The 57,671-nt window shown below is 37.0% G+C and carries 52 protein-coding genes (2 of these 52 running past the window's edge); 21 read left to right on the forward strand and 31 right to left on the reverse strand.

Annotation, left to right across the window (positions count from 1 at the left end; all coding sequences use genetic code 11):
- From truB to KO524_RS03610, 3 genes are all read left to right on the forward strand, one after another.
- On the forward strand, window positions 1-385 hold the 3' portion of the coding sequence (gene truB, locus KO524_RS03600) for a tRNA pseudouridine(55) synthase TruB (RefSeq protein WP_219290212.1). It extends 344 nt beyond the left edge of the window; the window shows 385 of its 729 coding nt (coding positions 345-729); its start codon lies off the left edge, out of view; its stop codon occupies window positions 383-385.
- A 16-nt stretch (window positions 386-401) separates the two neighbouring features.
- Complete coding sequence (locus tag KO524_RS03605; RefSeq protein ID WP_219290215.1) at window positions 402-1,028, forward strand: YiiX/YebB-like N1pC/P60 family cysteine hydrolase; 627 nt, start codon at window positions 402-404, stop codon at window positions 1,026-1,028.
- A 194-nt stretch (window positions 1,029-1,222) separates the two neighbouring features.
- A complete protein-coding gene (locus KO524_RS03610) occupies window positions 1,223-1,663 on the forward strand; it encodes a KTSC domain-containing protein (RefSeq protein WP_219290218.1) in 441 nt (146 codons plus the stop codon).
- A 54-nt stretch (window positions 1,664-1,717) separates the two neighbouring features.
- Here KO524_RS03610 and KO524_RS03615 read toward each other — a convergent pair whose 3' ends face one another.
- Complete coding sequence (locus tag KO524_RS03615; RefSeq protein ID WP_219290221.1) at window positions 1,718-2,317, reverse strand: thioredoxin family protein; 600 nt, start codon at window positions 2,315-2,317, stop codon at window positions 1,718-1,720.
- A 62-nt stretch (window positions 2,318-2,379) separates the two neighbouring features.
- Between KO524_RS03615 and KO524_RS03620 the strand changes: the two genes are divergently transcribed.
- The 3 genes from KO524_RS03620 to frr are packed head-to-tail and all read left to right on the forward strand — an operon-like array spanning window position 2,380 to window position 4,515.
- Complete coding sequence (locus KO524_RS03620; protein WP_219290559.1) at window positions 2,380-3,180, forward strand: patatin-like phospholipase family protein; 801 nt, start codon at window positions 2,380-2,382, stop codon at window positions 3,178-3,180.
- 46 nt (window positions 3,181-3,226) lie between these two features.
- A complete protein-coding gene (gene pyrH, locus KO524_RS03625; protein WP_219290228.1) occupies window positions 3,227-3,937 on the forward strand; it encodes a UMP kinase in 711 nt (236 codons plus the stop codon).
- Window positions 3,938-3,951: 14 nt separating this feature from the next.
- Complete coding sequence (frr, locus tag KO524_RS03630; protein WP_219290231.1) at window positions 3,952-4,515, forward strand: ribosome recycling factor; 564 nt, start codon at window positions 3,952-3,954, stop codon at window positions 4,513-4,515.
- A 60-nt stretch (window positions 4,516-4,575) separates the two neighbouring features.
- Here the strand turns inward: frr and KO524_RS03635 are convergent, their stop codons facing one another.
- Window positions 4,576-4,902, reverse strand: coding sequence for a multidrug efflux SMR transporter (locus KO524_RS03635; RefSeq protein WP_219290235.1), 327 nt, complete (start codon window positions 4,900-4,902; stop codon window positions 4,576-4,578).
- A gap of 203 nt (window positions 4,903-5,105) precedes the next feature.
- Here KO524_RS03635 and KO524_RS03640 point away from each other — a divergent pair, with 203 nt between their 5' ends.
- Window positions 5,106-6,356 (forward strand): PKD domain-containing protein, encoded by a 1,251-nt coding sequence (locus tag KO524_RS03640; protein ID WP_219290244.1) that lies wholly within the window; start codon window positions 5,106-5,108, stop codon window positions 6,354-6,356.
- 128 nt (window positions 6,357-6,484) lie between these two features.
- Here the strand turns inward: KO524_RS03640 and KO524_RS03645 are convergent, their stop codons facing one another.
- From KO524_RS03645 to KO524_RS03655, 3 genes are read right to left on the reverse strand one after another with little or no spacing between them, the layout of a single operon-like run.
- Window positions 6,485-6,943 carry a YiiX/YebB-like N1pC/P60 family cysteine hydrolase gene (locus KO524_RS03645; protein ID WP_370629715.1) on the reverse strand — a complete coding sequence of 153 codons (459 nt, stop codon included), beginning with the start codon at window positions 6,941-6,943 and terminating at the stop codon, window positions 6,485-6,487.
- A gap of 48 nt (window positions 6,944-6,991) precedes the next feature.
- A complete protein-coding gene (locus KO524_RS03650) occupies window positions 6,992-7,210 on the reverse strand; it encodes a hypothetical protein (RefSeq protein WP_219290250.1) in 219 nt (72 codons plus the stop codon).
- Window positions 7,211-7,219: 9 nt separating this feature from the next.
- Window positions 7,220-7,630, reverse strand: coding sequence for a DUF4878 domain-containing protein (locus KO524_RS03655; protein WP_219290253.1), 411 nt, complete (start codon window positions 7,628-7,630; stop codon window positions 7,220-7,222).
- A 276-nt stretch (window positions 7,631-7,906) separates the two neighbouring features.
- Between KO524_RS03655 and asnS the strand changes: the two genes are divergently transcribed.
- The 3 genes from asnS to KO524_RS03670 all read left to right on the forward strand — a co-directional run bounded on the left by asnS (window position 7,907) and on the right by KO524_RS03670 (window position 11,618).
- Window positions 7,907-9,340 carry an asparagine--tRNA ligase gene (asnS, locus tag KO524_RS03660; protein ID WP_219290256.1) on the forward strand — a complete coding sequence of 478 codons (1,434 nt, stop codon included), beginning with the start codon at window positions 7,907-7,909 and terminating at the stop codon, window positions 9,338-9,340.
- A gap of 125 nt (window positions 9,341-9,465) precedes the next feature.
- Window positions 9,466-10,923, forward strand: coding sequence for an RNA polymerase factor sigma-54 (gene rpoN, locus KO524_RS03665; protein WP_219290259.1), 1,458 nt, complete (start codon window positions 9,466-9,468; stop codon window positions 10,921-10,923).
- A gap of 68 nt (window positions 10,924-10,991) precedes the next feature.
- Complete coding sequence (locus KO524_RS03670; protein ID WP_255555117.1) at window positions 10,992-11,618, forward strand: hypothetical protein; 627 nt, start codon at window positions 10,992-10,994, stop codon at window positions 11,616-11,618.
- Here KO524_RS03670 and KO524_RS03675 read toward each other — a convergent pair.
- The 3 genes from KO524_RS03675 to KO524_RS03685 form a co-directional block, all read right to left on the reverse strand.
- Window positions 11,606-12,304, reverse strand: coding sequence for a porin family protein (locus KO524_RS03675; protein WP_219290261.1), 699 nt, complete (start codon window positions 12,302-12,304; stop codon window positions 11,606-11,608). The genes KO524_RS03670 and KO524_RS03675 overlap by 13 nt on opposite strands.
- Window positions 12,305-12,407: 103 nt before the next feature.
- Window positions 12,408-13,649 (reverse strand): DUF3078 domain-containing protein, encoded by a 1,242-nt coding sequence (locus KO524_RS03680; RefSeq protein WP_255555118.1) that lies wholly within the window; start codon window positions 13,647-13,649, stop codon window positions 12,408-12,410.
- Window positions 13,640-15,409, reverse strand: a complete 1,770-nt coding sequence (locus KO524_RS03685) for a 1-deoxy-D-xylulose-5-phosphate synthase (protein WP_219290265.1) — start codon at window positions 15,407-15,409, stop codon at window positions 13,640-13,642. The genes KO524_RS03680 and KO524_RS03685 overlap by 10 nt, the downstream gene beginning before the upstream one ends.
- Window positions 15,410-15,492: 83 nt before the next feature.
- On the opposite strand from KO524_RS03685, the gene KO524_RS03690 reads away from it, so the two are divergent.
- The 3 genes from KO524_RS03690 to pbpC are packed head-to-tail and all read left to right on the forward strand — an operon-like array spanning window position 15,493 to window position 23,861.
- Window positions 15,493-15,933, forward strand: a complete 441-nt coding sequence (locus KO524_RS03690) for a nucleoside deaminase (RefSeq protein WP_219290268.1) — start codon at window positions 15,493-15,495, stop codon at window positions 15,931-15,933.
- 26 nt (window positions 15,934-15,959) lie between these two features.
- Window positions 15,960-21,443: an alpha-2-macroglobulin gene (locus KO524_RS03695; protein ID WP_219290271.1), complete on the forward strand. Its 5,484-nt coding sequence runs from the start codon at window positions 15,960-15,962 to the stop codon at window positions 21,441-21,443.
- 57 nt (window positions 21,444-21,500) lie between these two features.
- The gene (gene pbpC, locus KO524_RS03700; protein WP_219290274.1) at window positions 21,501-23,861 is read left to right on the forward strand and encodes a penicillin-binding protein 1C; all 2,361 of its coding nucleotides are present in this window, start codon (window positions 21,501-21,503) and stop codon (window positions 23,859-23,861) included.
- Window positions 23,862-24,005: 144 nt separating this feature from the next.
- On the opposite strand, the gene KO524_RS03705 is transcribed toward pbpC, so the two are convergent.
- The 3 genes from KO524_RS03705 to KO524_RS03715 all read right to left on the reverse strand — a co-directional run bounded on the left by KO524_RS03705 (window position 24,006) and on the right by KO524_RS03715 (window position 26,849).
- Window positions 24,006-24,479 (reverse strand): hypothetical protein, encoded by a 474-nt coding sequence (locus KO524_RS03705; RefSeq protein WP_219290277.1) that lies wholly within the window; start codon window positions 24,477-24,479, stop codon window positions 24,006-24,008.
- Window positions 24,480-24,681: 202 nt separating this feature from the next.
- Entirely contained in the window at window positions 24,682-26,229 is a 1,548-nt protein-coding gene (locus tag KO524_RS03710) for a ribonuclease E/G (RefSeq protein ID WP_219290281.1), read from the reverse strand.
- Between the two features lie 323 nt (window positions 26,230-26,552).
- Entirely contained in the window at window positions 26,553-26,849 is a 297-nt protein-coding gene (locus KO524_RS03715; protein WP_219290284.1) for an HU family DNA-binding protein, read from the reverse strand.
- A gap of 138 nt (window positions 26,850-26,987) precedes the next feature.
- Here KO524_RS03715 and mutY point away from each other — a divergent pair, with 138 nt between their 5' ends.
- The 3 genes from mutY to gldD all read left to right on the forward strand — a co-directional run bounded on the left by mutY (window position 26,988) and on the right by gldD (window position 29,278).
- Window positions 26,988-28,025, forward strand: coding sequence for an A/G-specific adenine glycosylase (gene mutY, locus KO524_RS03720; protein ID WP_219290287.1), 1,038 nt, complete (start codon window positions 26,988-26,990; stop codon window positions 28,023-28,025).
- A 46-nt stretch (window positions 28,026-28,071) separates the two neighbouring features.
- The gene (locus KO524_RS03725) at window positions 28,072-28,515 is read left to right on the forward strand and encodes a single-stranded DNA-binding protein (protein WP_219290290.1); all 444 of its coding nucleotides are present in this window, start codon (window positions 28,072-28,074) and stop codon (window positions 28,513-28,515) included.
- A gap of 190 nt (window positions 28,516-28,705) precedes the next feature.
- Window positions 28,706-29,278: a gliding motility lipoprotein GldD gene (gene gldD, locus KO524_RS03730; RefSeq protein ID WP_219290293.1), complete on the forward strand. Its 573-nt coding sequence runs from the start codon at window positions 28,706-28,708 to the stop codon at window positions 29,276-29,278.
- A gap of 150 nt (window positions 29,279-29,428) precedes the next feature.
- Here gldD and KO524_RS03735 read toward each other — a convergent pair whose 3' ends face one another.
- From KO524_RS03735 to KO524_RS03765, 7 genes are all read right to left on the reverse strand, one after another.
- Entirely contained in the window at window positions 29,429-29,803 is a 375-nt protein-coding gene (locus KO524_RS03735; RefSeq protein ID WP_255555119.1) for a heavy-metal-associated domain-containing protein, read from the reverse strand.
- A 95-nt stretch (window positions 29,804-29,898) separates the two neighbouring features.
- Window positions 29,899-30,222 (reverse strand): T9SS type A sorting domain-containing protein, encoded by a 324-nt coding sequence (locus KO524_RS03740; protein WP_219290295.1) that lies wholly within the window; start codon window positions 30,220-30,222, stop codon window positions 29,899-29,901.
- Window positions 30,223-30,252: 30 nt separating this feature from the next.
- Entirely contained in the window at window positions 30,253-30,540 is a 288-nt protein-coding gene (locus KO524_RS03745) for a hypothetical protein (RefSeq protein WP_219290298.1), read from the reverse strand.
- Window positions 30,541-30,556: 16 nt separating this feature from the next.
- The gene (locus KO524_RS03750; RefSeq protein ID WP_219290301.1) at window positions 30,557-31,096 is read right to left on the reverse strand and encodes a hypothetical protein; all 540 of its coding nucleotides are present in this window, start codon (window positions 31,094-31,096) and stop codon (window positions 30,557-30,559) included.
- 17 nt (window positions 31,097-31,113) lie between these two features.
- The gene (locus tag KO524_RS03755) at window positions 31,114-31,656 is read right to left on the reverse strand and encodes a hypothetical protein (RefSeq protein WP_219290304.1); all 543 of its coding nucleotides are present in this window, start codon (window positions 31,654-31,656) and stop codon (window positions 31,114-31,116) included.
- Between the two features lie 398 nt (window positions 31,657-32,054).
- Window positions 32,055-34,103, reverse strand: coding sequence for a pitrilysin family protein (locus KO524_RS03760; protein WP_219290307.1), 2,049 nt, complete (start codon window positions 34,101-34,103; stop codon window positions 32,055-32,057).
- Window positions 34,104-34,119: 16 nt separating this feature from the next.
- The gene (locus KO524_RS03765; RefSeq protein ID WP_219290311.1) at window positions 34,120-35,445 is read right to left on the reverse strand and encodes a pitrilysin family protein; all 1,326 of its coding nucleotides are present in this window, start codon (window positions 35,443-35,445) and stop codon (window positions 34,120-34,122) included.
- 193 nt (window positions 35,446-35,638) lie between these two features.
- Here KO524_RS03765 and rplU point away from each other — a divergent pair, with 193 nt between their 5' ends.
- The 4 genes from rplU to KO524_RS03785 all read left to right on the forward strand — a co-directional run bounded on the left by rplU (window position 35,639) and on the right by KO524_RS03785 (window position 39,735).
- Entirely contained in the window at window positions 35,639-36,004 is a 366-nt protein-coding gene (rplU, locus tag KO524_RS03770; protein ID WP_219290314.1) for a 50S ribosomal protein L21, read from the forward strand.
- A 26-nt stretch (window positions 36,005-36,030) separates the two neighbouring features.
- Window positions 36,031-36,291: a 50S ribosomal protein L27 gene (rpmA, locus tag KO524_RS03775; RefSeq protein ID WP_219290319.1), complete on the forward strand. Its 261-nt coding sequence runs from the start codon at window positions 36,031-36,033 to the stop codon at window positions 36,289-36,291.
- A 375-nt stretch (window positions 36,292-36,666) separates the two neighbouring features.
- Window positions 36,667-37,878: a hypothetical protein gene (locus tag KO524_RS03780; protein ID WP_219290322.1), complete on the forward strand. Its 1,212-nt coding sequence runs from the start codon at window positions 36,667-36,669 to the stop codon at window positions 37,876-37,878.
- 810 nt (window positions 37,879-38,688) lie between these two features.
- Window positions 38,689-39,735: a type I restriction endonuclease gene (locus KO524_RS03785; RefSeq protein WP_219290325.1), complete on the forward strand. Its 1,047-nt coding sequence runs from the start codon at window positions 38,689-38,691 to the stop codon at window positions 39,733-39,735.
- 213 nt (window positions 39,736-39,948) lie between these two features.
- Here the strand turns inward: KO524_RS03785 and KO524_RS03790 are convergent, their stop codons facing one another.
- From KO524_RS03790 to KO524_RS03840, 11 genes are all read right to left on the reverse strand, one after another.
- Window positions 39,949-41,289 (reverse strand): deoxyguanosinetriphosphate triphosphohydrolase, encoded by a 1,341-nt coding sequence (locus KO524_RS03790; protein WP_219290345.1) that lies wholly within the window; start codon window positions 41,287-41,289, stop codon window positions 39,949-39,951.
- A gap of 69 nt (window positions 41,290-41,358) precedes the next feature.
- Window positions 41,359-42,060, reverse strand: a complete 702-nt coding sequence (locus KO524_RS03795) for an AAA family ATPase (RefSeq protein ID WP_219290348.1) — start codon at window positions 42,058-42,060, stop codon at window positions 41,359-41,361.
- A 48-nt stretch (window positions 42,061-42,108) separates the two neighbouring features.
- Window positions 42,109-42,861, reverse strand: coding sequence for an MBL fold metallo-hydrolase (locus KO524_RS03800; RefSeq protein ID WP_219290351.1), 753 nt, complete (start codon window positions 42,859-42,861; stop codon window positions 42,109-42,111).
- A 69-nt stretch (window positions 42,862-42,930) separates the two neighbouring features.
- Complete coding sequence (locus tag KO524_RS03805; RefSeq protein ID WP_219290367.1) at window positions 42,931-43,173, reverse strand: hypothetical protein; 243 nt, start codon at window positions 43,171-43,173, stop codon at window positions 42,931-42,933.
- 314 nt (window positions 43,174-43,487) lie between these two features.
- A complete protein-coding gene (locus KO524_RS03810; RefSeq protein WP_219290386.1) occupies window positions 43,488-45,902 on the reverse strand; it encodes a ribonucleoside-diphosphate reductase subunit alpha in 2,415 nt (804 codons plus the stop codon).
- Window positions 45,903-45,959: 57 nt separating this feature from the next.
- Window positions 45,960-46,940, reverse strand: coding sequence for a ribonucleotide-diphosphate reductase subunit beta (locus KO524_RS03815; RefSeq protein WP_219290402.1), 981 nt, complete (start codon window positions 46,938-46,940; stop codon window positions 45,960-45,962).
- 383 nt (window positions 46,941-47,323) lie between these two features.
- Window positions 47,324-49,990 carry a carboxypeptidase-like regulatory domain-containing protein gene (locus KO524_RS03820; protein WP_219290404.1) on the reverse strand — a complete coding sequence of 889 codons (2,667 nt, stop codon included), beginning with the start codon at window positions 49,988-49,990 and terminating at the stop codon, window positions 47,324-47,326.
- Window positions 49,987-50,844 (reverse strand): GLPGLI family protein, encoded by an 858-nt coding sequence (locus KO524_RS03825; protein ID WP_219290406.1) that lies wholly within the window; start codon window positions 50,842-50,844, stop codon window positions 49,987-49,989. The genes KO524_RS03820 and KO524_RS03825 overlap by 4 nt, the downstream gene beginning before the upstream one ends.
- Window positions 50,845-50,903: 59 nt before the next feature.
- Complete coding sequence (locus KO524_RS03830; protein WP_219290408.1) at window positions 50,904-51,749, reverse strand: GLPGLI family protein; 846 nt, start codon at window positions 51,747-51,749, stop codon at window positions 50,904-50,906.
- Window positions 51,750-52,228: 479 nt separating this feature from the next.
- On the reverse strand, window positions 52,229-53,461 hold the full coding sequence (odhB, locus tag KO524_RS03835) for a 2-oxoglutarate dehydrogenase complex dihydrolipoyllysine-residue succinyltransferase (protein WP_219290411.1): 1,233 nt from the start codon (window positions 53,459-53,461) through the stop codon (window positions 52,229-52,231).
- 50 nt (window positions 53,462-53,511) lie between these two features.
- On the reverse strand, window positions 53,512-56,268 hold the full coding sequence (locus tag KO524_RS03840; protein WP_219290414.1) for a 2-oxoglutarate dehydrogenase E1 component: 2,757 nt from the start codon (window positions 56,266-56,268) through the stop codon (window positions 53,512-53,514).
- Between the two features lie 112 nt (window positions 56,269-56,380).
- Here KO524_RS03840 and KO524_RS03845 point away from each other — a divergent pair, with 112 nt between their 5' ends.
- The gene (locus tag KO524_RS03845) at window positions 56,381-56,926 is read left to right on the forward strand and encodes a hypothetical protein (RefSeq protein ID WP_219290417.1); all 546 of its coding nucleotides are present in this window, start codon (window positions 56,381-56,383) and stop codon (window positions 56,924-56,926) included.
- Here KO524_RS03845 and KO524_RS03850 read toward each other — a convergent pair.
- Together KO524_RS03850 and KO524_RS03855 are read right to left on the reverse strand one after the other, a co-directional pair.
- Window positions 56,910-57,257 (reverse strand): hypothetical protein, encoded by a 348-nt coding sequence (locus KO524_RS03850; RefSeq protein WP_219290420.1) that lies wholly within the window; start codon window positions 57,255-57,257, stop codon window positions 56,910-56,912. The two genes, KO524_RS03845 and KO524_RS03850, sit on opposite strands and share 17 nt — an antisense overlap.
- Before the next feature lie 11 nt (window positions 57,258-57,268).
- Window positions 57,269-57,671, reverse strand: partial view of a polyprenyl synthetase family protein gene (locus tag KO524_RS03855; protein ID WP_219290423.1) — the 3' end only. Its footprint extends 572 nt past the window's final position; the window shows 403 of its 975 coding nt (coding positions 573-975); its start codon lies beyond the right edge, outside the window; its stop codon occupies window positions 57,269-57,271.

A 57,671-nucleotide genomic window follows, 5' to 3' on the forward strand; every position in this document is an offset into this window, starting at 1 on the left:
AAAAGTTAGAACGCAATTCTTAGGAGAAATTGACCAAAAACCACCTATTTTTTCTGCTATTAAAAAAGATGGACGCAGACTATATGAACACGCTCGAAAAGGCGAAGAAGTTGAAATTCCAACCCGAAAAGTAATTATAGACGAATTTGAAATCACTAAAGAAGCCCTACCTCAAATCGATTTTAGAGTCGTTTGCTCTAAGGGAACCTATATCCGTTCATTGGCCTTTGACTTTGGTCAGGCACTTAATTCTGGAGGACATTTAACCGCATTAAGAAGAACTAAAATTGGCGATTACGACGTTCAAAATGCCATCGCTGTAGAAGCCTTTGAAAACCTTGTCTTGGGGATTCCTGAAACGACAACGGAACCATCCATACTATAAAACCAAAAAACTTAGTTTGAAAAACATCCTTATCATCTGCCTCTTTACTTGGTTTACAACAACTGCTTTTTCACAGAATAGTACCAACCTAAAGGATGGTGATTTAATTTTCCAGAACCTCAACTGCGGCCCCATGTGCGACGCCATTAATGAAGTTACTACGGGATATCAAGGTTTAAAATTTAATCATATGGGTTTGGTCGTTATTGAAAACGGCCAAACCTTTGTGATTGAAGCCGGCGGTACAGCGGTAAAAAAAACACCTTTAGACCAATTTCTACTTTATTCGTCAAAAACCATGTATTTGGCTAGACTAAAAGAAGCTTACACTGATCTAATTCCCAAAGCCATTGCATTTGCAAACGCACAAATTGGCGTTGCTTATGACGATGAGTTCTTGTATGACAATGGAAAGTACTATTGTTCGGAATTAATTTATGACGCTTTCCAATTCGCATATAAAAAACCGTTTTTTAATTTATACCCCATGACTTACAAACCCCTGGGTTCTGACGAATTCTTTCCGATATGGGTGTCGTATTTTGCCAACTTAAATCAACCTATTCCCGAAGGTTTACCGGGTTGCAACCCCGGAGGCATGTCTACTTCTGATAAAATCACAGTAATTGGCCCTTTAAAATAATTTTTTTTTAAGTTGGGAACAAGGGCAATTCCACAATTTTCAGCAAAAAAATCCTATTATTTTTACATCATATTTCAGGAAAAAGAAACTCGATACCGTAAAATTGATTTTATAAATGTACTTTTGCCGAAATTATTGTTTTGGAGCCCAACTGATGTTGCTCTTATAAAAACGATAAAGACCTCATTTTATTTATGAAAAGAATTATCAGTCACAGAACTCTTTTGGGTGTAGAGAAAACAACCGAATTAAAAGAATTAAAAACGATTTATCGCAATTTTATGAAGGAATTTCATCCTGATAAAATTCAAGACAATCCTGAAGCTCAATTAGAAGCGGAAGAAAAAAGCAAGAAAATCATCGAAGCTTATCACTTTTTGGTAAGTATTGCACCTGAAACCATTGCGAATACCTTACCAGAATACACAGAAACGACTACAAAATCTAGTATTCAAGATTTCAATTACGAACGTTCTGTTTTAACTATTAGTTTTACAAACGGAAGCAGCTACGAATACTTTAGTGTTCCTAGAAATACGTATATCAAATTGGTCAATGCAGATTCTCCAGCTCGTTTTGCTAGAAGACACATCTATAATGAATTCATCTATAGAAAAACCGGTAACGCGGAATAGATATATATAATGCTGAGATTTTTAATCAAAAATCTCAGCATTATTCTAATTGCCTTAGTCCAATTGACTCATCAATTGTTCGATTTCCCTTTGAACAGCAATTCCCTTATCCTTAGCATACCATTTTTGTAAGGCAACGATACCTTCATCGTCGAATTGTCCGTTTGCAGCCTTATAGTCATCCACCGTTTTCTGTGCCCCTACTGGTCTGGGTCCCCAATCAGCCAATACCTCCAAAGTAGCTTTATCCAAAACAATAACTTTTGGAATTGCCTTACCTCCGTTGGTCAAGAATTCCTCCATTAATTCCTCATTTTGATCTCTAAAAACCACCACCAAATCAACCGCAGGAGTTACTTCAGACATTTTATGGAGTATAGGTAAAATTTGAGCGGCATCACCACACCAACTTTCAGAAATAACCAACCAAATATATTGTCCCTTTAATTGTTGTAACTTTACCTCCACTGATGAAGCTACCGTTATGGTTTTATCCAAACGATTCAATCGCGTTTCATTTAGTTCAGCATAAGGCAAATATCCCTCTTCCAATTCTAAGATTTCCGGATTATTCTCCAGAGCTTTAGTCACAAAAGATCGGTATTGTTGGTAGGTATAACTTTTTTCCAAACTTTGTGTAATGATGTTTTTCATTTTATAGTAAATTTATGCATTCAAATATAGAACAATTATCCATTCCAAAAGGTAAATATACGATGGAAGAACAACAGTTATCTTCGGGATTAGTACTCTCCGGAGGTGGTTACAAAGGTATTGCCCACGCGGGTGTTTTACAATTTTTTGATGAAGCGGGCATAAAACCTAAAATGATTGCGGGAACCAGTGCGGGTTCTATAGTTGCGGGACTTTATGCATTCGGAATCAAACCTCCTGAAATTTTGGATTTTTTTAAATCGGTAAACATTTTTAACTGGCATCATTTTACCATAAAAAAAGCGGGGATTATGGATGCTTATGCCTTCCACAAATACCTTAACAAGGTATTTCAAAACCACACCTTAGGCGACCTAGAGATTCCCTTATTTATTACTGCTACGGATATCGTTCGAGGCAAATTAAAAATATTTAGTACCGAAACCAAAATTGCCGACGCCCTATTGGCTTCAAGCGCTTTTCCAGGCGTATTCTCTCCTTTTAAAATTGAAGACCGACTCTATAGTGATGGTGGCATATTAAACAACTTCCCATCCAATATTTTACAAGGCCGTTGCGACTATATCATCGGTGTAAATGTATGCCCTTTACAAGAAATTGAAGAACCGCATTTAAGTTCGATAAAATCTGTAACGGCAAGAGCTTATGAGTTGATGACTACACTAAATAACTACCAAAAAATTCAATTATGCGATTGGATTATCGAACCAAAAGCCCTAACTGCATATTCCACATTTGAGCGCAATCGCTTGCGAATGGATCAAATTTATGAAATAGGATATTTGGCCGCAAAAGAAACCTTTGAAGAGAAAAAGCATAATTTTCAAAATCTTATTCTATAAAAACAGATAATGTCTATATTTGCACAATCTTAAAATCATCCTTTCAATGAAATACAAAAGAATTCTACTAAAATTAAGTGGAGAAGCCTTAATGGGAGAAAATCAATACGGTATTGATCCAAAGAAGTTAGCAGAATACGCTGCAGAGATAAAACAAATACACAGTAAGGGAGTAGAAATCGCTATCGTAATTGGCGGAGGAAACATCTTTAGAGGAGTCGCTGGAGCAAGTGAAGGGATGGATCGTGTGCAGGGTGACTATATGGGCATGTTGGCTACGGTAATCAACGGTATGGCTTTGCAAGGAGCTCTTGAAGCGGCAGGTATGCTTACTCGTCTTCAAACCGCTTTAAAAATCGAAGCTGTTGCTGAGCCTTATATCAAAAGAAGAGCTGTTCGTCATTTAGAAAAAGGACGTATCGTTATTTTCGGTGCTGGAACAGGGAATCCTTATTTCACAACCGATACTGCCGCAGTTTTGAGAGGAGTTGAGATCAATGCAGATGTTATTTTAAAAGGCACACGTGTTGATGGTGTATATACGGCAGATCCAGAGAAAGATCCAACAGCAGTAAAATACGAAACCATTACTTTTGATGATGTACTGAGAATGGGGTTAAATGTAATGGATTCTACCGCTTTTACCCTAAGCCAAGAAAACAACTTACCCATAGTTGTATTTGATATGAATAAAAAGGATAATTTACTTAAAGTTTGCCAAGGAGAAACTATAGGTACCACCGTAAATATTAATTGATAGAATAAAAAGTTATGACTGAAGAGATAAACTTTATTATTGCCAGTACTAAGGAGTCTATGGAGGGCACTATCGCCCACTTAGAGAAAGAACTTTTAAATATCCGTGCTGGAAAAGCAACTCCACAAATGCTAGGAGGTGTTTTTGTTGACTATTATGGCGCTCCGACACCTTTGTCGCAAGTGGCTAACATTAACGTTCCAGATGCGCGAACCCTTGCGGTAACCCCATGGGAGAAAAGCATGCTTCAACCTATTGAAAAAGCAATCATGATTGCTAATTTAGGATTAAACCCGATGAATAATGGTGAAAACATCATCATCAACATTCCGGCTTTAACAGAAGAACGCAGAAAAGATTTGGCAAAACAATCCAAAACCGAAGCAGAAGATGCCAAAATAGGTATTCGCAACGCTCGTAAAGACGCCAATACCGAGATTAAAAAATTAGAAAAAGAAGGCACTTCTGAAGACATCTGTAAAGTAGCTGAAGAGAGCATTCAAAAAATAACTGATAGTTATATCAAAAAAATAGACGAGATTTTTGTTGCAAAAGAAGCCGAAATCATGAAAGTTTAATACCAAAAAATCCGCTCTTCAGCGGATTTTTTTATTTGATATAATTCCAACAATGACCGCTTAGTTAGAAACGAATTTAAGTCCAACTATGGATGCAATTAAAGTGGTAATAAAAAAAACTCTCCAAAAATCAGCCGGTTCTTTAAAAATAAAAATCCCAACGATTACTGTACCCACAGCTCCGATTCCCGTCCAAACAGCATAAGCCGTTCCAATCGGCAAGGTTTGAGTAGCCTTATACAATAAGAACATACTAATTGCCAGACAAACAAAAAAACCACACATCCACAACGCAGAAACAGTACCGGTCGTTTCTTTTGCCTTCCCTAAACACGAAGCAAATCCCACTTCAAAGAAGCCTCCAATTATTAATAAAACCCAATTCATAAAATATTATTTTTTTTGCAAATATACTCTACAACAAAAGCTAAACATAAAAAATAATACATTCCCTACTGGCACCAAACAATTGCCATACAAAAACCAGGCATTTCCGCAATTAACACTGAGTTAAATAAAATTAATACACCCGAAAAGCACGAATTGTTAATAAATTTTAACATATTTGTTGATACAAACCAAAATACCTTATGAAACATTTTTATTTAGTCGTTGCTGTTTTAAGCTCCATGTTAACTGTAGCACAAGAAGCTAAAAAAATACTATTTATTGGAAACAGCTATACCCACACCCACGATATTCCTGAACTAACTAAACAAATTGCGACAGCCGCAGGAGACCAAATGACTTATAGTAGTCACACCCCTGGAGGTAGCACCTTGCAGCAACACAACAACAATACTCAAGTAAGCAATCTGATAGCGCAAGGCAACTGGAATTATGTCGTGTTGCAAGAACAAAGCCAACTACCCGCTTTTCCAGATGCTGATGTAAACAATCAAGTTTACCCTGCAGCAGCATCCTTAAGCAATAAAATCAAACAACACAATCCCTGCGCCAAAGTGACTTTCTATATGACCTGGGGAAGAAAAAACGGAGACCCCACAAATTGCGTTAACTGGCCTCCCCTATGCACCTACCTCAGCATGGATAACTTACTCCAACAGCGCTATACCACAATGGCTAATGCTAATCAAGGAATATTAGCTCCTGTTGCAGCAGTTTGGCGGTACTTAATTCAAAATAATCCAGAAATAGAACTTTACTCCCCGGATGAATCTCATCCTTCTTTAGCCGGATCTTTAGCTGCTGCATTTACGTTTTACACCATTTTTTTTGAAAAATCACCAACGAACTCCACTTACAATAACGGCGTCCCTACCACAACAATAAGCGCAATCAAAAACGCGGTACAACAAGTGGTTTTTAATCATTTAGACACTTGGAATATTTACAATTACAACCCTAGAGCTGACTTTAGTTTTGCCCAAAACAATAACGATTTTATTTTCAACAACCTTTCACAAAACGCCACTACATACTTATGGGATTTCGGAGACGGAACAACAGCTACCGAACAAAACCCTAGCCATATTTATACAACTAATGGTCAATTTACGGTCAAACTAAGCTCCTCAAAATGTGGTATAACAGTTAGTACGGAAAAAAACATCCAAATCACCAACTTATCCATCCAAAAAATTCAAGACATCGCGAGCTTTCTATATCCAAATCCAGCACATAATCATATCGAATTTAGCACGGATAAGACCGTGGATACCGTTGTAATCATCGATGCAAATGGAAGGCATATCACAGCAAAATACAGCGTATTACAAACCAATTATATCGTCGACCTAAGCCAACTAGCAAGCGGCCAATACCACCTCCAAATCAAATCGACAAACGAAACGCAGTCACTCCCATTTATAAAAATATAAGTATTGCATTTGTATTGCTCAAAAACAACAAGCCATAAAAAACAGTTGTAATAAATAAAATCCGTAACCAAAATGGTTACGGATTAAAAAGTCGTGCTTATATCAAGGCAAAAACAGCGCTTAAAAAACTAATTGCAATCATATTGATTAACGATCAAATCAAAATATACCGTATCGTACATCGCCTTCATATCGTAAAAATGAGCTTTACGCGCTTTAGCAACTGTGGGAAGCTGTATCATTTTTAAATCCTTTTCCAAAATACGCCAAATCAACTCCGTACAATATAAGGCATCTCCATCCTCATAATCTCCGAAATGATCAAAGGGAATTTTTAGCTCTAAATAGTGAAGCGCTTTTTGCGCAATCTGAGACCGTCCCTCTACGGTTTGATTTTTAACACGCGCAACTATCATTTTATTTGGATAAGATGTTTTTAAAAAGTCCTCTAGGGTATTTATTTGAACACCATCTATATCTGACACATCTGAAGACAGCGCATGAACAACAAAAAGCTTTTGATCCAATTTTACGATGATACCGGCGTGTGTCACTTCATAAGGAGCTCGATTTAAATTTTTCGAAATATAGTCGCTAAAAAAGCCATATCCCCCTTCTTAAAACAAATCACCTTCTTAAAACAAATCACCTTCTTTTAAATTGTCCATTTGCCTTGCAGTCAACCGCGTTTTAGACAACTGTTTCGACAATACGTGATTTTCTCTCTTTTTTTCAATTACAAAAAACAACTTATATACTGCACCTCCCAACAATACTACAATTAAAAAAAGCACTAATCCACGAAATACCTTCCTGAAAATAGTGCTTTTTATGCTTTTTACTTGCTTACTCACTTCGGCTTTTTAATTTTCTTTATTTGCCCCTTCTTTATTTATCGAAACCTTCCATACATCATCAATCTTCTTTAAATTCAAACTAGATTCCTTTTCTGAATCAGCACCCTTACCATTGTTACGATATTTCACAACCGCTGTATCGCCATCTATTTCAGATGACAAAATCGTTATGCCTTCAAATTTTTTACCTTCCGACTTAGCCTTTTGCAATCCCTCTTCAATCATACCTTCAACCATATTCAAAATGCTTTTAGTTTTCCCATCACATAACTCTTTGGCTTGTGTAACCTTACCTTGCTGAATTAGGGTTACAAATTTTTCTGTCACTGCTTCCGGAGTATTTTCGTTTTTACAAGAAGTAAATAACAACGCCAAACTCACAAAACACAAAACAAACAAACTTTTAAACTTTTTCATGACTAAAATTTTTACAATTATTTGAGAACAAATACAATAAAACATCTTAATTTCAATAAAAACAATTTAAATAATTAAAAATGTAACCTATTTTATAACAAAAAATACATTTTTAATCACAAAATTACTTTTAGTAATTTAAACAGTGTCAATTATAATCTGCCGACGTGATTTTTAAGACTATTCCCCAAACTACTTAATTTTTTAGTACCTTTGTGGGTATTTTACAGAGAAAATATTCTGATTAATTCCGTATTTTAAATATAAATGTCGACGATGAAACACACTAAAGTTATTGACCTACTGAACAGTACCAATACCCTGCACGAAGTCAAAGCAAAAGGATGGGTGAGAACCTTTAGAAACAACCAATTTCTCGCATTAAACGATGGATCTACCATCCACAACATCCAATGTGTTGTAGATTTTGAAAAGTTCCCTTCAGAATTACTGAAAAGAATTAATACTGGAGCAGCTGTTTCCATTACGGGAACATTGGTAGAGAGTAAAGGTTCCGGACAAAATGTGGAAATTCAAGTAAATCAATTGGTTATCTTAGGAGATTCAGACCCGGAAAAATACCCTATACAACCCAAAAAACACTCTTTAGAGTTTTTACGTGAAAACGCGCATTTAAGAATCCGTACCAATGTTTTTGGAGCGATTATGAGAGTGCGTAGTACTTTATCGTTTGCTGTACATAAATATTTTCAAGACAATGGTTTTTTCTATTTCAACGCACCTATAGTAACGGGTTCAGATGCGGAAGGAGCAGGAGAAATGTTGCATGTAAGTTCTTTGCCTTTTGACAATGTTCCAAAGAACGAAGATGGATCGGTAAACTACCAAGAAGATTTTTTTGGTAAAGCAACGAATCTAACGGTATCTGGACAATTGGAGGCAGAAACCTATGCTATGGCACTAGGTCAAGTATATACTTTTGGTCCAACATTTCGTGCCGAAAACTCTAATACATCTCGTCACTTAGCTGAATTCTGGATGATCGAACCTGAAGTAGCTTTTATCAATTTAGATGAAAACATGGATTTGGCCGAAGATTTTATCAAGTATATTATTAAATATACTTTAGAGAAATGTGCTGATGACTTACAGTTCCTTGATCAACGATTAAAGGATGACGAAAAGAACAAACCACAAGCGGAACGCAGTGAAATGTCGCTACTAGAAAAGCTAAACTTTGTTTTGGAAAACAACTTTAAACGAGTGAGTTATACCGAAGCCATTGATATTTTAAGAAACAGTAAACCCAATAAAAACAAAAAATTCAAATACCCTATCAACGAATGGGGTGCTGACTTACAAAGTGAACACGAACGTTTTCTTGTAGAAAAGCACTTTAAGTGTCCTGTAATCCTTTTTGACTACCCGGCAGATATTAAGGCTTTCTATATGAGAATGAACGACGACGGAAAAACGGTTCGTGCTATGGATATCCTTTTCCCTGGAATCGGAGAAATCGTAGGTGGTTCACAACGTGAAGAGCGCTACGACAAATTGGTCGAAAGAATGCAGAGTATGGGCATAGACGAAAAAGAATTGTGGTGGTATTTAGACACGCGCAAATACGGTTCCGCTCCACATAGTGGTTTTGGACTGGGATTTGAAAGAATGGTTTTATTTGTAACCGGTATGACCAACATACGCGACGTTATTCCTTTCCCTAGAACTCCGCAAAACGCAGAATTCTAGAAACTATAGCTTTTGTTAAAAAGTTTACTTTATACAGTTATTTTATTACTTTTGATAAAATAAGTTTTTTGTATAAAGTAAACTTTTTTGATTATAAAAAAACTTGTTATCACTTATCTTAGTCTATGCTTAAACAGAACTTACAATTAAAGCTTTCTCAAAAACTATCTCCTCAACAGATTCAGCTGATGAAGTTGATTCAACTACCTACTCAAGCTTTTGAGCAGCGCTTAAAAGAAGAGTTGATAGAAAATCCAGCCTTAGAAACTGGAAAGGAGGACACTGTTGAAGCAGATGAGTTTTCCAATGAGGAATACGACGATTACGATAACGAAAGAATCGATACGGAAGACATCAATATTGATGAGTACTTAAGTGATGATGAAACTCCCGATTATAAGTTACAATCCAATAATTACAGCAGCGACGATGATGATTATGAAGCGCCAATTATTGCCACTGTTAGCTTTCACCAAGATTTAATCAACCAACTCAATACTTTTATCCTAAACGATTACGAAGGCAGCATCGCCGAATTTTTAGTAGGTAGTATTGATGACATGGGTTATATCCGTCGTGAAGTACAAGACATCGTCGATGATTTGGCTTTTACACAAGGTATTTACACCGATGAAGCCACTGTAGAACGCGTTTTACACATCATTCATGAGCTTGAACCGCCAGGAGTAGGTGCCCGTAATTTACAAGAATGCCTGTTGTTACAGTTGCGTCATAAAACACCTAGTGAGGCTATTGATTTAGCAAAAGACATTATCGAAAACCAATTCGAGGCCTTTACTAAAAAGCATTACGACAAAATGTTGCAGAAATACGGTATTACCCAAATGCAGCTGCGAAAAGCCATAGATGAAATAGAAAAGCTAAATCCGAAACCCGGAGGTGCCTTTGCTGGAAATTCCAAAGCCATCGAACACGTAGTTCCCGATTTTGCTATCAAAATTGTGGAAGGCGATTTAGAATTGACTCTTAATGGTCGAAATGCACCGGAATTACACATTTCGAAAGATTATCAAGAAATGCTGCAGACCTATAAAGAAACTGCCGAAAAACCATCGACAACGCAACGCGATGCCGTACAATTTATCAAACAAAAACTCGATGGAGCCAAATGGTTTATAGAAGCGATTAAGCAACGCCAAGAAACCCTTTTTGTGACGATGAATGCCATTATGGAATACCAAAGAGAATATTTTTTAGACGGGGACGAAACCAAACTTAAACCGATGATTCTAAAAGATATTGCCGACTTAATTGGTTTGGACATATCGACAATTTCCAGAGTAGCCAACAGTAAATACGTAGAAACGCCTTATGGCACCAAATTGATAAAAACCTTTTTCTCAGAAGCCATGATTAACGATCAAGGTGAAGAGGTATCAACTATAGAAATAAAAAAGATTCTACAAAACATCATCGCAGATGAGGATAAGCTTAAACCATATCCCGACGACAAATTGGCCGACTTATTAAAGGAAAAAGGATATCCGATCGCGCGTAGAACGATTGCAAAATACAGAGAACAACTGGATATACCAGTAGCGCGTATGCGTAAAAAGATTTAATTGTAAATCGCTGTGTCATAAGGCAAACAAAAACCTTTTTCACAGCGCACAAAGAAATAGTAGCACCCATGAAATCGATGAATAGGTTTTTAGCATCATTTTCTTATCTCTTTCATCCGATTGTTATGCCCCTTTTGGCCATAAGCCTCTATTTCTTACTTACTAAAGAATTTTTTAAACCTTTGGAAATCGTCATCACCTTTGGACAGGTATTGATCATGACCTTTCTATTGCCCATAACCCTATATTATTTCTTGCGCTCCATGCGGCTACTAAAATCATCTATAATGATTGAAAGTGCCAAAGAGCGAATAATTCCAATATTAATATATATCGCCATATTAATCATTTTAAAAGATTTCGTTTTAAAACACAATCGTACGTATGAATTTAATATTTATATCTGGGGATCGATTTACACCTATGTATTGTTATTATTAAGCATCTATGCCAAAAAGAAATTTAGCGTCCACGTAGCTGCTTTAACAGGCTGTATAACCTTCTTTACCTTGTTGTCCGTCAGGTATTATGTTCCCAATACCATTATTTTAAACCTATTGGTACTAATTTTGGGATTAACAGCCAGTTCTAGACTGTATTTTAAAGCCCATAACTCTTCGGAAATTATATTTGGTTTTTTGTTTGGTATGCTCCCGCAAATCGCGTTTTGGTATATTGCCTTTTATAAGATATAAAACATCAAACCGGCATTAAAAGCCTTAACTTTATTATTACTCGGTGGAGCAACTTGATTTTTGTAAATAGAATTTAAACCGTAATACATATAGACATTCCATGTATTAAATCCAGCCGATATATACACCCCATACACCCATTTATTTAAATCGCCGTTATTTTTACTAGTAAATTTAGCCATATCATTAGAGGTAACCGCTTTATCAGTTATCAAATAACACGCTTTAAAACCGGTATAAATACGCCAAAATTTATGACTGTCCGGAGTAGAAGTTCTCCAACGAATTTCTAATGGAAAATCCAAATAATGTAACGATATGGTATTTCGATCATAGCTCTCCAAAACTTGTGAAGGAAATTCAGCCCCATTAGATGGCGCTAAGTTATGATGCAAATTCAGATAAGAATATCCAACACCTGGAGCAATAGCCCAAGTACGCGCAGCATTCACGGGAAAATCCCGTACAAAACCCGTCTGAATTCCCAACGAAAGTGAGCGCTGACGAAATCCGGGTGGTTTGTCTTGTAGGATGGAATGGGTAATACCAAAGTAAAATTGATCTTCCCTATACTTGGTATCGCGTATCTTAACCGTATCTGTTGCAATACTATTATCAACACTCTCTTGCGCTATTGCTAAAGAACTGATTAATAAAACACAACCAACAATAATCTTTTGAAACATAGATTTGTTTTTTAACGGTACTAAAGTACTAATTCGCGATTAGTAAATCGTGATTAGCGTATAGTAATTTATAAAATCGCCCATTTGCGAATCTTCGATATGCCTAAAACAAATAAACCAAACCTATGGCTAAAATCTGCTTGATTTGAAAACGAGGCCCTTCAATAACCTGTACCCCATTTTTTTCTACCTTGTTTTTTATATCGTCGTCGTAAATAATATGGGTTCCAATATTTGCGCGTACGTATTGATTGATTTTCATATCCAATTGCAATTGCCAATCAATATCAATATTTCCAAAGCGATTAAAATAATCCGAATACAAACTCAATCGATGATCGATAAAGATATTTTTAAGAATCTCCTTTTTCCATTGATTCGTTACCAATAATCCGACTTCAGATTTAGACCGCTTCCCATGTCTAATCACTTCTTTCTGTTCATTATAAATGGCTTTATCCACACCAAATGCCCCTTGATCAGCTAAACGTTGATCAGCTACAAAAGTTGATTTTAAAGTTAAAGGAGAAAAATAAACAGTCACCCCTCGATGTGGCAATGAATATTCCGCCCCTGCACCGACAAACAAATAGGCGGGTGCAAACAACTTAGAAATAGGCAAATCGGTATTCGGATAAGAATACCCATTGGCGAATTGCGTATTAAAATTAAACTTTGCGGTATAATACCAATCCGAAATTTCAGAACTTTTATAACCAATAGTCGAATTCAATTGAAAGGCATCATCGGTTTTACGAGATTCCCTGCCTTCCTGTTGATTTAATCCATAACGCAAAACCAACTCACTATCCCAATTCAAACGTCCTTTGACATATTTACGTTTAAAATCGCCCTTAAACAAGCCTGAAACAGAATTATCACCTCCAGCACTCCAATTGACAAAGGAGATTTGATTGATATCCAATCCCAGTCTATTGTACTGTACCCAATATCCAATCACAGTATCATTGACGGTCAAAAAATTCAAGTCTATCTTTTTTGGATTTAAATCCAAGGGTTTAATGTCGAATTTTGGTTGATTATTAGGAACAAAAACCACCGGTCTAAAAAAAGGTAACGACAAAGAATCGGTATAGTGTATGGTGACACTTTTAGTTCCCATCCCATCATAGCCAAAATTATCGGCCTTCTGCAAATCCATCAACGGATTAAAAGGGTTTCTCTTGGTAGTTGGGGTATTTACAACGGTATCTTTCGCCACCGAAAAATCGACTAAAGACGCAGTAGACCCCGCGGCTTGTAGCGACGATGAAACACTCATTACCAAGATCATTATCAATAAAAATCGCAGTAGAACTGGGCGGTTATTCTCTTTTATTTCCATGTATTTATTATATTCAGTACCGATGACACATCTATTCCGCATTCCTCTTCTTGTTCCAATACAGAGGCTTGTTCTATAAATGTATCGGGAATACCTAAAATCTTAACGCTTACTTCAGGGTAAAATTCAGCGGCAAACGCAGCTATTTTACTTCCAAATCCACCTTCCTTAGCTGCCTCCTCAATTGTATAAATATGACTATAAGTTTGTGCAATACGATGCAACTCTTTCTCATTAAGCGGTTTTATAATTGGAAAATGATAATGTGCTCCCAAAGCAGTTGTTGAAGCTTCAAAAGCTTTAATCACATTATTTCCAATAGTTCCGGTTGAAAGAATGGCAAATTTATGGCCTTTTCTCAATTTATGAATATTTTCAATATTAATTTTTTCAAAAGGTTTTTTCCAATTTGTTAAAACGCCTCGTCCTCTAGGATAGCGAATAGCTATCGGTTTACCTAATCCCAACTGAGCGGTATACAGTAAATTTCGCAATTCCAATTCATTTAAAGGTGCGGCAATAATCAAATTGGGAATGCAATTTAAATAAGCGATATCGTAAACACCTTGATGTGTCGCCCCGTCTTCACCCACTAACCCAGCGCGATCCAAACAGAAGATCACCGGTAAACACTGTAATGCCACATCGTGTATCACTTGATCATACGCGCGTTGTAAAAAGGTAGAATAAATCGCACAAAAAGGCAACAATCCCTCCGTAGCCATACCAGCTGCTAAAGTCACAGCATGTTGTTCGGCGATTCCTACATCAAATGCCCTATCGGGAAAAGCTTCCATCATATATTTCATCGAACTACCTGTAGGCATAGCAGGAGTGATGCCAATAATTTTAGGATTTTGTTGAGCCAGTTCTACCAAGGTCAACCCAAATACGTCTTGATATTTAGTAGGCAACTTTGAATCATCAGCAACTATAAGTTCTCCGGTTAAAGAATCAAATTTACCAGGAGCATGATACCGCACCTGGTCCTCTTCGGCCTGTTTTAACCCCTTGCCCTTAGTAGTAATCAAATGTAGAAAACGGGGCCCTTGTATATCCTTCAAACGCCTTAGCTCTGCTATCAGTGCGGGTAAATCATGACCGTCAATAGGTCCGGAATAATCAAAATTCAACGATTTAATCATGTTGTTATCGCGATGATTTCTACCGGTCTTTACTGCGGTTAAATAGTCTTTTAAAGCTCCAACACTAGGGTCGATTCCAATAGCGTTGTCGTTGAGAATTACCAATAAATTTGCCGATGTTACTCCGGCATGATTCAAACCTTCAAAAGCCATACCGGCAGCGATAGAAGCATCACCAATTACCGCGATATGCTGTCTTTCAAAATCGCCTTTAATTTGTGCCGCCAAGGCCATCCCCAAAGCCGCTGAAATAGAAGTTGACGAATGACCTACTCCAAAGGTATCGTATTCGCTTTCTTCTCGTTTGGGAAAACCGCTTAAACCATTTTTTCTCCGATTGGTTTCAAACACCGCTCTACGTCCGGTTAATATTTTATGACCATACGCCTGATGCCCTACATCCCACACCAATTTATCAACAGGGGTATTAAAAACGTAGTGTAAAGCAATAGTTAACTCCATCACTCCCAAACTGGCTCCCAAGTGCCCCTCTTTTACAGACACAACATCGATGATAAACTGCCGCAACTCCACCGCCAAATCGGGCAAAACAGATTCAGCTAACTCACGCAATTCATTGGGAGAATTTATTTCTGATAGTATTTTAAATGCCATTGTTTCTACGAATAAGACCCAAAATTACAATATTGTTTTTACTTTTGGACTTAGTTAACGCAACACCTATTTAAAATTAGCTTATGGAAATGCTCTTTACCGACGAATATTTTATGGAAATCGCTTTAAAAGAAGCTGAAACAGCCTTTTCTCAAGGAGAAATTCCCGTAGGCGCCATAGTAGTGTCAAACAATCAAATTCTCGCACGTACACACAACCTTACCGAATTGTTAACAGATGTTACAGCTCATGCAGAAATTCAAGCAATTTCATCTGCAGCTAATTATTTAGGTGGTAAATACTTAAAAGATTGCATTTTATACGTAACTTTAGAACCTTGTAATATGTGTGCCGGTGCTTTATACTGGAGTCAAATTACAAGAGTGGTTTTTGGTGCTGAAGACCACAAAAGGGGCTATCGAGCCATGGGCGGCCAACTACATCCAAAAACCCAGCTGGAATTTGGCATACTCGAAGATCGCTGCGCTGCGCTGATGAAGTCCTTTTTCAAAAAGAAAAGATAAAAATTGTTTAACATTAAAGTTGTGCTATGAAATTAAAAACATGGTTGTTGCTCTTGTTGGGTACACTTGCCCTTCAATCTTGTAAAAAGTCGTCCAAAGACTTTAACTCGGATCCCTCCCTATTTACAGAATATATTACTAGCTACACATCGGGTTTAATATCTACCAAAAACCCTATTCAAATTGGCTTACAAAGCCAAACAACCCAATGGAAAGCCAATCAAGAAATCGACGAAAAACTATTTAGTATTTCACCTCAGGTGTCTGGAAAAATCGTATATCTCGCCAATAATTCCTTGAGTTTTATACCCGAAAAAAAACTGGCTCAAAATCAAGAATACCAGGTAACCTTCCACTTATCTAAAATCAGTGAAGTTCCCAAGGAACTAAAAGATTTTAAATTCACGGTCAAAACCACTAAACAAGATTTTGCCGTCGATACTTGGGATTTCCAATCTGTTGGAGAAAATTACTATTTTTTAAATGGAACAATCAATACGAGTGATTGGATGTCAACAGCAGAAGCCCAAGAATTGATTAGCGCAAAAACAGCTACTAAAAAAAGCCGTGTTAAAATCATTGGAAAAACGGAGGAAACTCGATTTTTCTCTTTTGTAATTGACAGTATCCCTAGAGACGCGTCGGAAGGGCAACTGGATATTCAATGGGATGGAAAATCGCAAAAAATCGATCAAAAAGGAAATATAGCCTTAGCGGTACCTGCAAAAAACTCCTTTAGAGTTATCCAAGCTAAAATAAGTGACGACAGCAATCAGTCTTTCTGGATTAACTTTTCCGACCCTATAAAGCGCAACCAAAATTTTGATGGATTAATCACTATTGAGCACAACGACGATATCAAATTTAGCGTTGATGGCAACTCGATTAAAGTTTTTAGTGACACCCCCTTTGACGGAGAAAAAACCATCACTTTATTTCAGGGTTTGGAGAATGTAAACGGAAAAAAAACAACTCAAACCACAACATTACCTTTGCTTTTTGAACAGCAGAAACCCGCTGTAAAAATTGCAAAAAATGGAACTATACTTCCGAGTTCAGAAAATTTAAAAGTCAACTTTCAAGCGACCAATCTAAAGTCAGTCGATGTTAAAATATATAAGATTTTTGAAAATAACGTTTTGCAGTTTTTGCAAGACAATGAGTTGAACGGAAAATACAATTTGCGAAAAGTGGCAGCACCTATCGCAAAAACCACACTTGATTTATCCACCGGAAATCTATCTTCTTTGAGAAAATGGAGCACCTATGCTCTGGATATTTCCGCTTTGATTAAACCGGAACCCGGAGCTATTTATAGGGTTGAATTTTCGTTTAAGAAAGCGTATTCCCTTTACAACTGCCCACCCAGTACAGAAGAAGATGTAATTACAGAAGACACCGAAGAAACGGAATCAGAAGATTATGATGACGAATACGGCGAATACTACTATTATTACGACTACAATTGGGAAGAAAAAGACGACCCTTGCAAAAACACTTACTATTACAATACTACGGTCGCAACTAATATCTTGGCTACCGACTTAGGTGTGGTTGCAAAAAAAGGACTTAACAATACTTATTTCTTTGCCGTAAACAACATTATCACTACCGAACCGGTGTCCAATGCTTCTATAGAAATCTATGATTTTCAGCAGCAATTATTAACGACCATAACAACTAATGCAGACGGAATTGCCAACTTTACCTTAGATAAAAAAGGTTATTTCGCTATTGTAAAAAAGGACAAGCACACCACTTACATCAAACTCGACGAAGGATCACCACTTGCTGTGAGTAATTTTGATGTGGACGGCGTTAGCTTACAAAAAGGATTAAACGGTTATATTTATACCGAACGTGGCGTATGGCGTCCGGGCGATTTAATTCATGTCGGATTTATACTTAACGACCTCTCCAATCCCCTACCGGATAATCATCCGATTAAAATAAAATTATCCGATCCTTTCGGTAAATTGGTAGAGCAAAAGATACAGTCTAAAAACAAAAACAATCACTACAGTTTTACCCTATCAACACCAGAAAATGCACCTACTGGTAATTGGGAAGCGGTAATCAGCGTAGGAGGCGCTAAGTTTTACAAGCAAATTAAAATAGAAACTATCAAACCCAATCGTTTAAAAATCAAAAACGATATGGAAGGCAAATTGATTTCTTCAACTGGATCGCGTGTCAATTATAATATCCATTGGTTGCAAGGAGCCGTTGCCAAAAATCTAAAAGCAGAAGTACAAGCCAAATTAGTTCCTCAAGAAACTCAATTTAAGGGTTTTGAAAAATATACATTTACCAACGGATTTCAATCCAAATCAACCATTGAGCTCAACCTCTTTAATGGGAAAACCGACGAAAACGGTAATTTTTCCTTTTTTGTAAAACCGGAAACAGGCTTAGAAAACTCTGGAATGCTAAAAATGATACTCGTAAGTAAAGTACATGAAAATGGCGGAGATTTTAGTACAGATGTCTCTACGGCCAGTTATTCCCCTTATACTTCCTATGTTGGAATTGCACCACCAAAAGGAAACAAATACGGTATGTTAGAAACCGACACCAAAAACACTTTTAGCGTTGTTAGCGTAACCGAGAGCGGCCAAAGAAAAGCCAATACAGGAATACAAATCGACGTTTATAAAGTGAATTGGAACTGGTGGTGGGACGCTTCAGACGACAATATGTCCAACTACAGTGCTTCCAACAATCACAAGGCTTATTATACTACGCGTATTCAAACCAACGGATCTGGTTTGGGTCAATTTGACCTTAGCGTTACAGAAGCCGACTGGGGCCGCTATCGCATCGTTGCGACAGATTTATCAAGCGGTCATATTTCGTCAACTGATCTCTATATCGACTGGCCTATTTGGTCTGGAAAAACCAAAGACCACGGTAATGCTGAAGCGGTTATATTAAATATCGCGACAGACAAAAAGGAATATAATATTAAAGAGGAAGCTCAAATCTCATTCCCATCTAGTGAAGGAGGAAGGGCTTTGATATCGGTTGAGAACGGTACAGAAGTATTGGAAACGCACTGGGTGAAAACCACCAAGGGTGAAACCATTTTTAAATTGCCTATACGCAAAGAGATGGCTCCAAACGTTTACCTCAATATAACCTTACTGCAACCTCACGCGTCTACTTTAAATGATTCACCGATTCGATTGTACGGTATTGTACCGATAACGGTAAACAACAAAGAAACCAAATTACAACCGGTTATCACGATGAGTGAAACCCTGAGACCTGAACAAAAAGCCACTATTCAAATACAAGAAGCCTCAGGTCAAGAAATGACTTATACCGTAGCGGTTGTTGAAGATGGTTTGTTAGATTTAACCCGTTTTAAAACTCCAAATCCATGGAATAGCTTCTATTCTAAAACGGCTTTAGGTGTAAAAACTTGGGATATCTACAATGATGTCATCGGTGCTTTTGGCGGTACGATCAACCAAGTATTTAGTATAGGTGGTGACGAAGATTTGGGCGGTGGACAGGCTAAGAAAGCGAACCGCTTTAAGCCAGTAGTAATTTTCTTAGGTCCATTTAAACTTGAAAAAGGGAAAAAGGCCAGTCACGAAATTATGATGCCTAAATACATCGGTTCTGTACGTACTATGGTTATTGCTTCCAACGCTAAAACCATAGCTTATGGAAGTGCTGAAAAAACCAGTACTGTAAAAAGTCCGTTAATGATTTTGGGATCCTTACCAAGACAAGCAGTTCCTACAGAAAAACTTACTTTGCCGGTGACGGTTTTCGCCACAGAAAAACAGATCAAAGACGTTCGCGTCAGCGTAAAAGTCGATGGTAAATTTCAGATCATCGGAGCGTCTACTCAAAATATAAGCTTTTCGGAACCCGACGAGAAAATTGTTTATTTCGAATTGGAAGCTGGAAAAACAACCGGATATACCAAAATAATCATAGAAGCCACATCCGGAAAGGAAAAGGCCAATTATGAAGTAGAGATGAATATTTCCAATCCAAATCCACGAACGTACAAATACGAAGATGTGGTTATTGAACCCAATCAGACCGCTTCTTTAGATTGGAATTCTTTTGGTGAATCGGGAACAAATCAGGCGCAATTAGAGGTATCCAGTTTTCCTGGAGTCAATTTGAGTTCGCGTTTAAACTATTTGATCGCGTACCCGCATGGTTGTTCTGAACAAATAACCTCTGGTGTATTTCCACAACTGTATTTAGCAGATTTTATGGAATTGACCACTGCACAAAAAGACAATATCCAAAGAAATGTTACGGCTGGAATCAATCGATTAAAACAAAACCAATTGTCGGACGGTGGATTCACCTACTGGAGCGGATCCAAGTATTACGACGACTGGACGAGTTCATACATCGGACATTTCTTTATAGAAGCCGAGAAAAAAGGTTTTATCTTACCGGTTAACAGCAAAGCAAACTGGCTGACTTTCCAACAAAAAACCGCACGCCAATGGCGTTACGAACCGCGATACCGAAATGATTTTGCTCAAGCCTATCGTCTATATACCTTGGCTTTGGCTGGTTCGCCAGACCTATCAGCCATGAATAGATTGAGAGAAACTCAAGGGATTTCAAACGAATCCAAATTGAGACTTGCTGCCGCTTATGCTTTGGCTGGTCAAAAAAGCGCCGCACAAAAATTATTGAGTAACAGCAGTCTTGACGGTATGGATAATTACTATTATTACGGTTCTCCAGAACGCAATCAAGCCATGGCTTTGGAGACCTATTTACTATTGGGGCAAAAAGAAAAAGCACATCGCTTGGCCATTGAAATTGCGAATAACTTATCTTCTTCAAAATGGATGAGTACACAAACTACCGCTTATTCACTCTATGCCATTGCATTTTATGCAAAGAATAACAACAGTGCGGATGGCATTCATGTGCAGACCACCTATAACGGCAAATCAGAAACGATAAGCACCAAAAAATCGTTTATAGACAAACGCTTAAGTGTTTCCAATCAAGGCAATAAAATAGCCTTAAAAAACAATTCTAAAAGCACCGTTTATGTTAGAGTCGCCTATAGTGGTATATTAGTAGTTGGACAAGAAATGGTCCAACAAAACGGATTAATAATTCGTTCGGTATTTAAAAACAGCAGCGGCCAGCAAATCAATCCACAAGCCATTGCACAGGCTAGCGAGTTCACTTGTGAAATCACCGTATCTAACGCCACAAATAGAAGGGTAGAAAATGTGGCATTAACACAAATTGTACCATCGGGTTGGGAGATTTCTAACTTGAGGTTTACCGAAGTAGGTGAATCAACTAATCAAGTTGACCATACCGATATACGCGATGATCGTACGAACTTGTATTTCTCCTTAGCATCCAACGCTTCCAAAACGTTTAAAATCACTTTAAACGCATCTTATTTAGGTCGTTATTATATGCCAGGTATACAAGCCGAAGCCATGTACGACGCTAATTACTCCAGTAGAACCCAAGGAATGTGGGTAGAAGTTATCAAATAAAACCAATGCATCGGAACTCTTAGGAGTTCCGGTGTTTTTTAATTCAAATTTTCCACTGTGAAAACAGCTCAGCTTACTCGCTTTTTAAAACGCCATAAATTCAAATGCAGTTTCTTATTGCTTGCATTGGTGGCTTATTATTTTTGTTTGCCCAAACCCTTATTCGACAAGCCGTATTCGACGGTAATCGAAAGTGCGGAAGGATATTTACTCGGTGCGCAAATCGCTCGCGACGGCCAATGGCGCTTTCCCGAGCAAGATAGCGTTCCTTATAAATTCAAAAAAAGTCTGTTGTATTTTGAAGACGAATACTTCTATCAACATTGGGGTCTCAATCCAGTAGCCATAGTCAAAGCAGTCATCCAAAATGCAAAAGCGGGCAAGGTAGTCAGAGGAGGCAGTACTCTAACACAGCAAACCATGCGTTTGGCGCGCAATGGCAAAAAGAGAAATTATTTTGAAAAAATCATCGAAGCCATACAATCAACTCGACTGGAATTTAAATACAGTAAAGAGCGCATATTAACCTTATATGCTTCTCAAGCGCCATTTGGTGGAAATGTAGTGGGCTTGGATATGGCCTCTTGGCGTTATTTTGGTGTATCACCGCATCAACTCTCTTGGGCAGAAAGCGCTACATTAGCCGTATTACCCAATGCGCCCAAATTGATTTATCCGGGTAAAAATCAAGCCATACTTTTAAATAAACGAAATCAACTACTACTTAAATTATATAACGAAAAAGTCATTGATATACAAACTTATGAATTAGCTTTAGAAGAGCCCCTTCCACAAAAACCATATGATTTACCACAAGTCGCACCACATCTATTGACTGAAGTATCAAAAAAAACACCACAACAACGTATAGCAACCACGATAAATTACGAAATTCAAAAAAGGGCCAATCAGATTGCTCAAAACTACTATAATCAGTATAGTCAGTCTGAAATTTACAATCTGTCCATACTCGTTGTCGATGTTAAAACACGAAACATCATCACCTATATAGGTAATTCACCAACTACGATAGCTCATCAAAAAGACGTCGATATTATACAAGCACCAAGAAGCACCGGAAGCATCTTAAAACCGTTTTTATATGCCGCTGTCATCGACGAAGCCGAGCTACTACCCGAAACCTTAATTCCCGACGTACCAACCATGATATCGGGCTATAGCCCTAAAAACTACAACCTGAGCTACGAGGGAGCCGTTCCGGCCAATCGAGCCTTATCGCGTTCGCTAAACATACCGTCGGTGTTGATGTTACAAGAATACGGTGTATATCGTTTTTACGAACAACTGCAAAAACTCAAACTACACCATATTACCAAACACCCCAATCACTATGGTTTATCCCTAATTCTAGGAGGAGCAGAAAGCAATTTATGGGATCTATGTCAGGCTTATGCCGGCTTATCATCTACTTTAAATTACTTTGTTAGTAGCAAGGGCAAATACCGTAATAACGAAATGACCTCATTGAATTGGAACCAAGAAACCATACCCGATTTAGGAAGCAATGCCCTACAAAAACCAGGATTTGGAGCCGGAGCTATTTGGCAAACCTTTGAAGCCATGCGTGAGGTAAATCGTCCGGAAGGTGATGAAGCCTGGAAGTTTTACGATTCGTCTTTGCAAATCGCTTGGAAAACCGGAACCAGTTACGGCAATCGCGACGGCTGGGCCATTGGCGTTAACAAAGATTATGTAGTGGGTATTTGGGTGGGTAACGCTACTGGAGAGGGCAGACCGTCTCTAACAGGCGTTAGCAGCGCTGCACCAATACTGTTTGATGTTTTTAATTTACTGCCACGAACAAATTGGTTCGAAACACCCTATAACGACCTAGAAGAAGCCGATATTTGTATAACAAGTGGGTATTTAGCACAAGAAAATTGCCCTACTAAAAAGGCTTGGATTGTTGCCCGCGCCAAGAAGACAAAAACCTGTCCCTATCACTTTCTCGTACATTTGGATTCCAGTGAGCGCTATAGAGTCAATAGCAGTTGTGAACCCATTGAAAACATCCATGCAAAATCGTGGTTTCAAATACCGCCGATTCAGGCCTTTTACTATAAAAACTATCATGTAAATTATGTCGATTTACCACCTTTTAGAGCCGATTGTATTGCACAAAATGCCTCGCAACTCGATTTTATATATCCAAAACATCAGATGACAATCTATTTAACCAAGGATTTCAATTCGAATCTTCAACCTTTTATAGCGAAAGCAGCCTCATCAACAGGCAACAAAACGCTATTTTGGTATTTGGACAATAACTATCTCGGCACAACTACCAATTTTCACGAGTTTGAGATTAAAACCACCACTGGAACTCATCGATTAAGTATTACCGATACCAACGGGAATGAAAAGATGATTGAAATTTACGTAAATAGCAAATCTTAATCAACTCGGGGAATAGCTGATCCAAAATAAAAATCCGATAGAACAGAAATTGTAAAAACACTTAAACATAAGTATATTCAAAAATAAAAACACAAGAGAAAACGGTTAACTCACTTTAAAACAACAACATATCGAAGCTAATCATTAAGGTATCGGAATAGCAAAACCAATACCGAGACGTATACCGTCTAATGACTTAAAATCCTTGTACGTTTTAAACTCATAGGTATATCCCAGACTAAAATCAATGATACCAAAGAGGCTGATGACCCCATCTGGCGTAACACTCCAAGGTGATACACTCGTTCTCAATTTAAATAGAAACAACGCATCATTGGAATTTAGAAACATCGGACCGCCCTGATTATAAGTATTAAAAACATACACAAAACCAGCTTCGGGAACAACGATAAAATGCTCTTTCATATACCCCATATGGGCAGTTATCGACATATCAATCCGATGATTATTAGCCAATACTTTGGAAACTCCAGGTCCAACTTGAAGGTAATTACCTCCACTATTAATATAAGCAAGATTAAAAATCGGCTTCCAAGACGGCTGAGCCAAGCTTGAAGTAATCCAACAACACACCATAAAAAAAATCCACTTTTTCATATAAATTCATGACAAACACTGATTATACAAAATACACAAATATTTTTAAATCAGCGTATTGCTCAAACAAAAATTATGGAACCGCAGTAACGATTAGCCGAATTAAACAATTCTAAAGCCTTAGTCAACGTTTAAGACAGCAACACCCCATATCCCTAACTAACAAAAAAAACCGCTAACTCTGAGAGTTAGCGGTTTAAATTTATTCTGAAACTTCATTCCCTTTTTCATCAAAGAAATGGTATTCTAGAAACGTGTAAGCGTCACGTGGTATAATTTTTATCCATTTTTTATATTCAAAAAACCATTTTGAACGTACCGATGGAAAACCTTTTGTCAGATATGCTGCAACAAAAGGGTGTGTATTCAAGACCACCTTAGGGTGATCTTTTACAATTCTTTCTAGGCTAGACTTGATTTTATCGACAATTAAGATAGGAGCCTCTATTTCACCGTTTTCATTATTCGGATCTTCTTCTCTTGTCTTGATATTTACTTCTGGTCTAACTCTTTGTCTAGTGATTTGAATCAATCCAAATTTACTAGGAGGCAAGATCTTATGTTTTGCTTTATCATCACTCATTTCTTCTTTGAGATAATCATATAGTTTTTTTCTATTTTCTGGATTTCCCATATCAATAAAATCAACTACAATAATACCACCCATATCGCGGAGTCTAAGTTGTCGAGCAATTTCGGCAGCCGCAATTAAATTGACCTCAAGAGCAGTATCTTCCTGAGACTGAGCTTTATTAGAGCGATTTCCACTGTTCACATCGATTACATGCAACGCCTCTGTATGTTCTATAATCAGGTAGGCTCCTTTACTCATAGAAACGGTTTTCCCGAAGGAAGTTTTAATCTGGCGTTCAATGTTGTACTTTTCAAAAAGAGGTAACTCTTTCGATTGGTAATGCTTCACAATAGAAACCTTTGAAGGAGCAATCTCTTGCAAATAGTCCTTCGTTTGATAGTATAACTCTTCATCGTCAATATATATTCCGGTGAAGGTATCATTAAAGACATCTCTTAAAATCGAAGATGCTCTATTAACCTCACCCAACACTTTAGAGGGATGATGAGCAGTAACTAACCTTTTGCACATACTGTTCCATTTGTCCATTAAGTTTTGCAAGTCTTTATCCAACTCGGCCACTTTCATGCCTTCTGCAACGGTGCGTACAATAACACCAAAGCCTTTCTGTTTGATCGATTGAACCAAGCGTTTTAAACGCTCTTTTTCTTCTTTGGATTCAATCTTTTGCGAAATTGAAATACGATCGGAAAAGGGTACTAGAACAACATATCTACCTGCCAAAGAAAGCTCAGAGCTAATTCTTGGTCCTTTGGTAGAAATAGGTTCTTTAACAACCTGAACCAAAAGCGATTGATTGGCACTTAACACATCGGTGATGGTACCATCTTTATCAATTTCCTTTTCAAAAGGAATGCTTTTAAGGGAGTAATCTTTTAATTTACCTGCGCTTACAAGTTTCGTGAATTTCAACAGGGTCGGTAGGTTTGGACCTAAGTCATGATAATGAAGAAAAGCATCTTTCTCAAAACCAACATTAACAAATGCGGCATTGAGTCCGGCTACTGGTTTTCGTATTTTTGCAATAAAAATATCTCCCACTTGAAAACCATTGTCTTCTTCTTTATCTCTGTGTAATTCAATTAGTTTTCCATCTTTTAATAAGGCAAAATCTACGGCTTCAGAATTGGATCTAATGATTAATTCTTTATTCACACGGTACATTTTTATCCATACTTGCTTTGTTGTTTGTTTTGACAAGCTAACGCCTAACAATTAGGTACAGATGGATTAAACAATCTTTTTACAAGTTTATAAAAAACTTATAATTCTTCATTGATTTTAATTATTAAAATATAAATCTACGAAAAAAATCTAATAAATTTTCTTTTTTTAAAAAAAAGAAAAAGTAGTTTAAAACTACTTTTTCTTTTTGTGACGGTTAGCTCTCGCTCTTTTTTTACGTTTGTGAGTCGCTACCTTATGTCTTTTTCTTTTTTTACCACTTGGCATAATGTGTGTAGTTTAGAGATTAATACTTATTTAATTTTTACTTCTGTGTTTGCTTTAACGCCTTCTACAAATACCTTAGCGGGTTTAAATGCCGGGATGTTGTGTGCTGGAATCTTAATTGTAGTGTTTTTTGAAATGTTTCTTCCCGTTTTCTCAGCTCTTGTCTTGATGATAAAACTTCCGAAACCTCTTAGGTATACGTTATCACCGGATTCCAAAGCGTGTTTAACTTCTTCCATAAAAGTTTCAACCGTCGCCTGCACGTCTCCTTTTTCAAGCCCTAATTTCTCCGAAATTTTAGCTACAATGTCTGCTTTCGTCATTTTAGTTATAATTTATTTTATTGTCGTCTGTTTTTTTTAGAGTGTGCAAATATATTAATTAATAATCCAATAATTCAACGTTAATCAATTAAAATTTAATCATATAAAGTTTTAAGTTTGCAGTTCACATATTTTAAGATGCTTTTTTCTAACAAACTAATTGCTTGGTACTTACAAAACAAACGGGATTTACCCTGGCGCGAAACGCAGGATCCTTACGCAATTTGGCTGTCAGAAATAATTCTTCAACAAACCCGAGTGGCACAAGGATTACCGTATTATGAGGCTTTTTTAAATCAATATCCAACCGTCTTTGATTTAGCTAAAGCCCCTGAAGACGAGGTACTAAGGCTTTGGCAAGGACTCGGCTATTACTCTAGAGCTCGAAATTTACACGCCACAGCCAAAAAAATTGCTGAAGATTTCCAAGGAAACTTCCCCTCCACTTATAAAGAGCTCCTTTTATTAAAGGGAATCGGACAATATACCGCAGCGGCTATTGCCTCTTTTGCATTTAAGGAACAGCTACCCGTGGTTGACGGTAATGTTTTTCGTGTACTGGCGCGCTATTTCGGCATCAAATCCGATATATCAACCGCTACTACCAAAAAAGAATTTACCGCCCTTGCAGGCTCTTTATTGCCGCCAAAACAAGCCGGACTTTTCAATCAAGCTATTATGGACTTTGGAGCAACGGTTTGTACGCCTAAAAATCCGGCCTGCAATTTATGTATCTATAACGAAGATTGCTTGGCCTATCAAACCAATCAAGTATCGATTTTACCTGTCAAATTGAGCAAAACCAAAGTTAGCTCGCGTTTTTTGAATTACCTAATTTACAAAGACCCAACACAACAAACGCAAATCCAACAACGCACCTCTAAAGATATTTGGCAACAACTCTACGAATTTCCGCTAATTGAAACCGTAGAAACCGTTGAAGAATCAAAAATAGAACAACTCATTTACCAACGGCATACCGGATTTGAACTTCAGCGAATTACTAAAATAAACTCGCAACCTATAATCCATAAATTATCACATCGCAAATTGCATATTAATTTCTGGGAAATAGAAGTCAACAATACATTAAGTCACGGACTCCCCTTTTCACAGCTTAAAATGTTTGCTTTTCCAATAGTTATTCATAACTTTATAGTTCAGCATTACGAATAAGGCTTTTTTAAACGACATAACTTTTGAATTTATCTTTCTATCAATTATGAATGGAACACTGAACAAAGTAACCCTTATAGGTCATCTTGGAGATGACGTAAAAATGCACTATTTCGAAAATGGAAATTGCATTGGTCGTTTTGCCTTAGCCACCAATGAGGTGTATATCAATAAAACCACCAACGAAAAAATAACCTCCACCGAATGGCACAATCTCGTGGTCCGGAACAAGGCCGCAGAACTCTGTGAAAAATACCTTTCCAAAGGCGATAAGATTTATATAGAAGGTCGAATCCGAAGCCGTCAATGGCAAGCTGAGGATGGAACAGCCAAACACACTACGGAAATTCAGGTTATGGAGTTTATTTTTTTAAACACCAAAAAAGATACCGATTCCAAAGGGAAACCAAATCCGCTTTCGGAAAAACAAATTGCTATTAACAATTTTGAAATCCCGAGAGAAACCAACGAAGACGATTTGCCTTTTTAAGCGCAGTAAAATACTTTAAGAGCTGATCGGCAATCCTACACAAAATGGATAAAAGTCAATCAGCTCTTTTTGATTTTTGTATTACTCGATTTATTTTTTTGTGATTAAAGTGTATTTTTACAAGCTAACTTGTATATTTACCCCGAAATAACCTCAACGAGCAAACACCCTTAAAAATCAAACGATTCCAATGACATATCGCATCAACTACCTTTGCCTTATCACCTTCCTTATCACTTGTAGTTTCGTATCGTGTAAAGATGTTTTGATTCCCAAACCGGATGCCTTATTGAGCCTGGAATACCCAAAAGCGCAATACGAAACAGTTCAAAACGACTGTTCGTTTTCCTTTGAAAAAAACAATTGGGCAAGCCTTGAACAAAAGCCATCTTGCGGTTTTGAAATTCACTACCCCGCTATGAAAGCTACGGTTTTTATCAATTATAAACCGATTGACAACAATTTAACGGCCTTGCTTAAAGATGCTCAAAAACTCACTTACGAACATTTTATTAAAGCAGACGAAATCACCTCCCAACCCTTTGTAAACGACCAAGACAAGGTGTATGGAATGTTTTACTCCGTATCTGGAGATGCCGCTACTAATGCACAATTCTACGCCACAGACAGCGTAAAGAATTTTATGGTAGCCTCATTATATTTTTATGCCAAACCCAATTACGACTCGATATTACCCGCTGCAGAATACATTAAAAAAGACATGTATCGCCTTATGGAGTCGATACACTGGAAGAACAAATAGGCAGGTATGCCTTTAGACACCTCCAAACCAAGCTTTGTTGATTCGAAGAGAAGTTTTTGGGGAAATCCATAAAAAAAGGATTTAAAGCGCGCTTTAAATCCTTTTTTTTCAAATGAACTAATCAACTATTTAATAACAAAAAAATTATTTTTAACTGGCTTTTTTTGTCTCCAAATGGGCCACTTTATATATACCGTTTGCGATTTTTTCAACTGTTTTAGTAATCGTTTCTGAATTTTGTTTGGCATCATCAAATTCCACAACCGCTTTTTTGGTTTCAAAATCAACCTTGGCCGTTTTAACACCGTCTAAAGCTGCTAATTTCGATTCGATAAGCTTGGCACATCCCAAAGCACAGGTCATTCCCTCTACTTCAAAACTCGCTAGCTCCATCGCCCCTGTTCCACTAACTGCTGTTTTTTCTTCTTGTTGCACCGTTAGTTGTTCTGACTTTCCTCCTTCTTTACAAGCGGAAAAAAGCAAAATAACCAAAGCAAACCCAGCCATACATTTTGTCATATTCATCGTTTATCTATTTAATATCCAAATTGTTCTCTTTTACAAAAGTAATCAAAAGCAACAAAAAACACCTTGCTTTTTCAATTCAATTGTATTAAAAATCAATTCTTAACCACTTTCAAGGTAATGCGTTCAGACTCATCAACCAGGGCGCCAATCACATAAATACCGCGATTTAACCCACTTATATCAACGCCTTGTCCCGTGGTTTCCAATACTTTTTGCCCAGCTAACGTATGTACCATAAAACGAACCTTCGCCCTTGGAGATAAAGCATAATAGTCTATCCGTCCATCGCCTGTTTTATGTAACTCAAACACCTCATATACATCTGGCTCTCCCTGAGGTTGAATTCGATAATACGGATACATCCCATCGTAATTAGGCATAGGCGACATCAAGGGATAGACACTGGCATTCACCACCGTAGTTCCACAAGCATTAGCCGCTTTAATTTATATAACCCGATCGCCATCAACGGTATCGCGTAAATGCGGTTCCTTAAAAACACCATCAAATCGCGTGATGTCTTCAAACCCCAACGATTTATCCAATAATATCCCATAAGGCACTCGCTGTTTTTCCAATCCTGAAAAAACCAACTCCATATGCGCTTTGACTTCTTTAAAACTCCCAAATTCCATCTCTTCTTCCTCTTGGTTTTGAGCCCCCATATTCGCACTGACCATCATTATTATCAACAGCAGTCCCTTTTTTATAATTTCATATAATCTGATTTTCATGATTATTAATTTCAATTTACTTTTTTATATACTTCATATCAAAACGGCCACCTCGGATTTTAACCAAGGCTTTTTCGTCCGTCCACACATTAAACCAAAACACACCTGAAATAATCCGCAATTCGGGATCGTGTTTGGTAATCGTCAATTCACCAAAGTGTTCGAGAGAAGTAGCGTATTGTTTGTAATTTCGACCTCCTGACTGATTAGTCGCCACATAATACGACAAGCTCCCATAAGCCCCCAACGAATCGGAAAACGCCTCCAAACGATAGGTTCGCCCTGCTTCGATTGGAAATCCAATCACCATAATTCTAAGATACACATCAGAATTAAAAGTGTTTTTATATTCCTTTACCAACAAACTAAACCTCAAAGAACTCGAATAGCTTAAACCATTTCCACGATAATAATAATTCGGGCGAAACTTTTCTCCGTTGACATAACAGCCAAAAGTTTCGTTACCCTCTTGGGTGGGCTCAGGTAAATTGTCGTCAAAAAATTTACAGCCCGTAAATAGCACTACACACACTAAAAATTGTAAAAATATTTTCATGTCTCATTAATTTCAATTTACTTTTTTATATACTTCATATCAAAACGGCCACCTCGGATTTTAACCAAGGCTTTTTCGTCCGTCCACACATTAAACCAAAACAAACCCGAAATGATCCGCAATTCGGGATCGTGTTTGGTAATCGTCAATTCACCAAAGTGTTCGAGAGAAGTGTAATAAACTTTTTCCTTTTGAACCCCTGGCTTATTTGTATCTACATAATACGACAAGCTCCCATAAGCCCCAAACGAATCCGAAAACGCCCCCAAACGATAAGTTCGCCCTGCTTCGATTGGATATTCTCCTATGTTGAGTGCAACAGAAACGTCCGAAGCAAAAGATTTTTTATATTGCCATACCATAATATCTAATCCAAAACTCCTACTATAACCCAATCCATCTCCTTCCGACCGTAAATTGCTCGGACGAAACCTTTCCCCATTAAGGTAAAAACCCATCGTCCCATTCCCCTTTTGGGTCGGCTCAGGTAAATTGTCGTCAAAAATCTTACAGCCCGCAAACAGCATTACACACACTAAAAATTGTAAAAATATTTTCATATCACCTTCCTTTAATAATTTCTATACCTCCTATCGAAACGGCCGCCTTCCCATCTTAAGTAGTATCCCGATACCCCTACCTTATTGCGCCACTATTGCGATTTAAAAAACCTCTATTTTTATCCCAAATACAACCTACCACTCTATATAATTAGACACCTGCAAAAATAAATAAGTCATTATTCATGTTGTTAATTAACAAAAAACAGGCTGTCTCATAACTCGAGACAGCCTGTTTTTAAGTGCTGTTATAATAGAAAAATCGCTTAAAAAGAAAATACACCACAAGGCTGGGCACCACTCTAAGGGGAGAGAGGAAATTCTTAAAAACAACAAGAGGCTGTCCTTGTGGACAGCCTCTTGAAAAAATGTATTTTATTTTGACTTATAAATACCTCTTATTTAAAATCGGCATCGCTAACTCCTTCATTTATTTTTATTTCTGAAACCTTCATTTCAATTTCAATACCTACGTTCATTTTTATAGTAAAAGGAAATTTCACACCTTTTACCACTTGATAATCGGAATAATATACTTCTTGAACTCCGGTTTGTCCTCCTTGATCAACCGTAGTAAAAGTAGCTACTTTCAATCCAGTGGATACATCATAAAAATTGGTTTCCTTACCTTCTTTTACAGCATAAGCTTCTTTACCGTCGATCATTTCGATTCCCGTCAAGTTAACTCCTGTTTTGTTTTTTAAAGACAATTCCGCAAAGGGCTGTGCGTTTCTACGCGCTTCTTCCAATTCTTCACCGGTTAAGTCGTGTTTCTGCCCTTGTTGCATAGCATACGCCATTTTTGGTGTAACTACTTGTTTAGATATCACACTTCCCATCATCGATTGTTCCGATAACATTTGGCCTTTATCCGTTACCTTAGTCAAACTCTCCAAGGTCATACCTTGAACTGTTGCAGTTGACTTCATAGCAACTGAATGAACCGCTTTAACCGCTTTTTCTCCTCCTATAGCTTTGATATACGAATCTACTACAGTATTTAAAGTTACGCCTGCAGGAAGTGGTTTGTTTACTTCCGGTTTTGCTGTTGGATTACCAAACTTATCGAAATAAGCAATCGGCATTCCCAGTTTTTCCAAGCCGGGTAAAACATCTGCTGCCTTACCTACAATTACCACTCTTAACTGATCTGCCAAGAAATATTTATCAGCAGCTTTACGAACATCTTCTACCGTTACAGCATTGATGTTTTTAATGTAGTTCTCATAAAAATCAGCTGGTAATTTATCCAATTCTGTATTTAAAGCATAACGAGCAATGGTCTCTGGTTTTTGAATTTCCATTACAAAGTTACCTATATATTTCGCCTTAGCATTTTTCAAATCCTCAGCAGAAACCAATTCTTTTCTAATTTTTTCTACTTCATTAAAAAACTCGGTTACCGCACTATCGGTTACTACATTTCTCACGGAAGAAGTCGCTCTAAATTTTGACGGGTATTTTCTAGCGTTACCAATAGAAGAATACGCCCCATAAGTCCATCCGTGTGCCTCGCGAAGATTTAAAAACAACCTTCCTTCACCACCACCACCTAAAACTTGATTAGCCAAAATGGCTGCGAAGAAATCTTTATCGGTGATTTTTAAATCCACTATATTTACCAAAGCAATTTCAGACTGAACCGCATTGCTCATATCTACAAAATTAATTGTCGCTTGAGCTAGGTTTTGTGGTTTTGTAAACATTCCTTTTGGAGCCGACACCTTTTTCCAGTTGCCAAACAATTTGTTTACCAACTTTTCCGTTTTCTTATAATCTACATCTCCTACAATAACTAAATAGGCATTTTCAGGAACAAAGAAATCGGCATAGTGTTTTTGTACGTCTTCGAAGTTTACATTGTTTAAAGTTTCCTCTGTTACAAACTCTCCTGCTGGATGATTTTTACCATACACCAAAGCATTTTCTACTCTTGCAGCAACAGCTGTAACACTTTTCTCAGAAGATTTAATTCCTTCAATAGCCTTGGCTTTTTCTTTTTCAAATTCTTCTTTAGTGAATTTGGAATGCAATGCCCCATCGGCCATCAAACTCAAAATCGTTTCAGCATATTTGGACAAACCGCTAGCATAAGCCCCTTTGTCCCAAAATCTAAAATCTGCTCCTAAAAAGTCAACCTCTTCATTAAACTGATCCTTAGACATTTTGTCGGTACCAGACCCCATTATTGCAGAAGTCAAACTGGTTACTCCAGCTTTATTCCCATCCAAATGCAAAGGCGCATCTAAGGTTAAACTATACGTCACTTTCGGAAGTTTATGATTTTCAACAATCAATACTTTTAATCCGTTTTTTAAAGTAAACGACTTCGGTTTCTCCACATTTACAGTAGGAGCTGGTCCTGGCTTAGGCTGTGATCTATCTTGTGCTTGCATAGTAGTAATTGCCAAAAACAAGCTTGTTGTTAATATAAATATTTTTTTCATTTTCAAGTTCTATTGCTTATTTTTTAACTGAGTCTTTCTCTGGAATATAATCTAACACCAATCGTTGATTTGGGTTCAGGTATTTCTTAGCCACATCTCTGATTTCTTCTCTAGTTATCGAACGGTAAATCTCGATTTGCGTATTGATTAAATTGATATCGCCGTATAACAAATAATTCGAAGCCAAATTCTCTGCTAATCCTTCTAAATCGGAATTGCTTTCAACATATTGGTTTTCAAAAGTATTTTGCAATTTTTGAAAATCTCTTTCTGAAATCAGTTCTGTTTGAATTTTAGCAATTTCAACGTCAATTTCCTTAACCAAATCATTCAATTCAAAACCTTGCATTGGAATACCGTAAACAAAATAGATTCCATAATCTTCTTGACTATAACTAAAAGAAGCCACTTCTAAAGCCATCTTTTTGTCGTCAACCATTTTCTTATATAATCTCGAACTCTTACCTCCTGATAAGACAGCAGCAATCATTTCTAAAACACGTGCATCTCTAGTTTTCATAGACGGTGTTCTATAGGCGGTTACCACCATTGGCAACTGTATATTAGGATCTTGATATTCTGCTTTGATTTCTTTTACGATAGGATCTTCAAGTATAAGTTCTCTTTTGATATCCTTTCCTTTTGCGATTTCACCAAAATACTTTTTAACCCATGCTTTGGCTTGATCTTTTTCAAAATCTCCCGCTACAACCAACACAGCATTATTAGGAATATAGAATTTTTTATTAAAATCCAAAAACTCATCTAAAGTCGCAGCATCTAAATGTTCCATAGAACCTATAGGCGCCCAACGGTATGGATGTTTTACAAATAGGTTTTTCTTTACTTCTGTAAACAAGTTACCATAAGGTTGGTTGTCTACTCGCAATCTCTTTTCTTCTTTTACCACTTCATTTTGGGTACTTACCCCAATTTGATTGATAACCGGATGCATCAATCTTTCCGATTCCATCCACAAGGCCAATTCTAAATTATTTGATGGAAAAACCTCGTAATAATACGTTCTATCATCTGAAGTATTTGCATTGTTTTGACCGCCATTTGCGGTAACAATTTTAAACCATTCTCCGCGTTGAATATTTTTAGTTCCTTCAAAAAGCAAATGTTCAAAAAAGTGTGCAAATCCAGTACGTTCAGGATTCTCGTCTTTAGCGCCTACATGATACATCACCGATGTAACCACTACAGGAGCCGATTTGTCTTGATGAAGCACCACATGAAGCCCGTTGTCTAACGTATACTCTTCAAAGGCTACTTTTTGAGCCGAGGCTGCCCCACCGATGATTAAAGCGGCACTCAAAGCTGTTAAAGATTTTCTCATGGTATATAATTTGTTTTTAGGTTTACGTCAAATTAGACGACAACCAAAGCCTTTTGTTACAACATCCTTAAAAAATATTATTTACCAACTATAAAAAGGAAACCCTAGGGAACCTAAAAAATTCAAAAAGAAAACATTAGTTGTAATCCAATAAAAAATTATTGTATATTTGCAGACTTTTAAACATTATATTATGTACGCAATCGTAGAGATAGCAGGGCAACAATTTAAAGTAAGCAAAGACCTAAAAGTTTATGTTCACCGTTTGCCTCAAGAAGAAGGAGCTACTATCAGTTTTGATAAAGTTCTTTTAATTGATGACAACAACAACATTACTTTAGGCGCCCCAGCTATAGAAGGAGCTTCTATCGAAGCCAAAGTATTAAGACACCTACAAGGTGACAAAGTAATCGTCTTCAAGAAGAAAAGAAGAAAAGGTTACAAAAAGAAAAACGGTCACAGACAAGCTTTGACTCAAATTGTTATTGAAGGTATCAATGCAGGAGGAGCAAAGAAAAAAGCGGCTAAAAAAGAAAAAACTGCTGAAGCAGCTGAATAATTATTAACATTTAAAACTAAAACGTCATGGCTCACAAGAAAGGTGTCGGTAGTTCTAAGAACGGTAGAGAATCAGAATCGAAACGCTTAGGTGTTAAGATTTACGGTGGTCAAGCAGCAATTGCTGGAAACATCATTATTAGACAAAGAGGTTCTAAGCACAATCCAGGTGAAAACGTTTACATGGGTAAAGATCATACTTTACATGCAAGAGTTGCTGGAATCGTGAAATTTGAAAAGAAAAGAGACAACAAATCTTTTGTTTCAATTCTTCCATTTGAAGCTTAAATCCTTGTCTTGCTATTAGCAATAACAGCAAACAAAATATAAAGACGCTCCTAGAGCGTCTTTTTTTATATCCATACCAAGGCTATACACGAATATATAAGCTCGCAATTGGATTAATTTACAATTCCACAGACCAACTTCTCTATTATCCAAACTGTTTTGAATAAAGACCTCAAAAAACAAGGAGTCTACCTATCTTATAAAAACAAACAATTTCATAAAATAACTTATAAATCATTTTATTTTAACACAAAAAAATAAATAAAATTACTTACAAGGCCTCATTAAATTAATAACAAACAAAAAACCTAAAAAGTTTTTTTTAATAAATCTTATTATTTATTTTTGGTCTAAATAAAAACAATTATATATTTTATGAAAATTATAAAAATTTTTGCCCTTATAGCAATAACAAGTTTGCTGGCGGTAGGTTGTTCAAGTGATGATTCTTCTCCTATTATTCCTCCAGGTCCAGGCCCTGAAAATCCGACTCAAAAGGAACTTGATGCCAAGTTTCCCGTAATCGGAACTTACGAATACGCACATGCAGGAATGAAAATTCCTTATGTATTTACAGCTACAACCTTAGTAGTACAAAACTCAAACATGAGCGGCGAAGACACTGAAGAGGTAGTTGTTAAAGCCTTTCAAAATCTTAGCGATAATGTTTACAAAATCGTAACTAAAGAGACTTCAACAGGACAATATACAGCGTTCTTTTTAAGAAACATCACTGCAGAAAGTCTAGAAATCAATATGGATTATACTTTCGCTACAGAAAAAGAAGCCATTGATACGAAATATGCCGATCCAAACGAAGTTCCAAATGTTGGACATACTAAGTTCGGTTGGTTAAAATTAACCAAAGCATCTATTGCTTCGATCAGCTTACCTGTATCCGGAAAATACATTTTTGACGGAACAGCTCAAAGCGGCGGTGTTTACAGCTATAATTTCACTAACGAGAAAGTTTCTTTTGACGCTGGAGCGCCTTACGACATGAAAGTCTTAGCGTACAACCAAACTACTAAAAAGATTTTATTAGAAGGTTTGGATAGCAAAGCGGGTACTTACTACGTTGCTCAATTAAAAGATATCACCGATACTTCTGTAAAAGTAGCCAGAGAAACCAAAGCTCCAGCAGGTGGAAACAACCCTAAAACCGAAGCAGAAGCCGTTTTCAATAGCCCTGCTGACGTAACAGGAAATTTCACAGAATACTTTAAAGAAGGCGTTATAAGACTACCGGTTCAAGGAAAATATAGCTTTGATGGTACCTCGCAAAATGCGGGTATTTACTCTTATATCTTCAGCAACGAAGTAGTAACCTTTGATGCAGGTGCAGCATACGATATGAAGATTCTTAAATACAACCCTGTAACTAAGAAAATCTTATTAGAAGGCTTAGGTAGCAAAGCAGGTACTTATTATGTAGCTCAATTGAAAAATGTTACGGCTACTTCCGTAAAAATCGGTAGAGAAACCAAAGCTCCAGTAGAAGGAAGCAATCCTAAAACAGAAGCAGAAGCGGTTTACAACAGCGCTGCGGATATTGCAGGTAATTTTACGGAATACGTGAAACAATAAATACAAGTCTCAAAGTTAAATAATAAGAGAGGCCGTTCCAAAACGAAATTTGGACGGCCTCTTTCATTTTTTATTTACAGATTGAATTTTGGAGCTTAATAATTTCCGACATTTTGTTATGTATCTTTCTACGTTAGCATTGACTGCTATTATTTTTTTTGTTCAGATTTGTGACAATGCATTCGTAAAGCGCATCCTTCATAGTTTTTTGCTTGCTATAAAACTACGGTTTATTTAAAACTTTTAGCTGATATTTGAGTTCTTCTATCCATGAATTCGTGTTGCCCCATTGAAGAACATACAAAATAGTTTTCTTCTTGGTCGAAAAATAGTTTTTTTTTGCTAAACGGAGTTTTATTTATCCCTATTGTTTTACATTCTTTATCAAAGTCGTTACGCTAGATCAAAACTTTTATTTGCTTCTGTTCAACTATATAATAATTCACGAGGTTTCTTTCGGTTTGTAAGATAAAATTAGAAGATAGTGTCGATTTAGCCTAGAATGATTAACAATACGTGCAGAATGATTATTGGGAACCAAATCGCCTAAAGAGGGAGGCTAAAGTGGTTGTTGCGATTGATTGCAGAAATTAAATCTGAGTTTTTCGTGTTGTTATAGGTAAGCTCTTTTAACTTATAGAAACCCCGAAAATCATTGTTTTACTCAATCAAATATTATCGAAAATTTAATCCAATATAACATAGTCTTTTAAGACAACCGCTTTTAACAAAAACACCTAATGAGGTTTCCCTCATGAAATGATGTCTAGGTTACGATAGCTTTGGTAAAGAACTAAAAATCGCCTCACTATGGACTTACAAATAAAACTAAAAGCTCTCGCAGAAAAGATTGCGTTATTAAAAGATAAAATCGAAACCGAAGAATCGACCAAACATGCTTTTATACTTCCTTTTATCAATATATTGGGTTACGACACTTTTAACCCATTAGAAGTCGTTCCGGAGTTCACGGCTGATTTAGGTCTTAAAAAAGGTGAAAAAGTCGATTATGCAATTTTTCAAAATGGCGAACCTATTTTAATTATAGAATGTAAAAATTGGAACAAGGAGTTAACGACACATAATTCCCAATTATTCCGATATTTTCATGTAACCAAAACCCGTTTTTCCTTATTAACCAATGGCATCAAATATCAGTTTTTTACCGATTTAGAGGCTAAAAACATTATGGATGACAAACCATTTTTGGAATTTGACATTACCAATCTAAAGGATTCAACAATCAATGAAATAGCGAAATTTCACAGCTCCAATTTCGATGTCAATAAAATCATCACCAATGCCAGTGATTTAAAATACACTCAGGAAATCAAAAACCTAATTGAAAAAGAATTAGAATCCCCTACACATGAGTTTGTTCGCTTTTTTGCAGGCAGAGCATATAGCGGACGGTTAACCGAAAAGGTTTTAATAGAATTCACTGATTTAGTGAGTAAAGCCTTTGCTCAAATCATAAGTGAAAGTGTCAATAATCGTTTAAATGCCGCTCTAAAAAAAGAGGAAGCAAAACAACTAGACGAAGTTGTGGATCATCCTGAAATTAATAAAGTAGAAACTACAGACGAAGAATTAGAAGCCTTTAGAATCGCTGTAGCTATACTACGTCGAAACATCAATATTGAAAGAATAGTACCTCGTGACACCCAGTCGTATTTTGGAGTTTTACTAGACGACAACAATAGAAAACCCTTATGTCGCTTCCACTTTAACGGAAACAAAAAATACTTAGGTCTCTTTGACGAAAACAAACTTGAAAAGAAATATTTGATAGAAGATTTAAATGAAATATACCAATATGAGGAAGAGCTATTAAAGAGCATTGCTATCTACGAATAGCTCATTTTCCATCAAAAAATACTTCCTTATAAATCCAAAACCATTCTTATAGTAAATTAGAGAATGGTTCATTTTTCACCACTAAGACCTTCCAAGTCTTAACACCTGCAAGTACATAAGTCATTACTTTACAGTAAGTAGAGTACATCTTACAAAACAGGCCACCTCTACTTATGAGATGACCTGTTTTTTTTACTTTAAATTATTAATTTTTTAAGCCGTCACTTTAATCGTTCTATATAATTCTAAAGCTTTACCGTCGGTCAACATGGAAACAAAATGGCAAATATGCATCAATCGATCATAAACCGTTTGATTTTCCACCAAATATTTCTCTGGCAAAAGTTTTAACATCAACGAATCGTAATGCGTTTCTTCTCCATAAAAAGAATTATTATAAGCCGTACAAAAGTGGTCCAATAAGGTGTGAATTACCTGATATCCCACCACTTCTTTTTCGATAACCTCCTTACTTTGATATACTTTATTTACACTAAGTGCAATCAAATCTTTCATCTGCGCTACATAAGCGCACTTATCCATAAGCGCAAACGGAAAATCTCCCGCCATAATCTCAGACTCATTTTCTATAAAAATGCGAACCGCATCTTGAATCAAGCTTCCAATAGCCAAAGCTCTTAAATAACTCACCCGATCTTCTGTACAAGAAAGTTGCGCATACTTTTGAGCATTGATACTGTTCTGAACAATTTTGATTAAAAACTCCAAAGCATGCTCCTCGGGAATCAATCCCAAATTTATACCGTCTTCAAAATCGATAATTGTATAACAGATATCATCGGCCGCTTCTACCAGATAGGATAATGGATGTCTGTAAAACGCCATTTCATCACGCTTTTTACGAATCAACCCCAAATCATCCGCCACTGCCAAAAAAGCTTCTTTATCGGCTTGGAAAAAGCCGTATTTTTTATCGCAAATATCACGAGTTGGTTTCTTAGGTAAACTCTCCTTAGGATATTTCATAAAAGCTCCGAGTGTAGCATAGGATATGCGTACCCCGCCCTCAATACCGGGTCTGGACTTAGTCAAAACCGAAAATCCATTGGCATTACCTTCGAAATCAATTAAGTCTTGCCATTCTTTTTCAGTCAACTCTTTTTGAAACACACTTCCTTTACCTCGCTTAAAAAAATCACCTATGGCTTTTTCTCCCGAATGTCCAAACGGAGGATTTCCAATATCATGTGCCAATGCAGCCGCAGCTACGATGGCGCCAAAATCGTTTACTGTATAACCCAAATCCAGATCCAAATGCGGGTACTTGCGCAATATTTGCTGTCCAACCATACGTCCCAGCGAACGCCCTACAACAGAAACTTCCAAACTATGCGTTAAACGCGTGTGCACGAAATCTGTTTTTGACAAGGGAATAACCTGTGTTTTGTCTTGTAAACTGCGAAAGGCCGATGAAAAAATGATTCGGTCGTAATCGACCTCAAAACCAATTCGGGTTTCATTCTCATCTTTTCTGTTTCGTTCTAAACGATCACCGTGCTTTTTTAAAGACAACAGTTTTTCCCATTTCATCATATATTATATTTTATCTATTTTTAAAATAGTGCTTTTTCTCTTTCGAAACTCAACTATTCAGCTACGCTTTTATAAAACCGCTAATTGACTATTAATGATATTGCTTTTCACCGATTTGAATATTTGATTTTTAGCTTCTGCAAATGACACCTCATACAAACGCTGCATCTCACGAAACTCTAGCGGGTATTTTGAGAGCATGTTGTCGTAATAATCATCTAAGACCTCATTGGAAGGCGAAGTGTACTCTAATTGAAGCTCAAATCGACGCACAAGTGCCGGATCAATCATCTGTATTTGATTGGTAGCTGCCATAAGTATGGATTTTTGTGGAAAACCATCAATCAACTGCAAGATGGCGTTGACCACACGTTTCATTTCACTATTATCCTTGTTGTCGTAATCGCGAATTTGTCCTAAGGAATCAAATTCATCAAAAAACAAAACGGCACTCTCGTACTGTATCTCTCGAAATAAACCTTCAATATTTTTAGCGGTTTCACCCAATTTAGACGAAACAATAGTCCCTAAATTTACGATGATTAATTTCTTGTCAAGATGTTTTGCAATTGCCTTTGCTGTCATGGTTTTACCACAACCCGTCTGTCCATATAAAAGAATTTTATTGGATACCGGTAGATCATATTGCATCAGTATATCGCGAAACTGATATTCCTTGAGAAACTGATCTATTTGACTGGCTACACCATCATTAAATACAACATCATTTAATTGTATTTGGCTTCGATCGATAAAAAAAAGAGCACTCATAACATTACTTGTTTTAATATACACAAATATAATCAGAATATATACTGATTACAAATTCAATTTATTAGGATTCCACAATGGAAATTCGGTATCGTGATAAAAGAGAAAAGTCCAATTTTGCGCTATAGCACGTTTTAAAAAATCACTGCGCAAATCGCGCGTTTTTTTTCCATCATAATCATACTTTCCAACCATACTGTTTTTTACAAAAAACAATTGAGGTGCTACATCGGCCCCATAAAAAAACCTTTGTTCGCCTTCTGTAAACCAAAATACTTGATGGTATGGACTATGTCCACCTGTAACTTCATAAGTGATACCGTCCATAATCGAGCCCGAATTCTCTGTCATCAGAAAAAACCGAGAATCCCCATGTATTCGATTTAGCACTTCCAAATCATAAGACTGATGTTGTTGCTGTAAAGCATACTCCAATTCTCTTTGCTGAATATAGTAGGTGGCCTTGGAAAAAGTCAAAGGTGCCTCGGCACCCGCAGACGCAAAAATACCTCCGATATGATCTCGATGTAAATGCGACAACAATACTTTAGTTACCTGTTCTGCACTATAACCCGCTTGTTTAATATTCTCAACCAATTGCAAATTGCCTCCGCTCATTTGCCCCAAACCAGTATCTACCAGCACTACATCATTTCTTAAAATGATTAAAAAAGGTTGCACAGCCAATAAAAAACTTCCACGTTCTCGATCAGACAAGATATCTTTTTTCTTATCAAATGGTAAAAAAGCTTTTGAATTCCCCACAGAGAACACGCCCTCACAAAGTGTAATTATTTTCACTATATATTTTTTGCAGCATTATCCAAATAAAAAAACAGCCCCGAAAAGCTGTTTTGTTTTAATCATTATTTACGAGAACATCTCACGATCCTCGTCTCTAACCAAGAAAAATTTCATCGATTTTTTCGGGTAGGTTTCGTAGCTCTTATCGCTAGGATTAGCAATTACGGTTTTGATACTGATTTTATCTCCCAATTTAAATTCGGATTCGACTTGTTTATAATCTAATAGATAAGGACCACAGAAATAATTTCCATTTTCATCTTTTTCAATGATTCCTTGAAAAATTCCTTTTTTAGTGTCTTTTTGCATTTTTTAATAATTTAAAGGACAAAGATACAAAGAATTTAAATTGTTATGGAATTCGATTTAGTAAATAGTGATAGACCCATATCATTAGTCATCACTATGCGATAAAATAAATCTTGCCCCGCCTATACACCCCCTCAGCTGCCAATTTGAGAAACATACTTCCTTAGCGAGCAACAACCGAGATCCATGATGTTTAAATCCAAATAGAAGCCGGAGCTAAAATCGAAATAACAAATAAACACTTCCACAAACAAAAAACGGAGGCTATCTTAAAAGACAGCCTCCGTAATATATATAACAATTCAAAATTCAACTTAAGAACCACACATTTCGCAATCATCAGGCTCGGCAGATTGAGCGTTTAAAATCATCGCTCTATAATCTTCTACGCTGATTGCCTCCACTTCAGCAGCTTTAGCCTGTGGTTTAGGAATACCCACTACAGGAACTTCTACTTTTTTATCGTTATTAAGTGTAAACTTAATCGCATCTACAGCCGATTTGGTTCTCAAATAATACATACCCGTTTTTAATCCCGATTTCCATGCATAGAAATGCATCGAAGTCAATTTGGCATAATTTGCACCTTCCATAAACAGGTTTAACGATTGGGATTGATCGATAAAATAACCTCTTTGTCGAGACATATCTATAATATCTTTCATACTTAACTCCCAAACGGTTTTATATAAATCGCGTATCTCTTGAGGCAAATAATCCAAATGTTGGATTGACCCGTTAGAGCGCATAATCTCTTGTTTTAAATCTTCATTCCACAATCCCAAATCTACTAAATCGTGTAATAAGTGTTTATTAACTACAATAAACTCTCCCGAAAGCACTCTTCGCGTATAAATATTTGAGGTATACGGTTCAAAGGCTTCATTATTTCCTAAGATTTGAGAAGTAGATGCTGTTGGCATTGGCGCTAACAACAAGGAGTTTCTAACACCATGCTCCATCACTTCCTTTCTCAAAGAAGCCCAATCCCAACGACCGCTTAAATCGGCATCTTTCATACCCCAAAGGTTATACTGAAATTCTCCTTGTGAAATAGGCGAGCCTTCAAAAGTAGAATATGGTCCTTCAATTTTCGCCATTTCCATAGAAGCAGTAACCGCAGCAAAATAAATCGTTTCAAAAATCTCTTGATTTAGAGCTTTGGCTTCATCACTTGTAAATGCCATACGCATTAAGATAAAAGCATCTGCCAATCCTTGCACTCCTAGACCGACTGGTCTGTGGCGCATATTTGAATTTTCAGCCTCCTTAACTGGGTAATAGTTTCTATCGATTACTTTATTCAAGTTACGCGTAACTCTTTTAACCACATCGTATAAAGCTTGATGGTTGAATTGGCGGTTTTCAACAAACATCGGTAAAGAAATCGACGCTAAATTACAGACAGCTACTTCATCTTTAGAAGTAAACTCCATGATTTCTGTACACAAGTTTGACGAGCGAATAGTACCTAGATTCTTTTGGTTGGACTTGCGGTTCGCTGCATCCTTATACAACATATAAGGAGTACCCGTTTCCACTTGTGCCTCTAGAATTTTCTCCCACAATTCTCTTGCTTTGATCTTTCTTCTACCCTTGCCTGCCGCTTCGTAAGACATATACAAGGCGTCGAACTCTTCTCCATAAACATCTGCAAGACCCGGACATTCGTTTGGACACATCAAGGTCCACTCCGCATCTTCTTCAACGCGTTTCATAAACAAATCGTTGATCCATAGTGCTAAAAACAAATCACGTGCACGCATCTCTTCTTTACCGTGATTTTTTCTCAAGTCGATAAAGTCGTAAACATCAGCATGCCACGGTTCAATATAAATAGCAAAACTTCCTTTTCTCTTACCTCCTCCTTGATCAACATATCTCGCGGTGTCGTTAAACACACGTAACATCGGTACGATACCATTGGAGGTTCCGTTTGTTCCGCGAATATAAGATCCAGTCGCCCTTACATTGTGAATAGAAAGACCTATTCCACCTGCAGATTGCGAAATTTGAGCAGTTTGCTTTAAAGTATCGTAAATCCCTTCAATACTGTCGTCCTGCATAGTCAATAAGAAACAAGAAGACATTTGCGGTTTTGGAGTACCGGAATTAAATAAGGTTGGTGTAGCATGCGTAAAAAACTTCTTAGACATCAACTCATAGGTTTCTATAACCGAATCGATATCGTCTAAATGTATTCCTACCGAAACACGCATCAACATATGTTGCGGACGTTCGACAATTTTACCGTCAATTTTTAATAAATACGAGCGCTCTAAAGTTTTGAAACCAAAGAAATCGTAATTAAAATCGCGTTGATAAATAATGGTCGAATCCAAACGCTCTGCATTTTTCATAATTACCTCGAATACATCATCGGCAATTAAGGGAGATTCTTGGTTTGTTCTCGGATTGATATATTTATACATATCAACGATGGTTTCCGAGAATGATTTTTTAGTGTTTTTATGCAAGTTGGAAACGGCAATACGCGCCGCTAACAAAGCATAATCTGGATGCGAAACGGTCATGGATGCAGCGGTTTCAGCGGCAAGATTGTCTAACTCAGAAGTAGTCACTCCGTCGTATAAACCCTCAATAACACGCATGGCAACCTTAACTGGATCGACCAATTCATTCAATTCATAACACAATATTCTGATTCGGTCTGTGATTTTATCAAACATAACCGGCTCTCTTCTTCCGTCTCTTTTTACTACAAACATGGGCTTACTTTTTTATGTTTATGACCGAAGTCACTAGCGAATATCTTTTACTGTGGACTAAAAATCAGCGTCGAAGCTAATTTTTCCGTCGTTATCATCTTTACTACTAATCACCCCTGCTTTTTGATATTCAGAAACGCGCTTCTCAAAGAAATTGGTTTTCCCTTGTAAAGAAATCATGTCCATAAAATCAAAAGGATTAGTTACATTATACTCTCTTTCACATCCCAACTCCACCAACAATCTGTCTGCGACAAATTCTAAATACTGTGTCATTAACACGGCATTCATTCCGATTAAACTCGCTGGTAAAGATTCCGTAATAAATTCTCTTTCAATATTTAAAGCATCAACTAAAATCTCTCTAATGCGCTCTTTAGAAACCTTATGTACCAAATGATTGTTGTGCAAATGCACAGCAAAATCACAATGAACCCCCTCGTCACGAGAGATTAACTCGTTAGAAAAAGTTAATCCTGGCATTAAGCCTCTTTTCTTTAACCAAAAAATAGAACAAAATGCCCCTGAAAAGAATATGCCCTCTACTGCAGCAAACGCGATTAAACGCTCTGCAAAAGAATCGGATTCAATCCATTTTAAAGCCCAATCTGCCTTTTTCTTAATCGCTGGAAATATATCTATCGCTCTAAAAAGATGGTCTTTTTCCTCTTCATTTTTCACATAAGTGTCAATCAATAACGAATAGGTTTCGCTATGAATATTCTCCATCATGATTTGAAATCCATAAAAAAACTTCGCTTCTGGATACTGCACTTCATTGACAAAATTCTCGGCCAAATTCTCGTTTACAATTCCGTCCGAAGCAGCAAAAAATGCTAAAATATGCTTGATGAAATAGCGCTCATCATCATTTAATTTATTATTCCAATCGCTAAGATCTTGATGTAGGTCTATTTCCTCTGCGGTCCAAAAACTTGCTTCCATTTTTTTATACCAATCCCATATATCGTGATGCTTGATTGGAAAAATAACGAATCTATTTTTATTCTCAGTTAAAATGGGCTCTTGAAAAGACATACTATATTGATTATGAAGATTAAAAAAAAAACTAATTCGAAGAATCGAACTCTTACAAAGATTGTCATTTTTATTGTCAATAGAAAGTTTAAAATCCTAAAACTTATTCACAAAAAAGGTAAGTTGTTAACAATGTGTAAAAATGAAATTTCATAGAGCTTAAAAAATCAAAACCCTGTAAATCAACTAGTTATATATTTGTTTTTTTAAGTATAAAACAAGTGCAAACCTCTGTAAATACTACTTGCCACAAGGTTTTACAACCGCCAAAACCACTCGGTTATTTAAGCCCAATCAACCAAACTTGACCTCTATGATTTGCGATTAAATACCCTTAATAGTCACCGCACTAAAATGTAGTGTTCACTTAAAAACACCTAATCCTATTTGATATTAAACTTCACAGAGAATACAACTTGTGAAGGACGTAGCTTAAAAGTTGTGACGCTAGTCAGTACATCATTGACCGCGACCTCTTCATAGATTTTGGTGTTTAAAATATTATTCCATTGAAGATTAAAATCCACGCGTTTCGACACCCAATTAAAACGATATCGCAAATCTAAAAACCGATTGACAAATTGCTGTTCAGACAGATGATATTCGTTATAATCCATATTCAGCCCCAGACTGTGATTTGCCACTGGGAAGATATCTGCACTAAACTTGTGTTCAAAATTTTTGTTGCTCACAGCGAGTTCGCCTTCTCGGCGCTGTTGATTTTGATAAGCTAGTTGATAATTCACATCTAACCAACTCCAATAATTATTATTTGCCTTAAAAGTCAAATCATAACTATTTGTAGTAACATCTAATAGTTTTTCATTAATCATAAACTGACTTTTAGACAGATTAAAACCCGCAGTAAAACTCGCATTACTGCCCATATTTGAAAAGAACTTACCAATAGTACCCGATACGCCCTGTCCATTTACGGCATTATCGCGAGCTATTACATTGATTATTTGCTGGCCGTTTTCAGCAATCATTCTCGTGAACAAGACTTCTCTAGCATCGCGAGATATAAGATATTCCATATTACCGAAAATACTATTAATCGGGTTTTTGTACTCCATGCCCAATCGAGCCACTTGATACCTACTCTCCCAGATATCGGAATTGTATGAACTAAAATTGAGCTGACTCATCACAAAATTGGGATAAAGCTGATCCAAGCCCGCAAAGCGATACTGTTGTGACCCACTTATATTTAATTTCCAAAATGCATTATAATCATACTGACCATAGAATGTGGGTTCAATCACCGCTCTATTCAGCTCTTGATTATCTATCAAGGTTTTATTTTTAAATTCAATATGATAATTTTTTAAAGGCAACTGCAAATTCCCAGAAAGGCGCTTTCGCTTGTAGTTTAGTTTCAATCCCGCCTTACTGACTGCACTAAAGTACTGCAAATCGTTTGCGTATTCCGAACCTATCAAATTTCTACCGCTATCACTTGCAGTACCAAAAAGCTGACTGCTGTAATTCCGATCCGTCAGATCAACCCCCGCTAGAGCAGACACCAACAGTTGATTGAGTTGCCAAGAAATCGAGGCTTCGTTTTTGGTAAAAAAAGAGTGGTCGCGCATCACTTGATCCAAGTCTGTATAAGGCTTAAGCAATTGCTCATCAAAATTCAGATTCCGAATTGGCTCTATACTGTAGTCTTGATGATCTTGAGTATAGTGAATCAGCGATTTAAAATTGACAAATTGTTTATCGTTTAAAGGAACCAATGTACTAAAGGTGTTTTGAAGCGAAAAACCAGGTGAATTCAGCGTTTGACTCAACGGATTACCATTGATTGCCAGCGCCCCTCTGTTTTTTGATTTGGCAGACTGAAAAGTAAAAGCCTCTTTGAGATATCCCTTTTTGGAGTTTTTAGTAAAAGCGACTACTGCCTTAATTTGTTCCGAAAAAGCAGCACTTTTATTCTTTCTTGTATACGTATTGTTTAACAGTGTTTTCCCACCTGAGTCCCATTGTCGTATTTCGGTTGATTCTTCACCCTCACGTGTCAATGCATCGTTTAGATAGTAGGCATTGACGCGCATTTCCGTATCCTTACTCACATTGGTCAATATGTTAACAGCTCCCAAATGCGAGGTATTAAACAAATACCTTTTAACTGCCAAACTCGGCAACGCCGTCTCAGCAATACTCAAGCTCTGACCTGTATTGGTTTGATAAAAGAAAGTATCAAAACTGTTGGGCAATGAAAAGTCACTCATGCTATAAGACAAGTCTTCGCCTATATTATTAGATTGTGCATTGACAAACAATTGCAGTTTTTTATGAAATAACATCGGAGATACTTTTGCTTTCCACAATGCCGGATCTGTACCCACACCCAAATCCGCAGAACCGGTTACCGTAATGTCTTTTTTGAGTTTGATGTTGATGCCCGCATTTTCAGAAGCCACCTTTCCCTGCAACAATTTAATGGGCTGATTGTTCTCAATAACCTCCAACTTACTGACAGCAGCATTGGGCAAAGCCTCTGTGATTGAGGTATAAGCCCCACCCATCAAATCTTTACCATCTACTAAAAATTGATTGATTTCTTTTCCTTGATATTTGATGCGCCCCATGGGATCAACTTCAATACCGGGTATTTTCTTTAATACATCTGCCAAAACCCGATCATTTTTTCCGGCAAAAGCATTTAAATCATAGCTGATTGTATCGTTGCGCTGGGTGATTAATGCCGCCTTGATAACAATCTCTTTCAATTGAGTTACCTCCTTAACTGCAATAAAATCAAACCGCTGTGTTTTGTTCTTGATAATCGTTTTCTGAGAGGCATAATTAAAATTACTCATTCGAAGCGCAAACTCCTTTAACTCGCTATCTACTGTGATTTTGAATTCCCCGTTATCGTCGGTCATTTCAAAAGCCAACACGAGGTTATTCTCCGGATTTTCAACGGTGATTGAAGCAAAAACTACCGCCTGATTTTGCTCATCTACAACTCTTCCAGATAATTTCACCTGACTGTAAACCATTCCATTAAGCAGAAAAATACTCACAAAATACAAATATCTCATTCGGGTAAAACGATTTTCATAGGTGCAAAAATCAACCAAACATCTCCTTTTTCCAAGGGATTATTATGGGTTTTCATCCATTCCCAAGCTTTTTGATTGGTTATTTTAAACATTTCAGCAGGTTTCATCATCACATCCCCAATAGATACATCGTGAGACATTCCAACTCCATATCGCGCAAATATTGTTTTTATATCTTTAGACGGGTCTTTTACATGTTCGTTCATCAAGGATAAATATTTGCTTCTTGAAAGCGTCATAACATTGTCTGGTTTTTCTAGCAGACGATCCTTTACTTGTAGCACCTCCATTAATTCGATGCTGTAATCCAAATCTGTACTCACCGCTTTTACAATCAAGCCGGGTAAACCGCCAAATTTATAAGGTCCGTTTGAAATCGGAATTTGAGTTGTGAAAAACACCTGCCATTTTCGACCACCAAAATCTGTCTCAGCCAATTGCGCTTGAAACAATCCTTTATAATCTATAATAGAGTCTTTAATCTGCCATTTAATCTTTTCCTTCTCTTCGTACTGGTAAGCATTTTCGCCTTTATAGACAAAAAATTCCGTTTTACCCTTATCCTTAAATACGTAATAAGTCAAATATGCCGCTTCTGCACCCTCTTTTACATTCCCACTTTCAACAACCTTCTCTTCGCCTTTCGCACCTACTTTAGTATAATTATAGTAAACGGAATTTTGCCCCACAATATCCAGGGCATTTGATTCTGAAATCAGGGCATTTTTTAGCGAATCTGGCTTATAAGTGGTCTGGTAAATAAAGCGTTGTGTCTGAGCAAATCCCTGACAGACACTCGCTAAACAAAAACCTATAAATATAATTTTTAACATAATTTTTTGTTTAAATGTACAAGCTATGATAATAAAAAACAATGTTTAACAAAGAAATATCAGTCCGCTAGTATTATGCCACCAAATTTCAACCAAACATCATCCCGCTCCACGGGATTATTGTGTTGCTCTTGCCATAACTTTTCCACAATCTCATCCTCCTTAAGCATTTGATTTAGGGTCATTGAAACCCCGTTAACCACTACTGTTGCCACATCGGAATATCCCATGTTTTTATAATACACCCTCCAGTCAGCTATGGGATTTTTAGCCTTAGAACGCATCAATTCCAAATACTTCGTCTTTTTCAATTTAATGGTATTTAGGGGCTTGTCCACGCTAGCTTCTTTGACTTGTTCTTTCGCAATCAACTCAAACATATAATCCCCATCTAGGCTCTCCAACTTAACAATCAATCCGGGTAGTCCACTAAACTTATAAGGCCCATCAAATACAGGTATTTCGGTGTCGAAATAAGCCAGCCATTGCCTTCCGCCGAATTCGGTTTCTGCCAATTGAGCTTTTGAATACCCGTCTAAAGGCAGTTTTCTATCTGTAATTTTCCACTGGATTTGATCCAATTCTCCATATTCATAAGTAGTACTCACGTGATTAACCGCAAAATCTACTCTTCCCTTTGATTTATAGATATACCAATTCAAATCCCAGCCGACAATAGATTTATAAGATGCTAACTCTTGGATATATTTTTCTCTAGAATCTGGGTTTTCTATACTATGGAAAAGCGATTTGCCGTTAGATACATCCAACGCAAAAAGTTGTGCTACCTTGTGTTCCTCAGTTTTATCGGGCTTGTAAGTTCCCAAATACACAAATCGCTGATGCTGAGAAAATCCGCAAAAACAAGTCAACATAAAACACCAAATAAAAAATTCTCTTTTCATTGCTAAATTATTAATCAATTACTAATAAGTATTAAAAATATAAGATATCCATCGACGAGGAACACGTAAACACACAATACCTTACATCTTGCTAAAATATACCATGAGAATCCAATAAAAAAAGAAAATAACACCTACTTAACACTTTTCATCATCAATTGATGTTAAATGTTAAAAAAAAATAATTGATGTAATAATTTGTGAGTCAACGAATACAACAGCCGTATTTTCCCATTTGACCAAAAGATGAGCTTGTAGATTTGACATAAAAAGACCGCCATGCGACGAAAGGGATTGAGCCATACGAGATAAACGCTTTCGATCTGTAAATGCACAACCTAAGAGCAATGACTATAACAGGGCGGATTTAGCCCATGAAGAAACTAAAATTTGCCGATGGAATATAAAAAAAGTCGGAAGATAATTCTTCCGACTTTGACTGCCTCAGTTGAGGACTTTTAAACTATTAAATTAAAGCGCTATAGCTCTAAAGCTTTTTTCACATCGTTACCCATCAATAATTCGGTTGGATTTTCCAAAGCCTCTTTTACAGCCACTAAGAACCCTACAGACTCACGTCCATCGATAATTCTGTGGTCATAAGAAAGCGCAACATACATCATTGGGTGAATTTCAACTTTTCCGTTCACTGCAATCGGACGCTCAATAATATTGTGCATACCTAAAATTCCAGATTGCGGTGGATTGATGATTGGCGTAGACAACATCGAACCAAATACACCTCCATTAGAAATTGTAAATGTTCCGCCAGTCATTTCGTCAACGGTAATTTGTCCGTCACGAGCTCTAATTGCCAAACGTTTGATCTCATTTTCAACACCTCTGAACGACAACAATTCTGCACTGCGCACTACCGGTACCATCAGTCCTTTAGGACCGGATACAGCAACGGAGATATCGCAAAAGTCAAAACTAATTTGCTCTTGTCCATCGATCATGGAGTTAACGTCAGGATACAATTGTAACGCGCGAGTAACTGCCTTGGTAAAAAACGACATATACCCCAAACCAACTCCGTGTTTTGCCTTAAATGCGTCTTTATACTCGTTTCTCAATTGGTTTACCGGTGTTAAGTTTACTTCGTTAAAAGTAGTCAACATAGCCGTTGTGTTTTTAGCATGAACCAAACGCTCTGCTACTTTACGACGCAACATTGACATTTTTTTACGTTCACTACCTCTGGCACCACCTGTTGGTGTTCCCATAGAAGGCACTGCATTAACAGCATCTTCTTTTGTTATACGACCATCTTTACCCGTTCCTTGTAAGGAAGCTGTATCGATGTTTTTTTCGTCTAATATTTTTTTGGCCGCAGGAGATGCTGCACCCAATGCGTAAGTAGTAGCAGCCACAGGCGCTTCTACTTTAACTGGTGCTGCCTTTGGAGCTTCTGCTGACTTAGATTCCTCTGCTGGTTTTGATGCTGCAGCAGCTCCACCTTCTGGTTTAGCAGCGCTAGTATCAATTAAACAAACTACTTGACCTACAGCCACAGCGTCACCTTCTTCTGCCTTAAGGGTAATAATACCACTAGCTTCAGCTGGCAACTCCAAGGTTGCTTTGTCAGAATCAACCTCAGCAATCGCTTGGTCTTTCTCTACGTAATCACCATCTTTTACTAACCAAGTAGCGATTTCAACTTCTGTGATTGACTCCCCTGGCGAAGGAACTTTCATTTCTAAGATACTCATCAGTATATTCTTTTAGATATTGTTATTTATGTAAAAATACGAAATTATTATTATAAGTTTTTATCAAAAACTTTAGCGATTGCATAAGCATAACGTTTTTTAGAACGTGTAGAACTACCCGATGCCGGCGCACTATATGCTTTTGTTGCAGCTAAGCGCAAAGGAACTTCATGGAAATTCATCAACATAAAACTATAGGCTCCCATATTACGTGGCTCTTCTTGCGCCCAAACATAATCGTCTGCATTTGGATATTTAGCAATGATTTCTTTCATACCGTCAATTGGCAATGGAAACAACTGCTCTATTCTAACTAAAGCCACATCATTTCTGCCCAATTTTTCTCTCTCAGCCAATAAATCATAATAAAATTTACCAGTACAGAAAACCAACGACTTCACTTCGGCTGCACTCACTTGCTGATCATCTATAATTTCTTGGAAATGACCTGTTGCAAAATCCTCTATAGAAGATACCGCCAAAGGATGTCTCAACAAACTCTTTGGAGTAAATACGATTAAAGGTTTTCTAAAGTTAGCAATCATTTGTCTTCTCAACAAATGGAAAAAGTTTGCTGGTGTTGTACAATCTGCTACATACATATTGTCTTCTGCACATAACTGCAAATAACGTTCCATACGTGCTGAAGAGTGTTCTGCCCCTTGATTTTCATATCCATGTGGCAACAACATCACCAATCCATTTTGCGTATTCCATTTGGCTTCAGCCGCAGAAATATACTGATCCAACATGATTTGAGCACCGTTGGAGAAATCTCCAAATTGTGCCTCCCAAATAGTCAAGGTCTTTGGATTGGTTAAGGCATATCCGTATTCAAATCCTACTACCGCATATTCAGATAATAAGGAGTTATATATACTAAACAATCCTTTTTTGTCTTTTAACTTATCCAACAAAATGATTGATTCCTCTGTATCTTCTGTTTTTATAACAGCATGACGGTGAGAAAACGTCCCTCTTTCAACATCTTGTCCTGAAATTCTCACTCCAAAACCTTCTGTCAATAAAGAACCATAAGCCAACATTTCTCCCATAGCCCAATCTAATTTATCGGACTCAAAAAACATGGTTTTACGGTCGTTTATCAATTTTTTGATTTTACTGATAAACTTTTTATCACCCGGAAGTTCGGTAACTACCTTAGCGATATCGGTTAAAACCTCTTTAGAAACCGTTGTGTCATAAGTCAACAACATTTTCGCTTCATCTGCCTTTTCATAGCCTTTCCACTCTTCCTCCATAAATGTTTTTATTTCGGCAAATTCGTGTTTTCTAGACTCTTCCAAAGAAGACTCCAAGGCGTCTTTGTATTTTTGCTCGAGTGCAGCAACATAATCGTTATCGATTATCTTGTCTTCCAACAATCTAGCGCTATATATATTTCTTGAATTCGGGTGTTTTGAAATCAATTTATACAACAAAGGTTGTGTAAATTTAGGTTCATCACCTTCGTTATGTCCATACTTTCTATATCCTACCAAGTCGATAAAGATATCGGAACCGAATTCCATACGGTAATCCAATGCAAACAACATGGCTCTTACTGCAGCCTCTGTATCATCTGCATTGACATGCAATACAGGAGCATGAGTTACTTTGGCAACATCAGTAGAATATATAGACGACCTACCATCTGTAAAATTGGTCGTAAATCCAACTTGATTATTTAAAACCAAATGAATAGTACCTCCGGTTTTATATCCTCTAAGCTTAGCCATTTGGATGATTTCGTAAACGATTCCCTGTCCAGCTACTGCTGCATCACCATGTAAGGCGATAGGCAATACTTTAGATGGGCTTTCAGCATACAAACGGTCTTGTTTTGCTCTTGATATCCCTTCGATTACAGCTCCAACCGTTTCCAAATGCGATGGATTTGGAGCTAAATTAAGGTGAATCTCTTTTCCTGATTTGGTTTGTCTCATAGAACTTAAGCCCAAGTGGTATTTTACGTCTCCGTCAAATCCCTCTACGGCATTATAGTCCTTGCCATCGAATTCAGAAAAAATCTCCCCTGCTGGTTTTTTAAAGACATTAGCCAATACATTCAAACGTCCTCTATGTGACATTCCCATAACCAACTCTTCTACTCCACGAGCAGCAGCAGCCTCAATCAACATATCTAAAGCCGGAATTGCAGCCTCTAAACCTTCTAATGAAAAACGCTTCTGTCCTACATATTTGGTATTCAAGAAATTTTCAAAAGAAACCGCTTCAATTAATTTTCCTAGAATTTCCTTTTTAAGATTGGCATCAAAACCAGCATCCGGTGTTTCAAAATGATTTTGAATCCACTGAACTTCTCTCTCGTTAAAAATATATTTAAACTCAATTCCAAGAGTATGACAATACACTTGCTCGAGGTGCTTGATGATTTCAGCAAGGGTTGAAACAGGAAGTTGAACGGATTTAGCCGCTTCAAACTTGATATTTAAATCGGCCGTACTCAATCCAAAATTCTGAATACTCAAATCCGGAGCAACCACATTTCTATCGCGCAAAGGATTTGTTTTGGTCACTAAATGCCCGTAGGTTCTATAGTGATCTATAAGTTTTAAAACTGCGAATTCTTTTTGAAATTGCTCTAACTGTTTGGTGTTACCCGAATCTGCATAAGCATTTGATAACTGTTCTACCGGACCATCGCTATATTCATTTGCAAAATCGAAACCTTGAAAAAAGCTCCTCCAACTGGGCTCAATGCTGTCGGGATTTTGTAAATACTCATCATATAACTCTGCAAAGAATGCCGTATGTGCCGCGTTTAAAAAGGAATACCTGTCCATAATATTGTCTAAAGACCTTTGGTTAAAATAATTTACACAAAAATACAATACTTTGTAATAAATCTCTAATATTTTTGTTACTTTTATCTCACAAATATTTTATAAAACTGAAATGGAAAGAATTAACATTACTTATTTAACACGTTTTTTGCTTATTCCATTTTTTTTCTTCATAAGCAATTCTATAATCGCACAAGATTTAAACAATATTAATAAAAAGAGTGATTTTTTTAAACATGTGAAATTTGGTGGTGCTATAGGTTTGGGTATTAGCAACACTTATACTGATATTTTAGTAGCCCCTAGTGCTATCTATCAATTTAATCCCATGTTTTCTATGGGAGTTGGTTTACAAGGAAGTTATATTAATAATAAAGATTTCTATACCTCTTGGATATACGGCCCTACTTTTGTCGCTTTACTCAATCCAATACCGGAAGTTCAATTTTCAATGGAACTGGAACAATTGCGCGTAAACAATACTTACACCTATATTCATCCCAATTATACAGACGATTTTTGGAATACCGCTCTATTTTTCGGAGCCGGTTACAGTACCCCAAATGCTACCATTGGTGTAAAATATAATGTATTGTATAAAAAGAAAGACAATGTGTACAATACCGGCTTTATGCCCTTTGTTAGAGTTTATTTCTAAAACATATTTTTTGCCATTCTCGTTTGAGAATGATGATTGTCAGTGCCTGCAAATACGCTTCTAAATCAAGTCCTCGAAGTTGTAGTTCCTCCACCACAACTTCAGATATATCTATTCTATAAAAGAGACTGGAAAACTTAGAAACATCTGTTTCCACTAATCGAAGCAGTTGCCTATACAATTCATTCACCATTTCAGCTGCTGTATCCACCTGAACAAACACCTCTAATTGTGTAGCCATTAGAAAATCCTTTTGCAATTGTAGCAACAACTGCTGAAACAACTCGCGATTTTCTACATTTTTTTCTAGATATTGAACAGCCTCTAACATCTTTTTACGATTTAAACTTTACGACTCATTAAATCTTTACTGAACTGACGTAAAACTTCTTTTTTATCTTCTTCTATATCTAACAAATCAAGCATATTCAACGCTTTCTGAGTGTAATTCTCAATCAGACCCTTGGAGTCATCCACAGATCCAGTAGCCAAAAATAACAACTTTACTTTTGCAATTTTTTCTTCTTCATCTGCCCCTTCGGTAGTGTATGCGTGAATCAACTGCTCCTTTTCCACATCAGACGCCCGTTGAACGGCACGCAAATACAAATAGGTTTTTTTATTTTCTAAAATATCTCCACCTATCCGCTTACCAAATGATTCTACATCGCCAAAAGCATCTAGATAATCGTCTTGCAATTGAAAAGCTATACCCAGATTTAATCCAAAATCGTAAATCAACTTC

Source organism: Flavobacterium sp. NKUCC04_CG (assembly GCF_019345525.1).
GTDB lineage: Bacteria > Bacteroidota > Bacteroidia > Flavobacteriales > Flavobacteriaceae > Flavobacterium.

Excerpts from the sequence above, each read along its gene's own strand:
- KO524_RS03610 (WP_219290218.1), top strand. The coding sequence starts at position 1,223 with ATGAAAAGAATTATCAGTCACAGAACTCTTTTGGGTGTAGAGAAAACA.
- KO524_RS03615 (WP_219290221.1), bottom strand. The coding sequence starts at position 2,317 with ATGAAAAACATCATTACACAAAGTTTGGAAAAAAGTTATACCTACCAA.
- KO524_RS03620 (WP_219290559.1), top strand. The coding sequence starts at position 2,380 with ATGGAAGAACAACAGTTATCTTCGGGATTAGTACTCTCCGGAGGTGGT.
- pyrH (WP_219290228.1), top strand. The coding sequence starts at position 3,227 with ATGAAATACAAAAGAATTCTACTAAAATTAAGTGGAGAAGCCTTAATG.
- frr (WP_219290231.1), top strand. The coding sequence starts at position 3,952 with ATGACTGAAGAGATAAACTTTATTATTGCCAGTACTAAGGAGTCTATG.
- KO524_RS03635 (WP_219290235.1), bottom strand. The coding sequence starts at position 4,902 with ATGAATTGGGTTTTATTAATAATTGGAGGCTTCTTTGAAGTGGGATTT.
- KO524_RS03640 (WP_219290244.1), top strand. The coding sequence starts at position 5,106 with ATGAAACATTTTTATTTAGTCGTTGCTGTTTTAAGCTCCATGTTAACT.
- KO524_RS03655 (WP_219290253.1), bottom strand. The coding sequence starts at position 7,630 with ATGAAAAAGTTTAAAAGTTTGTTTGTTTTGTGTTTTGTGAGTTTGGCG.
- asnS (WP_219290256.1), top strand. The coding sequence starts at position 7,907 with ATGAAACACACTAAAGTTATTGACCTACTGAACAGTACCAATACCCTG.
- rpoN (WP_219290259.1), top strand. The coding sequence starts at position 9,466 with ATGCTTAAACAGAACTTACAATTAAAGCTTTCTCAAAAACTATCTCCT.
- KO524_RS03670 (WP_255555117.1), top strand. The coding sequence starts at position 10,992 with ATGAAATCGATGAATAGGTTTTTAGCATCATTTTCTTATCTCTTTCAT.
- KO524_RS03675 (WP_219290261.1), bottom strand. The coding sequence starts at position 12,304 with ATGTTTCAAAAGATTATTGTTGGTTGTGTTTTATTAATCAGTTCTTTA.
- KO524_RS03680 (WP_255555118.1), bottom strand. The coding sequence starts at position 13,649 with ATGGAAATAAAAGAGAATAACCGCCCAGTTCTACTGCGATTTTTATTG.
- KO524_RS03685 (WP_219290265.1), bottom strand. The coding sequence starts at position 15,409 with ATGGCATTTAAAATACTATCAGAAATAAATTCTCCCAATGAATTGCGT.
- KO524_RS03690 (WP_219290268.1), top strand. The coding sequence starts at position 15,493 with ATGGAAATGCTCTTTACCGACGAATATTTTATGGAAATCGCTTTAAAA.
- KO524_RS03695 (WP_219290271.1), top strand. The coding sequence starts at position 15,960 with ATGAAATTAAAAACATGGTTGTTGCTCTTGTTGGGTACACTTGCCCTT.
- KO524_RS03705 (WP_219290277.1), bottom strand. The coding sequence starts at position 24,479 with ATGAAAAAGTGGATTTTTTTTATGGTGTGTTGTTGGATTACTTCAAGC.
- KO524_RS03715 (WP_219290284.1), bottom strand. The coding sequence starts at position 26,849 with ATGACGAAAGCAGACATTGTAGCTAAAATTTCGGAGAAATTAGGGCTT.
- mutY (WP_219290287.1), top strand. The coding sequence starts at position 26,988 with ATGCTTTTTTCTAACAAACTAATTGCTTGGTACTTACAAAACAAACGG.
- KO524_RS03725 (WP_219290290.1), top strand. The coding sequence starts at position 28,072 with ATGAATGGAACACTGAACAAAGTAACCCTTATAGGTCATCTTGGAGAT.
- gldD (WP_219290293.1), top strand. The coding sequence starts at position 28,706 with ATGACATATCGCATCAACTACCTTTGCCTTATCACCTTCCTTATCACT.
- KO524_RS03735 (WP_255555119.1), bottom strand. The coding sequence starts at position 29,803 with ATGAATATGACAAAATGTATGGCTGGGTTTGCTTTGGTTATTTTGCTT.
- KO524_RS03745 (WP_219290298.1), bottom strand. The coding sequence starts at position 30,540 with ATGAAAATCAGATTATATGAAATTATAAAAAAGGGACTGCTGTTGATA.
- KO524_RS03750 (WP_219290301.1), bottom strand. The coding sequence starts at position 31,096 with ATGAAAATATTTTTACAATTTTTAGTGTGTGTAGTGCTATTTACGGGC.
- KO524_RS03755 (WP_219290304.1), bottom strand. The coding sequence starts at position 31,656 with ATGAAAATATTTTTACAATTTTTAGTGTGTGTAATGCTGTTTGCGGGC.
- KO524_RS03760 (WP_219290307.1), bottom strand. The coding sequence starts at position 34,103 with ATGAAAAAAATATTTATATTAACAACAAGCTTGTTTTTGGCAATTACT.
- KO524_RS03765 (WP_219290311.1), bottom strand. The coding sequence starts at position 35,445 with ATGAGAAAATCTTTAACAGCTTTGAGTGCCGCTTTAATCATCGGTGGG.
- rplU (WP_219290314.1), top strand. The coding sequence starts at position 35,639 with ATGTACGCAATCGTAGAGATAGCAGGGCAACAATTTAAAGTAAGCAAA.
- rpmA (WP_219290319.1), top strand. The coding sequence starts at position 36,031 with ATGGCTCACAAGAAAGGTGTCGGTAGTTCTAAGAACGGTAGAGAATCA.
- KO524_RS03780 (WP_219290322.1), top strand. The coding sequence starts at position 36,667 with ATGAAAATTATAAAAATTTTTGCCCTTATAGCAATAACAAGTTTGCTG.
- KO524_RS03785 (WP_219290325.1), top strand. The coding sequence starts at position 38,689 with ATGGACTTACAAATAAAACTAAAAGCTCTCGCAGAAAAGATTGCGTTA.
- KO524_RS03790 (WP_219290345.1), bottom strand. The coding sequence starts at position 41,289 with ATGATGAAATGGGAAAAACTGTTGTCTTTAAAAAAGCACGGTGATCGT.
- KO524_RS03795 (WP_219290348.1), bottom strand. The coding sequence starts at position 42,060 with ATGAGTGCTCTTTTTTTTATCGATCGAAGCCAAATACAATTAAATGAT.
- KO524_RS03805 (WP_219290367.1), bottom strand. The coding sequence starts at position 43,173 with ATGCAAAAAGACACTAAAAAAGGAATTTTTCAAGGAATCATTGAAAAA.
- KO524_RS03810 (WP_219290386.1), bottom strand. The coding sequence starts at position 45,902 with ATGTTTGTAGTAAAAAGAGACGGAAGAAGAGAGCCGGTTATGTTTGAT.
- KO524_RS03815 (WP_219290402.1), bottom strand. The coding sequence starts at position 46,940 with ATGTCTTTTCAAGAGCCCATTTTAACTGAGAATAAAAATAGATTCGTT.
- KO524_RS03820 (WP_219290404.1), bottom strand. The coding sequence starts at position 49,990 with ATGAGATATTTGTATTTTGTGAGTATTTTTCTGCTTAATGGAATGGTT.
- KO524_RS03825 (WP_219290406.1), bottom strand. The coding sequence starts at position 50,844 with ATGTTAAAAATTATATTTATAGGTTTTTGTTTAGCGAGTGTCTGTCAG.
- KO524_RS03830 (WP_219290408.1), bottom strand. The coding sequence starts at position 51,749 with ATGAAAAGAGAATTTTTTATTTGGTGTTTTATGTTGACTTGTTTTTGC.
- odhB (WP_219290411.1), bottom strand. The coding sequence starts at position 53,461 with ATGAGTATCTTAGAAATGAAAGTTCCTTCGCCAGGGGAGTCAATCACA.
- KO524_RS03840 (WP_219290414.1), bottom strand. The coding sequence starts at position 56,268 with ATGGACAGGTATTCCTTTTTAAACGCGGCACATACGGCATTCTTTGCA.
- KO524_RS03845 (WP_219290417.1), top strand. The coding sequence starts at position 56,381 with ATGGAAAGAATTAACATTACTTATTTAACACGTTTTTTGCTTATTCCA.
- KO524_RS03850 (WP_219290420.1), bottom strand. The coding sequence starts at position 57,257 with ATGTTAGAGGCTGTTCAATATCTAGAAAAAAATGTAGAAAATCGCGAG.